Annotated in this window: 55 protein-coding genes and 1 tRNA gene (2 of these 56 cut by a window edge); 22 read left to right on the top strand and 34 right to left on the bottom strand. The window is 52.5% G+C overall.

Going from position 1 to position 57341, the window contains the following annotated elements:
- On the bottom strand, positions 1 to 305 hold the start of the coding sequence (gene corA, locus BLP53_RS12615; RefSeq protein WP_091472675.1) for a magnesium/cobalt transporter CorA. The gene continues 784 nt to the left of window position 1, outside the view; only the first 305 of its 1089 coding nucleotides appear in the window; the start codon lies at positions 303 to 305; its stop codon lies beyond the left edge, outside the window.
- A 127-nt stretch (positions 306 to 432) separates the two neighbouring features.
- On the opposite strand from corA, the gene aroC reads away from it, so the two are divergent.
- Positions 433 to 1524, top strand: a complete 1092-nt coding sequence (gene aroC, locus BLP53_RS12610) for a chorismate synthase (protein ID WP_091472672.1) — start codon at positions 433 to 435, stop codon at positions 1522 to 1524.
- Positions 1525 to 1600: 76 nt separating this feature from the next.
- The gene (locus BLP53_RS12605) at positions 1601 to 2773 is read left to right on the top strand and encodes an MFS transporter (protein ID WP_091472668.1); all 1173 of its coding nucleotides are present in this window, start codon (positions 1601 to 1603) and stop codon (positions 2771 to 2773) included.
- 52 nt (positions 2774 to 2825) lie between these two features.
- On the opposite strand, the gene folE2 is transcribed toward BLP53_RS12605, so the two are convergent.
- The 9 genes from folE2 to BLP53_RS12560 form a co-directional block, all read right to left on the bottom strand.
- Positions 2826 to 3632 (bottom strand): GTP cyclohydrolase FolE2, encoded by an 807-nt coding sequence (folE2, locus tag BLP53_RS12600; RefSeq protein ID WP_091472665.1) that lies wholly within the window; start codon positions 3630 to 3632, stop codon positions 2826 to 2828.
- Positions 3633 to 3681: 49 nt separating this feature from the next.
- Positions 3682 to 5529 (bottom strand): 1-deoxy-D-xylulose-5-phosphate synthase, encoded by a 1848-nt coding sequence (gene dxs / locus BLP53_RS12595; protein ID WP_091472662.1) that lies wholly within the window; start codon positions 5527 to 5529, stop codon positions 3682 to 3684.
- Between the two features lie 2 nt (positions 5530 to 5531).
- Positions 5532 to 6419 (bottom strand): polyprenyl synthetase family protein, encoded by an 888-nt coding sequence (locus tag BLP53_RS12590; RefSeq protein WP_091472659.1) that lies wholly within the window; start codon positions 6417 to 6419, stop codon positions 5532 to 5534.
- 29 nt (positions 6420 to 6448) lie between these two features.
- On the bottom strand, positions 6449 to 6691 hold the full coding sequence (gene xseB / locus BLP53_RS12585; protein WP_091472656.1) for an exodeoxyribonuclease VII small subunit: 243 nt from the start codon (positions 6689 to 6691) through the stop codon (positions 6449 to 6451).
- Positions 6692 to 6772: 81 nt separating this feature from the next.
- Positions 6773 to 7426 carry an alpha/beta hydrolase gene (locus tag BLP53_RS12580; RefSeq protein ID WP_091472652.1) on the bottom strand — a complete coding sequence of 218 codons (654 nt, stop codon included), beginning with the start codon at positions 7424 to 7426 and terminating at the stop codon, positions 6773 to 6775.
- Between the two features lie 103 nt (positions 7427 to 7529).
- The gene (locus BLP53_RS13890) at positions 7530 to 7892 is read right to left on the bottom strand and encodes a prepilin-type N-terminal cleavage/methylation domain-containing protein (protein WP_091472650.1); all 363 of its coding nucleotides are present in this window, start codon (positions 7890 to 7892) and stop codon (positions 7530 to 7532) included.
- 54 nt (positions 7893 to 7946) lie between these two features.
- Complete coding sequence (locus tag BLP53_RS13885) at positions 7947 to 8291, bottom strand: pilin (RefSeq protein WP_091472648.1); 345 nt, start codon at positions 8289 to 8291, stop codon at positions 7947 to 7949.
- Positions 8292 to 8730: 439 nt separating this feature from the next.
- A complete protein-coding gene (locus BLP53_RS12565; RefSeq protein ID WP_091472645.1) occupies positions 8731 to 9276 on the bottom strand; it encodes an SRPBCC family protein in 546 nt (181 codons plus the stop codon).
- A gap of 153 nt (positions 9277 to 9429) precedes the next feature.
- Positions 9430 to 10344 (bottom strand): YVTN family beta-propeller repeat protein, encoded by a 915-nt coding sequence (locus BLP53_RS12560; RefSeq protein WP_245652845.1) that lies wholly within the window; start codon positions 10342 to 10344, stop codon positions 9430 to 9432.
- Positions 10345 to 10737: 393 nt separating this feature from the next.
- On the opposite strand from BLP53_RS12560, the gene BLP53_RS12555 reads away from it, so the two are divergent.
- The gene (locus BLP53_RS12555) at positions 10738 to 11304 is read left to right on the top strand and encodes an RNA pyrophosphohydrolase (protein WP_091472640.1); all 567 of its coding nucleotides are present in this window, start codon (positions 10738 to 10740) and stop codon (positions 11302 to 11304) included.
- Between the two features lie 11 nt (positions 11305 to 11315).
- Here the strand turns inward: BLP53_RS12555 and msrA are convergent, their stop codons facing one another.
- On the bottom strand, positions 11316 to 11825 hold the full coding sequence (gene msrA / locus BLP53_RS12550; protein ID WP_091472638.1) for a peptide-methionine (S)-S-oxide reductase MsrA: 510 nt from the start codon (positions 11823 to 11825) through the stop codon (positions 11316 to 11318).
- Between the two features lie 159 nt (positions 11826 to 11984).
- Here msrA and gap point away from each other — a divergent pair, with 159 nt between their 5' ends.
- Both gap and BLP53_RS12540 read left to right on the top strand, forming a co-directional pair.
- The gene (gap, locus tag BLP53_RS12545; protein WP_091472635.1) at positions 11985 to 12986 is read left to right on the top strand and encodes a type I glyceraldehyde-3-phosphate dehydrogenase; all 1002 of its coding nucleotides are present in this window, start codon (positions 11985 to 11987) and stop codon (positions 12984 to 12986) included.
- Between the two features lie 76 nt (positions 12987 to 13062).
- Positions 13063 to 14256, top strand: coding sequence for a phosphoglycerate kinase (locus tag BLP53_RS12540; protein ID WP_091472631.1), 1194 nt, complete (start codon positions 13063 to 13065; stop codon positions 14254 to 14256).
- Between the two features lie 24 nt (positions 14257 to 14280).
- Here BLP53_RS12540 and BLP53_RS12535 read toward each other — a convergent pair whose 3' ends face one another.
- Positions 14281 to 15330, bottom strand: coding sequence for a GGDEF domain-containing protein (locus tag BLP53_RS12535; protein WP_245652862.1), 1050 nt, complete (start codon positions 15328 to 15330; stop codon positions 14281 to 14283).
- A 214-nt stretch (positions 15331 to 15544) separates the two neighbouring features.
- Between BLP53_RS12535 and BLP53_RS12530 the strand changes: the two genes are divergently transcribed.
- The 3 genes from BLP53_RS12530 (at position 15545) to ppa (ending at position 17367) form a co-directional block, all read left to right on the top strand.
- Entirely contained in the window at positions 15545 to 16444 is a 900-nt protein-coding gene (locus BLP53_RS12530; RefSeq protein WP_091473003.1) for a phosphoribosylaminoimidazolesuccinocarboxamide synthase, read from the top strand.
- 7 nt (positions 16445 to 16451) lie between these two features.
- A complete protein-coding gene (locus BLP53_RS12525; RefSeq protein WP_091472628.1) occupies positions 16452 to 16748 on the top strand; it encodes a YkvA family protein in 297 nt (98 codons plus the stop codon).
- A 70-nt stretch (positions 16749 to 16818) separates the two neighbouring features.
- Positions 16819 to 17367 carry an inorganic diphosphatase gene (gene ppa / locus BLP53_RS12520; RefSeq protein ID WP_091473000.1) on the top strand — a complete coding sequence of 183 codons (549 nt, stop codon included), beginning with the start codon at positions 16819 to 16821 and terminating at the stop codon, positions 17365 to 17367.
- Positions 17368 to 17442: 75 nt separating this feature from the next.
- On the opposite strand, the gene BLP53_RS12515 is transcribed toward ppa, so the two are convergent.
- Together BLP53_RS12515 and BLP53_RS12510 are read right to left on the bottom strand one after the other, a co-directional pair.
- Positions 17443 to 19473, bottom strand: a complete 2031-nt coding sequence (locus BLP53_RS12515; protein WP_091472624.1) for a sodium-translocating pyrophosphatase — start codon at positions 19471 to 19473, stop codon at positions 17443 to 17445.
- Between the two features lie 162 nt (positions 19474 to 19635).
- Positions 19636 to 20082 carry a DciA family protein gene (locus tag BLP53_RS12510; protein WP_091472620.1) on the bottom strand — a complete coding sequence of 149 codons (447 nt, stop codon included), beginning with the start codon at positions 20080 to 20082 and terminating at the stop codon, positions 19636 to 19638.
- 87 nt (positions 20083 to 20169) lie between these two features.
- On the opposite strand from BLP53_RS12510, the gene BLP53_RS12505 reads away from it, so the two are divergent.
- From BLP53_RS12505 to BLP53_RS12495, 3 genes are all read left to right on the top strand, one after another.
- On the top strand, positions 20170 to 21072 hold the full coding sequence (locus BLP53_RS12505; RefSeq protein ID WP_091472617.1) for a M23 family metallopeptidase: 903 nt from the start codon (positions 20170 to 20172) through the stop codon (positions 21070 to 21072).
- A 105-nt stretch (positions 21073 to 21177) separates the two neighbouring features.
- On the top strand, positions 21178 to 23907 hold the full coding sequence (gene secA / locus BLP53_RS12500) for a preprotein translocase subunit SecA (RefSeq protein ID WP_091472613.1): 2730 nt from the start codon (positions 21178 to 21180) through the stop codon (positions 23905 to 23907).
- A 19-nt stretch (positions 23908 to 23926) separates the two neighbouring features.
- The gene (locus tag BLP53_RS12495; RefSeq protein ID WP_091472610.1) at positions 23927 to 24115 is read left to right on the top strand and encodes a DUF1289 domain-containing protein; all 189 of its coding nucleotides are present in this window, start codon (positions 23927 to 23929) and stop codon (positions 24113 to 24115) included.
- Positions 24116 to 24195: 80 nt separating this feature from the next.
- Here BLP53_RS12495 and BLP53_RS12490 read toward each other — a convergent pair whose 3' ends face one another.
- The 7 genes from BLP53_RS12490 to rsxB form a co-directional block, all read right to left on the bottom strand.
- Complete coding sequence (locus BLP53_RS12490; RefSeq protein WP_245652844.1) at positions 24196 to 24663, bottom strand: MarR family winged helix-turn-helix transcriptional regulator; 468 nt, start codon at positions 24661 to 24663, stop codon at positions 24196 to 24198.
- A 199-nt stretch (positions 24664 to 24862) separates the two neighbouring features.
- The gene (locus BLP53_RS12485) at positions 24863 to 25630 is read right to left on the bottom strand and encodes an HvfC family RiPP maturation protein (RefSeq protein ID WP_091472600.1); all 768 of its coding nucleotides are present in this window, start codon (positions 25628 to 25630) and stop codon (positions 24863 to 24865) included.
- Positions 25630 to 26502: an HvfB family MNIO-type RiPP peptide maturase gene (locus BLP53_RS12480; RefSeq protein ID WP_091472598.1), complete on the bottom strand. Its 873-nt coding sequence runs from the start codon at positions 26500 to 26502 to the stop codon at positions 25630 to 25632. Before BLP53_RS12480 ends, BLP53_RS12485 begins: the two co-directional genes overlap by 1 nt.
- A 14-nt stretch (positions 26503 to 26516) precedes the next feature.
- Positions 26517 to 26822, bottom strand: coding sequence for an HvfA family oxazolone/thioamide-modified RiPP metallophore (locus BLP53_RS12475; protein WP_091472594.1), 306 nt, complete (start codon positions 26820 to 26822; stop codon positions 26517 to 26519).
- Positions 26823 to 26944: 122 nt separating this feature from the next.
- Complete coding sequence (locus tag BLP53_RS12470) at positions 26945 to 27394, bottom strand: DUF1841 family protein (RefSeq protein WP_091472592.1); 450 nt, start codon at positions 27392 to 27394, stop codon at positions 26945 to 26947.
- A gap of 2 nt (positions 27395 to 27396) precedes the next feature.
- Positions 27397 to 28056, bottom strand: a complete 660-nt coding sequence (gene nth, locus BLP53_RS12465; RefSeq protein WP_091472589.1) for an endonuclease III — start codon at positions 28054 to 28056, stop codon at positions 27397 to 27399.
- 70 nt (positions 28057 to 28126) lie between these two features.
- Complete coding sequence (gene rsxB, locus BLP53_RS12460; protein ID WP_091472997.1) at positions 28127 to 28855, bottom strand: electron transport complex subunit RsxB; 729 nt, start codon at positions 28853 to 28855, stop codon at positions 28127 to 28129.
- 269 nt (positions 28856 to 29124) lie between these two features.
- On the opposite strand from rsxB, the gene dapA reads away from it, so the two are divergent.
- From dapA to BLP53_RS12445, 3 genes are read left to right on the top strand one after another with little or no spacing between them, the layout of a single operon-like run.
- Positions 29125 to 30006 (top strand): 4-hydroxy-tetrahydrodipicolinate synthase, encoded by an 882-nt coding sequence (dapA, locus tag BLP53_RS12455; protein ID WP_091472583.1) that lies wholly within the window; start codon positions 29125 to 29127, stop codon positions 30004 to 30006.
- 35 nt (positions 30007 to 30041) lie between these two features.
- A complete protein-coding gene (gene bamC, locus BLP53_RS12450; RefSeq protein WP_091472994.1) occupies positions 30042 to 31298 on the top strand; it encodes an outer membrane protein assembly factor BamC in 1257 nt (418 codons plus the stop codon).
- A gap of 10 nt (positions 31299 to 31308) precedes the next feature.
- Positions 31309 to 32076, top strand: a complete 768-nt coding sequence (locus BLP53_RS12445; RefSeq protein WP_091472579.1) for an MBL fold metallo-hydrolase — start codon at positions 31309 to 31311, stop codon at positions 32074 to 32076.
- A gap of 2 nt (positions 32077 to 32078) precedes the next feature.
- Here the strand turns inward: BLP53_RS12445 and BLP53_RS12440 are convergent, their stop codons facing one another.
- The 12 genes from BLP53_RS12440 to BLP53_RS12385 all read right to left on the bottom strand — a co-directional run bounded on the left by BLP53_RS12440 (position 32079) and on the right by BLP53_RS12385 (position 47783).
- Positions 32079 to 32411 (bottom strand): P-II family nitrogen regulator, encoded by a 333-nt coding sequence (locus BLP53_RS12440; RefSeq protein ID WP_091472574.1) that lies wholly within the window; start codon positions 32409 to 32411, stop codon positions 32079 to 32081.
- A 38-nt stretch (positions 32412 to 32449) separates the two neighbouring features.
- The gene (locus BLP53_RS12435) at positions 32450 to 35551 is read right to left on the bottom strand and encodes an efflux RND transporter permease subunit (RefSeq protein ID WP_091472571.1); all 3102 of its coding nucleotides are present in this window, start codon (positions 35549 to 35551) and stop codon (positions 32450 to 32452) included.
- Between the two features lie 3 nt (positions 35552 to 35554).
- A complete protein-coding gene (locus BLP53_RS12430; protein WP_091472991.1) occupies positions 35555 to 36706 on the bottom strand; it encodes an efflux RND transporter periplasmic adaptor subunit in 1152 nt (383 codons plus the stop codon).
- Between the two features lie 10 nt (positions 36707 to 36716).
- Complete coding sequence (locus BLP53_RS12425) at positions 36717 to 37967, bottom strand: TolC family protein (RefSeq protein WP_091472568.1); 1251 nt, start codon at positions 37965 to 37967, stop codon at positions 36717 to 36719.
- Positions 37968 to 38063: 96 nt separating this feature from the next.
- On the bottom strand, positions 38064 to 38405 hold the full coding sequence (locus tag BLP53_RS12420) for a hypothetical protein (RefSeq protein ID WP_091472988.1): 342 nt from the start codon (positions 38403 to 38405) through the stop codon (positions 38064 to 38066).
- Positions 38406 to 38604: 199 nt separating this feature from the next.
- Entirely contained in the window at positions 38605 to 40860 is a 2256-nt protein-coding gene (gene clpA, locus BLP53_RS12415; RefSeq protein ID WP_091472566.1) for an ATP-dependent Clp protease ATP-binding subunit ClpA, read from the bottom strand.
- 250 nt (positions 40861 to 41110) lie between these two features.
- On the bottom strand, positions 41111 to 41422 hold the full coding sequence (gene clpS / locus BLP53_RS12410) for an ATP-dependent Clp protease adapter ClpS (protein ID WP_091472562.1): 312 nt from the start codon (positions 41420 to 41422) through the stop codon (positions 41111 to 41113).
- An 81-nt stretch (positions 41423 to 41503) separates the two neighbouring features.
- On the bottom strand, positions 41504 to 42772 hold the full coding sequence (locus BLP53_RS12405; RefSeq protein ID WP_091472559.1) for an HlyC/CorC family transporter: 1269 nt from the start codon (positions 42770 to 42772) through the stop codon (positions 41504 to 41506).
- 76 nt (positions 42773 to 42848) lie between these two features.
- Positions 42849 to 43790: a protein translocase subunit SecF gene (secF, locus tag BLP53_RS12400; RefSeq protein ID WP_091472556.1), complete on the bottom strand. Its 942-nt coding sequence runs from the start codon at positions 43788 to 43790 to the stop codon at positions 42849 to 42851.
- Positions 43791 to 43821: 31 nt separating this feature from the next.
- Positions 43822 to 45651: a protein translocase subunit SecD gene (gene secD / locus BLP53_RS12395; RefSeq protein ID WP_091472553.1), complete on the bottom strand. Its 1830-nt coding sequence runs from the start codon at positions 45649 to 45651 to the stop codon at positions 43822 to 43824.
- A gap of 44 nt (positions 45652 to 45695) precedes the next feature.
- Positions 45696 to 46010 carry a preprotein translocase subunit YajC gene (gene yajC, locus BLP53_RS12390; protein WP_091472550.1) on the bottom strand — a complete coding sequence of 105 codons (315 nt, stop codon included), beginning with the start codon at positions 46008 to 46010 and terminating at the stop codon, positions 45696 to 45698.
- A 582-nt stretch (positions 46011 to 46592) separates the two neighbouring features.
- Complete coding sequence (locus BLP53_RS12385; RefSeq protein ID WP_091472547.1) at positions 46593 to 47783, bottom strand: tRNA guanosine(34) transglycosylase Tgt; 1191 nt, start codon at positions 47781 to 47783, stop codon at positions 46593 to 46595.
- A 155-nt stretch (positions 47784 to 47938) separates the two neighbouring features.
- Between BLP53_RS12385 and pssA the strand changes: the two genes are divergently transcribed.
- The 4 genes from pssA to BLP53_RS12365 all read left to right on the top strand — a co-directional run bounded on the left by pssA (position 47939) and on the right by BLP53_RS12365 (position 52063).
- Positions 47939 to 48727, top strand: a complete 789-nt coding sequence (gene pssA, locus BLP53_RS12380; protein WP_091472544.1) for a CDP-diacylglycerol--serine O-phosphatidyltransferase — start codon at positions 47939 to 47941, stop codon at positions 48725 to 48727.
- Positions 48728 to 48856: 129 nt separating this feature from the next.
- On the top strand, positions 48857 to 50389 hold the full coding sequence (locus BLP53_RS12375) for a 2-isopropylmalate synthase (protein WP_091472540.1): 1533 nt from the start codon (positions 48857 to 48859) through the stop codon (positions 50387 to 50389).
- A 91-nt stretch (positions 50390 to 50480) separates the two neighbouring features.
- On the top strand, positions 50481 to 51374 hold the full coding sequence (yedA, locus tag BLP53_RS12370) for a drug/metabolite exporter YedA (protein ID WP_091472984.1): 894 nt from the start codon (positions 50481 to 50483) through the stop codon (positions 51372 to 51374).
- Positions 51375 to 51394: 20 nt separating this feature from the next.
- Positions 51395 to 52063 carry a histidinol-phosphatase gene (locus tag BLP53_RS12365; RefSeq protein ID WP_091472537.1) on the top strand — a complete coding sequence of 223 codons (669 nt, stop codon included), beginning with the start codon at positions 51395 to 51397 and terminating at the stop codon, positions 52061 to 52063.
- 66 nt (positions 52064 to 52129) lie between these two features.
- Here BLP53_RS12365 and BLP53_RS12360 read toward each other — a convergent pair whose 3' ends face one another.
- A complete protein-coding gene (locus tag BLP53_RS12360) occupies positions 52130 to 52963 on the bottom strand; it encodes a cytochrome C assembly family protein (protein ID WP_091472532.1) in 834 nt (277 codons plus the stop codon).
- 81 nt (positions 52964 to 53044) lie between these two features.
- On the opposite strand from BLP53_RS12360, the gene ffh reads away from it, so the two are divergent.
- From ffh to BLP53_RS12340, 4 genes are all read left to right on the top strand, one after another.
- Positions 53045 to 54406: a signal recognition particle protein gene (ffh, locus tag BLP53_RS12355; RefSeq protein WP_091472529.1), complete on the top strand. Its 1362-nt coding sequence runs from the start codon at positions 53045 to 53047 to the stop codon at positions 54404 to 54406.
- A gap of 140 nt (positions 54407 to 54546) precedes the next feature.
- A tRNA-Lys gene (locus BLP53_RS12350) sits at positions 54547 to 54622 on the top strand.
- Positions 54623 to 54810: 188 nt separating this feature from the next.
- Entirely contained in the window at positions 54811 to 55971 is a 1161-nt protein-coding gene (locus BLP53_RS12345) for a GGDEF domain-containing protein (protein WP_091472525.1), read from the top strand.
- Positions 55972 to 56316: 345 nt separating this feature from the next.
- A protein-coding gene (locus BLP53_RS12340; protein WP_245652842.1) for a bifunctional diguanylate cyclase/phosphodiesterase crosses the window boundary here: on the top strand, positions 56317 to 57341 show its beginning. 1243 nt of this gene lie beyond the right edge of the window; 1025 of the gene's 2268 nt are visible here — the first part of the coding sequence; it begins with the start codon at positions 56317 to 56319; its stop codon lies beyond the right edge, outside the window.

Genomic DNA, 57341 nt, shown 5'->3' with positions numbered 1-57341 from the left:
TGTTCGGTATTTAAAATATCGTCCAGCACCAGCGGGTGCAGCTTGAAACGCTTGGCCACTGCCTGCAATAACGGGATATCCAGCACGCCGTGTACGTTAATCCAGGCGGTATGTCCCGGGGGTGCCTGCCAATGGGCAATATCCTGCATGGTCAGCTGTTTTGACTCCAGGTGATCTGCGTTGTAACAGATTTTATGGATGCAGGCAGGCGTGGCTTCGGCCGGGAGTTCGGTCTCGACTGCCAATACCGGATTGGCGCTTACCAGCAAGCGATGTTTGCGATGGGGGTGTTTGCGTTTGGCCATAATCGTCCGTGTAAATACAGCAGCATTTGCTTAAGGGTAATCAAGCTGCGGGCGGAAAGCAACCCGCGGGCAGGCGGTAAGCCAGTCTATGATAAAATAAGGCCAACTGTTCAAAGAAAGCAATCGCATGTCTGGCAATACTCTGGGTACCCTGTTTACCTTGACTTCATTTGGCGAATCCCATGGTCCGGCCATTGGCGGCATTGTCGATGGCTGCCCACCCGGATTGGCGTTGTCTGCCGAGGATTTGCAGCTTGACCTGGACCGCCGTAAACCAGGCACTTCCCGCCATGTGACCCAGCGTAATGAAGCTGACCAGGTGGAAATCCTGTCCGGCGTATTTGAAGGTAAGACCACAGGTGCGCCGATTGGGTTGCTGATCCGCAACACTGACCAGCGTTCACAGGATTACAGCAAAATCATGAATACCTTCCGGCCCGGGCATGCCGATTACACCTATACACAGAAATACGGCATTCGTGATTATCGTGGTGGTGGCCGCTCCAGTGCGCGTGAAACTGCCGTACGTGTAGCCGCTGGGGCCATTGCCAAGAAATGGCTTAAGGAAAAATATGGCATCCAGATTCGTGGCTACCTGAGCCAGATTGGCGAGATCAGGATTCCATTCGTCAGCTGGGATGCACTGTCACAGGAAGGCAATGCCTTCTTCTCACCAAACAGCGAAATATTGCCGCAACTGGAAGCCTTTATGGACCAGGTACGCAGCGAACGGGATTCTGTGGGAGCACGAATTACTGTCGTTGCTGAGAAAGTGCCTGTCGGCCTGGGTGAGCCGATTTTTGATCGGCTGGATGCCGATATTGCGCATGCCATGATGGGCATCAATGCCGTAAAAGGCGTAGAAATCGGTGCCGGTTTTGATTCGATTGCCCAGCGTGGCAGCGAACATTGCGACGAATTGACGCCAGAAGGCTTTGCCACCAATCATGCCGGTGGCATTCTGGGTGGTATCTCCAGCGGACAGGAAATCGTGGTCAATGTGGCATTCAAGCCAACCTCCAGCATCCCGCAGGAGCGCCGCTCGATTAACCAGGCCGGCGAGCCGGTCATGATGCAAACCACGGGCCGTCATGATCCGTGTGTCGGCATACGGGCAACGCCGATTGTCGAAGCCATGCTGGCGCTGGTGCTGATGGATCATGCCTTGCGCCACCGTGCACAGAATGCGGATGTGCACAGCAGTGTGCCGCGCATTTAATTATCATCATGGCTCGTAAAATACGGGCCATTTTTTTGAGTGTAGCCACTTGTTAATCACCTCCGGTTGAATTCTTATGAGTCATGTGTTGCATTTCAACCTGTCCCGTTTTTATTTCATCTATTACTTTTTTGTCGGTGCTTTTGTCCCTTACTGGGGCCTGTACCTGAGTGCTGAATCCTTTTCGCCGGCGGATATCGGCATCCTGATGTCCCTGTTCCAGCTGAGCCGGATTATTGCACCTAACCTGTGGGGCTGGCTGGCAGACCATACCCGGCAGCGCGTACGCTGGATACGCATGACCGCCTTGCTCGGCTTGCTGGGGTTCGTCGCCATTTTCTGGGCGCATGACTTTGCCAGCATGTTTATTGTCATGGCCGCGCTGAGCCTGTTTACCAGCTCCACCTTGCCACTGTCTGAGTCACTGGTGCTGGCACATCTGGCAACCACCAACGGTCATTACAGCAAAATCCGCCTGTGGGGCTCATGGGGCTTTATCGTGGCATCGGTGCTGCTGGGCTACCTGACTGACTGGTTTGGTATCCGCAGCCTGCTCTGGTTTATCCTGGCAGTACAGTGTGCCTTGCTTTGGCTCACCTGGAAACTACCGGAAGCGCAGGTGCCGCCACATGCGCATGACCATTTCTCGGTGTGGCAGATATTGAAGCAACCCGCAGTCCTGTCGCTATTATTCGGTTGTGCCATGATGGTGACCGCGCATGGCCTGATGTATAACTTTTATTCGATCTACCTGACGGAACATGGCTATAGCAAAGACATGATAGGCTGGTTGTGGGGGCTGGGTGTGCTGTGTGAAATCGGTATTTTTATCAAAATGCCGTGGATCATGCGCCGTTTCAAACTCAAAACCATCCTGCTCGCCAGCTTACTGATCGGCGTGCTGCGGTTTTCCTTGATGGGCCTGGTGCCAGAACATTTGGGGTTATTATTGCTGGCACAAACCATGCATGCGTTTACGTTTGGCAGCTTCCATGCGGCAGCAGTCGAAGTGGTCAGCCAGTATTTCAAAGGGCGCCACCAGGCCAAAGGGCAGGCCATTTATAACAGTGTCGCCTACGGTATTGGCGGAGCGCTCGGTGGATTGTTAGGCGGGTTTGCCCTGCAATATCTGGGTGGGCAACTGACATTTACCCTGGCGGCATTATTTCCGTTGGCGGGTGCCCTCATTGTGGCGCTTGGCCTGCAGCTGTCTCAGCCTTATGCACGCAATGGCATGTTCAGCCATTAGTGACTATGAATGTAAAAAAGCCCGCATTGCGGGCTTTTTTTGTACGGGAGAGTTAGCTGATTCGTTTATCTCGTTCAATTAAGGCATACGCGCTATGATTGTGGATGCTCTCAAAGTTTTCAGATTCAACGACATATTTCACAATGCGTTTCTCATTATTTAGCTGAGCAGCCACATCACGTACCATGTCTTCCACAAACTTCGGATTGTCATAGGCACGTTCGGTGACAAACTTCTCGTCTGGGCGCTTGAGCAAACCATACAACTGGCAGGAGGCCTGGTCTTCAATCAGCGTAATCAAGTCTTCCAGCCACATGAATTCATTCAGCAAAGCCGTCACCGTGACATGTGAGCGCTGGTTGTGCGCGCCGTAATCTGAAATCTTTTTACTGCATGGGCACAGGCTGGTGACCGGCACCATCACTTGTACAGTAATCTCGAACTGGCCGTTCTTAATCTCACCGATAAAGGTGACTTCGTAATCCAGCAGGCTTTTCACGCCGGAGACGGGTGCGGCCTTGTTGATAAAGTAAGGAAAGTGCATTTCGATATAGCCGGATTCTGCTTCCAGGCGCTCTACCATCTGGCGCAGAATGGTTTCGAATGAGTCTATCGAAATAGCGTTTTCATTCATGTTGAGAATTTCAACAAAGCGTGACATATGCGTGCCCTTGAAGTTGTGCGGCAAATGCACAAACATGTCGAACACCGCTACGGTATGCTGCTCGCCGCCGGTTTTGTCTTTCACAATGACTGGGTGACGGATAGACTTGATGCCGACTTTATTGATATCCAGTTGGCGCACGTCAGGGGTATTTTGTACGTCTTCAATCACTGCAGGAATAACGGGTTGATTCATCAGAGTTCCATGGCGGGATTGCCCGCCCGTTGATTAATAGTTGAGTTTACTACTCGGAAATTAATTTCTCAATAGCTGTGCAAATACCGGTTTTGTCCAAGCCGCATGCGGCCAGCATGGCTTCATGGCTGCCGTGTTCAATAAAATGGTCCGGCAAACCGAGGCACAACACAGACTTCACCACATGATGTGCTTGCAGGCATTCCATCACGGCGGCACCTGCCCCGCCCATAAGTGCGTTTTCTTCTATAGTCACTATATGGTCATGGCTGCGGGCAATTTCAAGTATCGTGGTTTCATCCAGTGGCTTGATAAAGCGCATATTCACCACCGTGGCATCCAGCGACGCGGCGGCATCCAGGGCCGGTTGCAACATACTACCAAATGCCAGTATCGCGACTTTTTTCCCCTGGCGGACCAGTTGTGCCTTGCCAATCTCAATGCGTTCCAGCGTCTTGGAAATTGGTGCGCCTATGCCACTGCCGCGCGGGTAGCGCACTGCTGCCGTGCCTGTATGCAGGTAGCCAGTGGTCAGCATCTGGCGGCATTCATTTTCATCGCTGGGCGCCATGATGACGATGTTGGGAATGCAGCGCAAAAAGCTCAGGTCAAAACTGCCGGCATGGGTAGGGCCGTCTGCGCCAACCAGTCCGGCCCGGTCAATCGCCAGCAGCACATCCAGATCCTGCAGGGCGATGTCATGGATCAGTTGGTCATACGCGCGTTGCAAGAAGGTGGAGTAAATCGCTACTACCGGTTTCAGGCCGTCACAGGCCATGCCGGCCGCAAATGTCAGTGCGTGCTGCTCGGCAATACCTACATCAAAATAACGCTGTGGATATGCTTCGGCAAAACGGTTCAGGCCGGAGCCATCGCACATGGCAGGGGTGATGCCTACCAGCCTGCTATCTGTGGCGGCCATATCCACCAGCCAGTCGCCGAAAATCTGCGTATAGGTCGGGCGCTGTTCATTTTGCGCCAGGCTGTGTCCGTTTTGCGGGTCAAATTTGCTGACCCCGTGATATTTGTTCGGGTTGTCTTCCGCCGGGCTGTAACCTTTACCTTTTTGCGTCACCACATGCAGGAATTGCGGTCCCTGCAACTGGCGAATATTGCTCAAGGTATCGACCAGCGTATCCATATCATGGCCGTCAATCGGGCCGATGTAGTTAAAGCCGAACTCTTCAAACAAGGTGCCTGGTGTCATCATGCCTTTGGCATGCTCCTCGGCACGACGTGCAAACTCCTTGACCGGGGGAATAATATCCAGCACTTTTTTACCACTGCGACGCACGCTATCGTACAGCTTGCCGGACATCAGGCGGGCCAGGTAATTGTTGAGCGCACCGACATTGTTGGAAATGCTCATATCGTTGTCATTGAGGATGACCAGCAGGTTGGTGTCCATATCACCGGCATTATTCAGCGCTTCAAATGCCATGCCCGCCGTCATGGCGCCATCACCGATAATGGCCACGCTGCGACGGTCCAAGCCTTGCGCTTTGGCTGCAACGGCCATGCCTAATGCAGCGGAAATCGACGTGCTGGAGTGACCGGTGCCAAAGGTGTCGTATTCACTTTCGTCGCGCTTTGGAAAGCCGGCAATGCCGCCCGCTTTACGCAAGGTGGCCATGCCTTCGCGGCGCCCGGTCAGGATTTTGTGCGGATAAGTCTGGTGGCCGACATCCCACACCAGTCTGTCATCCGGTGTGTTGTAGACATAATGCAGCGCAATGGTCAGCTCGATCACGCCCAGGTTGGAGGCCAGATGGCCGCCGGTTTGCGACACGCTGTGAATCAGGAAGGCGCGTAACTCCGTTGCCAGTGCCTTGAGCTGAGAGCGGTCCAGCTTGCGCAGGTCTGTGGGCGATTGAATGCGAGACAGCAGTGAAGTCATGATTAGAATTGGCGCTCACAAATAAATCGGGCAATACCGCGCAGTGCGTCGGCTTCGGTGCCGAAACCGGCCAGCAACTGCAAAGACTGCTGGTACAGCGACTGCACCAAGGTGTTGGCCTCCTCAATACCGAGCAGGCTGACATAGGTTGATTTTTCCTGCAAGGCATCTTTGCCTGCGGTTTTGCCCAGTGTTTGCGTGTCTGCCGTGGCATCCAGGATGTCATCCACCACCTGGAATGCCAGCCCCATATTACGGCTGTATTGATCCAGCAAGTTGACCAATGATGTCTCTGTTTTATCCGCCGAATAAGCACCCAGCAATGTCGCAGCGCGAATCAATGCGCCGGTTTTGTACTGGTGCATGGTTTCCAGCGCAGAGCGGGTCAGTGTTTTGCCGGTGCTTTGCAAGTCTATGCTCTGGCCGCCGCACATGCCGCGTGAACCGGTGGCGTGTGCCAGCAACTGCACCTGTTTTAATGCCTGTGGTACCTGTGTTTCAGCCAGGCAAGTAAATGCCAGTGATTGCAGCGCATCGCCCACCAGCAATGCGGTCGCATCGTCATATTGCTTGTGGCAACTGGGTTTGCCGCGGCGCAAATCATCGTCATCCATGCACGGCATATCATCGTGCACCAGGGAGAAGGCATGGATCAGTTCCACGGCTGCTGCACCTGCATCGGCGCTGTCGGCAGTCGTGCCTGCCAGCTCTGCTGCGGCATAGCACAGCAATGCACGTACGCGTTTGCCGCCGCCCAGTACCGCATAACGCATGGCAGCGTGCAACCGCTCCGGCAAAGTCTCTTCGCCGGGCAACGCGCGCGCCAATACCTGCTCAGCGCGTACCTGGTGTGTGCTGGCCCAGTGTTCAAATGCGAATGAATGCGTCATGAGTAAGGTAAAAGCGGCCCGGCGGAGGATTAATCTGGTTCAAACGGGCTCAGTTGCTGCTGGTTTAGGATCATGACCGTTTGTTCGGCCTGTTGCAGTGAGGCCTGGCAGGCCTGTAATAACTGCGTGCCTTCGGCATAGGCTGTGAGCGCCGCCTCTAAAGGCAAATTACCGGATTCCATGTTGCGGACGATGGTTTCCAGTGCCGCGATGCGCTGGGCAAAGGTCTGGGAGTCACTGCTGGCCGGGGAGGCTTTTTTGGAATCACTCATGAGAATTAACCTGTTAAAACGCCTGACATTTTAACAAAACTCCCTTTGCTTGCGGGATTATTCTCAATGCGGTCACCCAGTTCAGGCGGGTAACACTGTCAGCAGAAAGTTGCGGATATCGCTGATTTCCTCATCGCATACGCTGTGTGGCATGTCGTATTCATGCCAGGTCAGTGGATAGCCAGCCGTCTCCAGCACGTCGCGGGATGACTGGGCAGTTGATAAGGCAATCACCTGGTCGAACCGGCCATGTGCCATCCAGATCGGCAGATGTTTATTGGCTACCTGCTGATCACTTTGCAGCTGGTTTTTCAGCGGCAGATAAGTCGATAGCGCCAGCACGCCAGCCAGTGGTTTCTCAAACCGGGTAGCGGTATGCAAGGCCATTGCGCCACCTTGCGAAAACCCGGCCAGTAAAATGCGCTGTGACGGAATACCGCGCACAATCTCGTTTTCTATCATGGCATTGAGGATGGACTGCATGCTGCGTATGCCGGTTTCGTCCTGCGGGCTGTCGGGTTGCAACCCAACAATGTCATACCATGCGCGCATTTCGTAACCATTGTTTAAGGTCACGGGCCGGTAGGGCGCATGCGGCAGGATAAATTTGATATGTTGCAGATCCAGCAGATGCACGATAGGGGCAAAATCATGACCATCGGCGCCTAGCCCATGCAGCCAGAAAATGGTGGCAGTTTCGTGACCTTGCTGATTGATTGTGAGGTGTTCTAGCATGCTGTCGGGCTTTATAAAAGCGAAACAGGCAGTATAACAGCCATGCGAGTGTTCATTGGGAGCCAGTCAGACTGGGCGTTGATATTGAACACAATGCTGGACGTTATGGGGTCGGCGTAGTTTTGCTGCAGATGACTTCTGCAAGCAAATCACAGCCAATGGTCGCATTACCGGGTGTTTTGGCCGTGGCGGTGAAGCTGGCGACAGTGGTCACAGCGTTGCCGCCATTGATTTCTTTGCAGGCTGATGCAATCGGGCTGGAAATGGCGTTGACAGGTTTGTTAAGTTGAATATCTGTGTAAGCTCTTCTCGCATAAGCTGTGGCTTCAGCCAGGCAGGCATTGTCAGCAGATTCTTGTATGTAATTCTGATATGTTGGAATGGCGACGGAAGCCAGAATGCCAATAATGGCGATGACAATCATCAACTCAATTAAATTGAATCCAGAATGTCGGTTTGATTTCATGCTTAATTTTAGATGCTAAAAAGCCCTGCAAATGCAGGGCTCGTAAGGGAATTATTAAGGTGTTGTTGCTTTAGTACAAGTGCTACCTTGACTGAGGTCGCAGGACCATGTTGCGTCACCTGGTTTTTTGGATTTTGCTGTGATTATATCTGTTGCAGCTGCCGGCGTAGTGATGCTCTCACATGCAGTAGCTACTGGCGCTGTAATGGTAGTATTTCTTGCAAAATCAATGGTTACTTTATCTGTATAAGATTTTGCTTCAGTTTGGCAAGCGCTTTCAGCAGCTTCTTTGGTGTAATCCTGATATGCCGGAATCGCAACAGAAGCCAAGATACCGATAATGGCAACCACGATCATCAATTCAATCAGGGTAAAACCTTGTTGTACGTGTTTTTTCATTATATTTCCTTTAGTCAAAGTTTAAAGTGAATACTAATTTTTGATTCACTGCTTTTCCAACAGTGTTGCATGACCGTAAGCAATAGCTGTGCCATTTTCATTTATTGGTTATAACTGGTTGAAAATAAAGAATTAAGGTATTTTTATAGCTTAGTTACAGGCTTTGAAACCGGAAATTTGTGTCAGGGAATGTTGAGGGGTAGATGACGCAAAGTGACAGCCTTTGTCCACCGTCACCGAGGCGGGGTGATGTTTTTGGTCAGATTGCCATCTGAAAGCAAAAAGGGATTGCGTGGTACACAATCCCTTTGTTTGTGACAGTGTGAGGCTTTTGGCCTGTACTGTGTTTGCAAAACTAACTTGTTACAACGTAAGACTTACCAGAACTTCCACCAGGGTTTACTGTTGCCTTGCGCAGTTTTTCCAGAACCCTGGCTAATTACTTTCCCGATTCGGCAGCCTTTTTCAAGCTGTCCAGGCCTTGGCCGAAGAAGTCATCCAGCGCTTTGGTTGCTGCATCATCATTCTGCTCAGGTTTTGGAATGTTGGAAGAGTCGGCGCGGGTGTAGCTGCCTTTGACGGTGACTTCAGTCTCATTGCCTTTGGCCGTCACGGTAATCATAGGGTAGAAGTTGGAGAATTGCAGTGTGCTTTTTTCCAGCACATATTCATATTTCAGGCGCATGCCTGCGTCATCGACTGAGCGCAGTTTTTCGTACATGGTGCCGCCGTTTTTCAGTTTCACGGTACGGTAGGTGGCCTCATCACCGTTTTCGTCTTTTTTCTGCTCTGTCTTGGTCGATTCAACGCCGGCATGCCAGGCTTGCTCGTTACCAAAATCTTTGACCAATGCCCAGACTTTTGCTGCTGGTGCTTTGATGGTCACGCTTTTTTCGAAGCGCAGCGCAGCCGCACCGTGTGCAGCAGCAGTCAGCGGAACCAGTGGTAATAAAGAAACGGCAATCACGCCCAGAATTTTTTTCATTTCATATCTCCTGAAATTTACAGATTAAAGCTAAAAAGTAAGATGTCTTTTGAGTTTTAAAATAACCCGTGACTTTACCTAAAAAAACGGCACTTTGCGACTAATTCATAAGCAATCCTGTGAAAAAACTGAAAAACGGGAGGAAGCGCACATTTATTTTGCTTCCAGAATAAATTGCCCAAACGAGCGGCACAGCTTGGGGCTGTCCAGCGTGTGGGTGACCGTATTGGTGTGCGGATCTATGATGGAGACCGTATCTGAGCCCCAGTTGGCGACGATGATCTGGTGACTGGCTTTGTCGTATTCAATGCCTTCAGGGGAATCGCCGACTGTAATGGTTTTGACGGTGTTGCCGCTGGCAATGTCAATCACCGAAACGCTTTCTGCATGATTGTTGCTGACATAGGCCCAGCGGCCGTCAGGACTGATGGCAACGCCATAAGGGTGCTTGCCGGTTTTGATGGTGCTGGCCTGGTAAGAATCCACATCAAGCAGAGTCAGGGTATTACTGACCACATTGACGACAAACAGCGTACGGCCATCCGGGCTTAAGGTCAGCGCAAAAGGGTGCAGGCCGACTTTGACCTGGGCGATGGTCTGCAGCGTACGCGTATCCACCACGGTGATATCGTTGCTGTCGCGGTTGGCAATAAACAGTTTTTTGTTATCGGCGCTGACTACCATACCGGAAGGTGTCTGGCCGGCCTTGAACGCTTGCTGTTTTTGCGGCTGGGCAGTGTCAACGGCGATGACTTGCGCACCGCCCCAGTCTGCGACATACAGTGTTTTTTCGTCACGGCTGAGCGCAATGCCGACGGCCTGGATGTTGACCGGAATCTCCCGGATAACTTGCTGGGTGCGGCTGTTAATAACTGATACTGTCTGGCTGTTGGCATTACTGATATAGACGCGCTGCTGTTTGCGCGCAATGGCCACACCTACCGGTGCTTTGCCCACGTTAATGGTGTGCGTGATTTTTTGCTGGGCTATATCCAGCACGGAAACGGTATCACTGCCCTGGTTGGTGATATAGGCGAGGTCGCCGGCAGTGGCAGTGAAACTGCACAAGATGAGAATAAAGGAGGTAAAGCTGGATATTTTCAAAATCGTCAGGGTACTGGATCTGGTTATAAAGCGGCAAATACTGGATACATGGTCATATAAAACGCGATGATATGAATTAGGTTGACAGCAAATGTTTCCGATGCGGCATTGTAAGTATGTATGTACCAGCATTCAGTTTAAATAAAAAGCTGATTGTACCGTGGCAGGCTTATTAAAAGCTTACAGTGTATGAGGCCCTTTGCCACGACCGGAGTTTTTTGGGGGCGGCATGTATGTCTTCATGCGCGCTTGGGGAGAAGGGATGTGGGGGTGCTTTTGCCCTCAGGCTTGATGGTTGTCCTTTCATTAAAGGGCAAAGTATGAAAAAATTGCAGCAAATATTTTAGGCAGTTTTGTATGTTAGATCGTGATGGATACCGTCCTAATGTGGGGATTATTTTATGTAATACCCACAACCAGGTGTTCTGGGGCAAGCGTATCAGAGAGCATGCGTGGCAGTTTCCGCAAGGCGGCATCAAGTATGGTGAAACGCCTGAGCAGGCCATGTACCGTGAACTGATGGAAGAAGTGGGACTCAAGCCGGAACACGTCAAGATACTGGGCCGTACGCGGGACTGGTTGCGTTATGATGTGCCTACCAGTTGGATCAAGCGCGAATGGCGCGGCAGTTATAAAGGCCAGAAGCAAATCTGGTTTTTGTTACGCTTGACCGGACGTGATTCTGATGTGTCATTGCGTGCCAGTGAGCATCCGGAGTTTGATGCCTGGCGCTGGAGTGAATACTGGGTGCCGCTGGAAGATGTGATTGAATTCAAGCGTGAAGTCTATCAACTGGCGTTGAATGAGCTGGCGACTTTCCTGCGTCATTCGGGCCGGCGTTACGGCGGCAAGCCCCGTAAACCGAATGCTGACCCGGCATCGCCAGTGGACACATCATTGGATACCCCGGCGGATACCGAATAAGTCTGTTTGCGTTAAACCATTTCCAGCCGGTCGCGCGGCAATATCCATTTAGGCCGGATACGGTGACAAGTATAGCCGTTCGGGTAACGCAGCAAATAATCCTGGTGCTCCGCTTCCGCCACCCAGAAGTTACTGGCAGGTGTCACTTCGGTCACCACTTTCCCTGGCCAGATATCGGAAGCATTCATTTCGCTGATCAGGTGCGTGGCAATTTCTTTCTGGATGGGGTCCAGGTAGAAAATGGCTGAACGGTAAGATGGCCCCAGGTCGTTACCTTGGCGGTCTGGTGTGGTCGGGTCGTGAATCTGGAAGAAAAATACCAGCAATTGCCGCAGGCTGATGCGGGTGGGGTCAAACACGACTTCAATGGCTTCGGCATGGTTGCCGTGATCTCGATACGTGGCATTCGCCACATCGCCCCCCGTGTAGCCGACACGGGTACTGATCACGCCTGGCAAGCGGCGGAATAAATCCTGCATGCCCCAGAAACAGCCACCCGCAAGAATAATTTTTTCTGACATATCCAACTTTCTTAATAAATGCCTGCCCAACCTGAAAGCAAGCTCATGTGACTTTGTTGAGTTATCGCGTATCAAGTCAAGTACTTGCAATCTGTCCAGTATATGTGGTTTAGGTTAAAATGCTGGGTTTTAGTTCTATCGTATTGTCTGGGGGAAAATATGGCAGTCAGGTTAGGGATTAACGGGTTTGGGCGGATTGGCCGCATGGTATTGCGTGCCGCTGTCCAGGAAGCCGAGTTCAGTGATATTGAAGTCGTCGCCATCAATAGCTCATATGACATCGAATATATGATGTATATGCTGAAATATGACTCCGTGCATGGCCGTTTCCGCGGCACCGTGGAAGCCGATAACGGTGAGCTGGTGGTGAATGGCAAACGTATCCGCCTGACCGCCGAGCGTGACCCCAATAATATCGACTGGACCAAAGGCGGCGCTGACGTGATTGTTGAGTCCACTGGCGCATTCCTGACCCAGGAAACCTGCCAGCCCCACCTGGGCCGTGGCGCTAAAAAAGTGGTGCAATCTGCGCCAGGTAAAGATGACACGCCGATGTTTGTCTATGGCGTGAACCACCAGGAGTATGCCGGCCAGGCCATTATTTCTGCTGCTTCCTGTACCACCAACGGCCTGGCGCCTTTAGTCAAGGTATTGCATGACAGCTTTGGCGTGAAACGCGGCCTAATGACAACTATCCATGCAGCGACTGCTTCGCAACTGACCGTGGATGGCACTTCTAAAAAAGACTGGCGCGGTGGCCGTAGCGTGTTCGAAAACATTATTCCTTCCAGTACCGGTGCAGCCAAGGCAGTTGGTAAAGTGATTCCGGCCCTGAACAAAAAGCTGACCGGCATGTCCATGCGTGTACCTTCTGCCGATGTTTCCGTGGTGGACCTGACCGTTGAACTCAGTAGTGAAACGACTTACGAGGCGATTTGTGATGCCATGAAACAGGCATCGACGGGTGCATTGAAAGGCGTGCTGGATTACACCTCTGAAAAAGTGGTTTCCACCGATTTCCGCAGCAGCCCGGCCGCCAGTGTGTTTGATGCCGATGCCGGTATTATGCTGGACCCAACCTTTGTCAAAGTCATCGGCTGGTACGACAACGAATATGGCTATACCTGCAACCTGTTGCGCCTGGTGCAGCATATTGCGTAATGATCAACGGGGCAGAATGCCCCGTTTTTGTATTCAATCCTGATTTTTGAGCGGTGTGGGCCGCCGGAGTACGTGTATGAAATTCATCAAAATGACTGATCTCGACTTGCGTGGCAAACGTGTCTTTATCCGCGCCGACTTGAATGTCCCGGTCAAAGACGGGGTTGTGACCAGTGATGCCCGTATTGTGGCCAGCATGCCAACGATTGAATTCGCATTGAAAGCCGGCGCGAAAGTCATGGTAACTTCGCACCTGGGACGCCCTGAAGAGGGCGTGTATTCTGAAGAAAACTCCCTCAAGCCGGTGGCGGATGTGATGAGCAAACTGCTTGGCCAACCGGTGCGCCTGGTGAAAAACTGGCTGGCACCGAATGCCCCGGCAGATAGCCTGGGCACGGAAGATGGCCAGCTGATCCTGCTGGAAAACTGCCGCTTCAATATCGGTGAAAAGAAAAATAACGACGAACTTGCCCGGAAATATGCGGCCTTGTGTGATGTGTTTGTGATGGATGCATTTGGCACCGCGCACAGGGCTGAGGCCTCTACGCATGGCATTGCCAAGTTTGCGCCAGTAGCGTGTGCCGGGATTTTGCTCACCCGGGAACTGGATGCGTTGAGCAAAGCTCTGCTGGCACCGGCCCACCCCCTGGTTGCTATTGTGGGTGGCTCCAAAGTCTCAACCAAACTGACGGTGCTGGAAAGCCTGTCTGACAAGGTGGATCAACTGGTGGTGGGCGGGGGCATTGCCAATACCTTCCTGAAAGCCTCTGGCCATGAAGTGGGTAAATCCCTGTGTGAGGATGACCTGGTCGATACGGCCAAATGCCTGATGCAGAAGATGTCGGATCGTGGTGCCTGTGTACCGATCGCCAAAGATGTGGTGACGGGAAAGCAGTTTGATGCCAATGAACCGGCGGTCAAAAAGTCTGCCGATGAGGTGGCTGCCGATGATATGATTTTTGATATTGGGGCGCAGTCTGCCGCCGAACTGGTGAACATCATCATGAAGGCGGGTACCGTGGTCTGGAACGGTCCGGTCGGCGTATTCGAATTTGACCAGTTTGGTGAAGGCACGAAAGCGATTGCCAAGGCGATTGCTGAAACCAAAGCGTTTACCCTGGCCGGCGGCGGCGATACTATTGCCGCGATCCAGAAATATGATATTTACGACAAGGTTTCGTATATCTCGACGGCGGGTGGCGCGTTCCTGGAATTCCTGGAAGGTAAAACCTTGCCGGCAGTCGCCATGCTGGAAGCGCGCGCCAGCTAGACCAACCGGCGCTCGCCTGCTGCGTTACGCTGTCAGCGGGACCGTCAGCCGGTGATGCTTGTCGTACACTTCCACCCGGTTCCTGCCCTGTTTTTTGGCGACATACAATGCTTTGTCTGCCTGTTCAATCAATAAGTGCTCATCTTCGCTGAAGTTTAGTGATTGATTGCGCGCATGCTGTTCTTTGGTGGTATGCGATTGCTGTGTGCTCAGTGACGCAATGCCGATGCTGACCGTCATCAGGCGATGGCCGGCAAACCGTATATCCAGCTCCATCACTTTCTGGCGGATGCGCTCGGCAATCTTAATCGCCTCCTGTTGAGTGGTTTGGCCCAGGATCAGCACAAACTCTTCCCCGCCGTAGCGTGCAGCCAGGTCGCCTGGGCGGTTGGTGTAGTGCTTGAGTATCCCCGCCAGTTTTTTCAGGCACTCATCTCCGGCCGCATGCCCCATGTTGTCATTCAGTTGCTTGAAGTGATCCGCATCTATCATCATTACACTCAGGCTGGATTGGTGACGGATGGCGCGTGACCATTCATCACGCATGATTTGCTCCAGTTGCCGGCGATTGGCGAGGCCGGTCAGCGGGTCGGTGAGCGTAAGCGCAGAGATCCTGTCTTCCACCTGTTTATGATGCGTAATATTGGTCAGTGAGAGCAGGAATAACTGACTGTCGGCCAGATTGGTGCTCATCGGCTGCACATGTAAGGTGAGCCAGGTGGGTTGCTTGGTCGGGGTGTGGCACAGGTAATCAATACTGAACTGGCCTGCTTTGCCATTCAGTACTTTCTGGATGCCATGGAGTAGCTGGGGCTGATTGGTATCTTCATTGGCGCGGCAAATGTCTAGATAGGCAATGCCAAACCAGTCGGTATCCAGTTCCAGGCCATAGAATAAACCAAATGTACGCCAGGCCTGGTTCACATACACAATATTGCTGGCCTGGTCGATCACGGCGACTTGCAATGGCAAGGTGTCCAAAATACCACTCAGTAATTGTTCTGCGATGTCCACAAAATATCCGGTAGATAGTTCCAGATTCACAACAGGGACAGCTTGCCAGCTTAAGCCCATGCTAGTCAAGTGCTGCCCGCCTGTCTAAATCCCCTGCCTATGAGGTGGTGTTAAAAAGTGGTTTTTTTGTGGGTATTTATGCAGCAATTCGGTGATTTTGGTGGTTTTTAAACAGGCCAGCCATCCGCTGGTGGCGGTGCCCGGCGGAACAAATTGTTCGCCTGTAAGCAGGCAGGCCATTTATAATAATGTTTTTACTTTTTCGGTAGATATTATGCGTGCGCCTTTGCTGGAAACTTCGATTAAAAGCCTGAAAAAACTGCATCAGGGCAAGGTGCGTGATATTTACGATATTGATGCGCACACCATGTTGCTGGTGAGCACTGACCGCCTGAGTGCATTTGATGTGATCCTGCCGACCGGTATTCAGCATAAAGGCGCCATGCTGACGCAAATGGCCAATTTCTGGTTCGAGCAGTTGAAAGACGTGGTGCCCAACCATTTGACCGGCATTGCGCCGGAATCCGTGGTCGCACCCGATGAGGTAGAACAGGTGAAAGGTCGCGCGGTGGTGGTGAAGAAACTCAGGGCCTTGCCGCTGGAGGCGATTGTGCGTGGTTACCTGGTGGGCAGCGGCTGGAAAGAATACCAGGCCAAAGGCACCGTATGTGATATTCCCTTGCCTGCCGGCTTGCAGCTTGCGCAACAATTGCCTGCGCCATTATTCACGCCATCCAGCAAAGCGGCGGTGGGCGAGCATGACGAAAATATCAGTATTGCCCAGGTAGAAGCCCTGATTGGTAAAGACCTGACGGCACAAGTGGAAAAAGCAGCCATTGCGCTTTACACCAAAGCCGCAGCATATGCACTCAGCAAAGGCATTATTATTGCCGATACCAAGTTTGAATTTGGCGTGGATGAACAAGGCGTGTTACACGTGATGGATGAGGTGCTGACACCAGACTCCTCGCGTTTCTGGCCGGCGGATCAATACCGGGTAGGCACGAATCCACCCAGTTATGACAAGCAATATGTGCGTGACTGGCTGGAAAGCTGCGGCTGGAATAAAACCCCCCCGGGGCCTGCATTGCCGGTAGATGTGGCGCAGCGCACTTCTGACAAGTACATGGAAGCGTTTGCCAGGCTGACCGGGCGTACCTTGCAGGTCGAATAAGCGTTTCATGCGCTTCCGCGAGCAACTTGCCACGCTTGCCAGCCGCCTCAGGCAAGAGCTGGCATTTTACCGCGCCCTGCATGCGCATCCGCAAACGCCCCCATTGGCCAAAGCTTTGCTATGGCTGGCACTGGGATACCTAGTGATGCCTTTTGACCTGATTCCCGACTTTATCCCGGTGATCGGGCAACTGGACGAACTGGTGATTGTGCCGTTATTGCTGCACCTGGCAATGAAAGTGACCCCGCTGGCTGTACAGCAGGCTTGCCGGTCGCAGGTGTCGCCTGCGGCAAGCCAAAAATAATGCGTTTTGTAAACAAAGGTTTATGTTATTCGCCTATAATGGCGAATTTTTGTGGGATGGGTTTGAAAAGATGTCTTTGAATTTGGTGCCTAGCGGCAAAGATTTGCCTCACGACTTTAACGTCATTATCGAAATTCCGGCCAATGGTGATCCGGTCAAGTATGAAGTGGACAAGGAAAGCGGTGCACTGTTTGTAGACCGCTTTATGGGCACCTCCATGCAGTATCCCTGTAACTACGGGTATATTCCACACACGCTGGGTGATGATGGAGACCCGGTGGATGTGCTGGTGATTACGCCAGTGCCATTGCTGCCGGGCGTGGTGGTGCGTTGCCGTGCACTGGGCATGCTGAACATGACAGATGAGGCCGGTGGTGACGCCAAAGTGCTGGCCGTGCCGATTGAAAAGGTCTGCGGCCTGTATGCCTACCAGAAATCATTGAGCGATGTGTCTCCCTGGCGCCTGGATATGATTGCGCACTTCTTCGAGCACTACAAAGACCTGGACAAAGGTAAATGGGTGAAAATCGATGGTTGGGTGGGTATTGAAGATGCGCACAAGGAAATTACTGATGGCGTTGTACGTTACAATGAAGCAGAAGTGAAACCAGCGTTCTGATCCTGGACAGATATGAATAAAAAAGTCGGCTTCAAGCCGACTTTTTTATTGCTGGTGTTTTTATTATGTGCCGGGTTAATGCAGCAATGGCACAATCAGCAAGGCCACAATATTAATGATCTTGATCAGCGGATTCACCGCTGGCCCTGCAGTATCCTTGTATGGATCACCCACCGTATCACCCGTCACGGCAGCTTTATGCGCCTCCGAGCCTTTGCCACCATGATGGCCATCTTCAATGTATTTTTTGGCGTTATCCCACGCGCCGCCGCCGGTACACATGGAGATGGCGACAAACAGACCGGTGACAATGGTGCCCATCAGCAATCCGCCCAGCGCGACCGGGCCTAAGAACAAGCCAACCAGGATAGGTGCGGCGACGGGTAGCAGGGAAGGCAGCATCATTTCCTTGATGGCCGCTGTGGTCAGCATATCGACAGCCTTGCCGTATTCAGGCTTCGCTGAGCCCTCCATAATCCCTTTGATCTCGCGAAACTGGCGGCGCACTTCCTCTACCACGCTGCTGGCAGCGCGACCCACCGCTTCCATGGCCATGGCGGCAAACAGGAAGGGAATCAGGCCACCAATAAATAAGCCAATAATGACGCGGGGGTCGCTTAAATCAAAACTGGCAGAAATACCTGCACCTTCCAGTTTGTGGGTGTAATCGGCAAACAGCACCAGAGAGGCTAGTCCGGCAGAGCCAATGGCATAGCCTTTGGTCACGGCTTTGGTCGTGTTGCCGACTGCATCCAGTGGATCAGTCACATCCCGTACGCTGCTTGGCAGCTCCGCCATTTCGGCAATACCTCCCGCATTATCGGTAATCGGGCCGTAAGCATCCAGTGCGACCACAATACCGGCCATGCTCAACATGGCCATGGCTGCAATAGCGACCCCGTATAAACCAGCGAGATGGAAAGACACGAAAATGGCAATGCAGACTGAAATCACAGGCAATGCAGTTGACTTCATGGAGACGCCTATGCCGGCAATAATGTTGGTGGCATGCCCGGTGGTGGAGGCTTGTGCCACATGCTTGACCGGTGCGTAATCCGTACCAGTATAGTATTCCGTGATCCATACCAGTGCGGCGGTTAATACCAGCCCTACGGCACAGGCACCAAACAACGCCTGTCTGGAAACGGCCACTTCACCGTGCGTATACCCTTGCGGGAATACATATTGCGTGACGAAGTAGAACGCGATCAGCGATAGCACACCGGCGACGGCCAGCCCCTTGTAAAGCGCAGGCATCACGTTTTTCATGCCAGGCGAGGCTTTGACAAAAAAGCAGCCGATAATGGAAGCCACAATCGACACCGCACCAAGCAGCAGCGGGTAAATCACGCCACTGGTGCCTGCTTCTGCGGCCATCAGGCCACCCAATACCATGGTGGCAATCAGCGTGACGGCATAGGTTTCAAACAAGTCTGCCGCCATGCCGGCACAGTCGCCGACATTGTCCCCCACGTTATCTGCGATCACGGCGGGATTACGCGGGTCATCTTCAGGAATACCGGCTTCCACTTTGCCGACCAGGTCAGCACCGACGTCAGCGCCTTTGGTGAAAATACCGCCACCCAAACGCGCGAAAATGGAAATCAGCGATGAGCCAAATGCCAGGCCGATGAGCGGGTTCAGGTCAGTCGCCTGTTCCGCACCAAGATAGACATAGAAACCTGTCACACCCAGTAACCCCAGGCCCACCACCAGCATGCCGGTAATGGCACCGCCTTTGAATGCCACATCCAGCGCTGCGCCTATGCCGTTGGTGGCGGCTTGTGCGGTACGCACATTGGCCTTGACCGACACATTCATGCCGATAAAGCCACAGGCGCCGGAAAGCACTGCGCCGATTACAAAGCCGGTGGCGGTGGGGACGCCGAGGAAAAAACCGATCAGCACTGCCAGGATGATGCCGACTAGCGCGATGGTTTTATACTGCCTGGCCAGATAGGCAGCCGCGCCTTGTTGAATAGCCCCGGCAATTTCTTGCATCCGGGTGTTGCCTGCAGGTAAACCAGAAATCCACTGACTCATTACTATGCCATATAGTACTGCCAATACTGCGGCACCGATGGCTAACATTAATGCAACTGACATGACTTCTCCTGTTCCTGATGAAACGACGTTGAAGGTGATGACTGCTTGCAGACCTGTATCATTAATTGTAAATGAAGTGTTACAGGTTGCTGCATTATTGCACTATTAAAGTGCAGCTACAAGCGGGGTCCGGACAGATTGAGCGTGGGGGAATGTGGCACCTTAGCGGCGGCGCTGATGGGCAATAAAATGCCGTAAAGCGGCTTCAAGGGCGGGGTTGTTGATTTGGCCGGCACAGGACTCCAATGTGTTCAAAGCCTGATTTGAAGGGGATTTGATACGTTTATGCCTGCTTTGGTGGCGAGATTTTACTTGCACTTTCACCTTGATTGCGCTAAGGTTTAACCCCTTGATTTGCTGGGATTTTTGACAAAAATCCTGAATTTTTCGTAGCAGTCCGGCTTCCAGTAGCCGGATTTTGCTGGCAACGGCGCCCGAATAAGCACCGATGGTGAGTATGCCATGCTCGGCTGCCAGCACCTGGGAAAGCGTAGAAAATTCCGGGGCAACCGCAGACCATAATTGCTGCAACTGCTGGCGATCACTGGCCTCTTGCAACAGGGGTTGAAGGTCGTGATGGCGGGTGAAAATCTGTTTGATTTTTAACATGCATGGTTGTCCGCAGAATGCTTGAATATTGTACTACACCGCAGGCTTCAGCACGTATGAAGGTCGGTGCAAACGAGAGTTCCTGGCATGATTAATATCATTATTGTTTCAGAAAAAATGACCAAACCAAAGACGCTGGGCCTCTTTGAAAGTTTGGGGGTGGTCCTGGCACTGATCCTGGTGCCTATGGTGTTGATTTTATTGTTTATCACGCCACAGCAGGAGATTAAGAGCCAGGGGGTGAAGGCGATTTTACCGCCACACCTGCGCGGGGCCATGTTATCTACCCAGAGCCATCTTGACGCCTACGCCAAACAAATTGGCGAATTGCAGGCGCGCATTTTGCGCCTGGATGCACAGAACCAGCGCCTGTCCAAACTGGCCGGCCTGAAAGCCACGGCTGAACCTGTCGATGAGCGCGCGTCTGTCAATGAGGTCATGGGGCAGGGCGGTCCGCTAGTGAAAGAAGCACCGTTAACGGAAGAGGACCTGAAAGCCACGATTGAGCAGATGTCGGCGGATCTTGATTTTCGTGATGAATATCAAGGCAAGATTGAAGCCAAATTGCTGCTGAAAAGCGTGTTGAAAGATATGCTGCCCAACAGTAGCCCGATCAATGTCCTTTATAATTCTTCCAGTTATGGCTGGCGGATTGACCCGCTCAATGGGCATAGGGCGTTTCACGAGGGGCTGGATTTTCCGGCTGGCGTGGGAACGCCAGTGTATGCGGCTGCAGATGGCATAGTCACGACTTCCGTGCAAACGCCGGACTATGGGAATTTGCTGAAAATCGATCATGGATCTGGCCTGGAGACACGTTACGCGCATAATTCACAGTTACTGGTGAAAGCGGGAGAGCGTGTGGTAAAAGGGCAGAAAATCGCGCTGGTAGGCAGTACCGGTCGTTCTACAGGGCCTCATCTGCATTATGAAATCCGCCTGAATGGCAATCCGCTGGATCCGCGTGAGTATCTCAGAAACCATTCCTGACAAATTCCGGTACTGGCGTGCAATAATCGAGACAACTTCCCTTTATATCTTATACAATCCCAGTTTATTTCTTTTAACCCCGCCTGGCGGGAATCGGTGTGACTCATGTTAGCCTCGTTGTTTAAAAAAGTATTTGGTAGCCGTAATGAGCGGCTGGTCAAACAATATCAGCAAATCGTCAAACAAATTAATGCGCTGGAACCTGAGATAGAGACGCTTACGGACGAGCAGCTGAAAGCAAAAACCGAAGAGTTCAAGCAACGCTACGCCAAGGGTGAAACACTGGAAAAACTGTTACCGGAAGCGTTTGCCGTTGTACGTGAAGGTAGTAAACGTGCGCTGGGTATGCGCCATTTTGACGTGCAACTGATCGGTGGCATGGTGCTCAATGCCGGCAAAATTGCCGAAATGCGTACGGGTGAAGGTAAAACCCTGGTGGCGACCCTGCCTACCTACCTGAATGCCTTGACTGGCAAAGGCGTGCATGTGGTGACCGTCAACGATTACCTGGCCAAACGTGACGCCGAATGGATGGGAAAACTCTACAACTTCCTTGGTTTGAGCGTGGGTATCAACCTGTCGCAAATGCCACACGATGCCAAACAGCAGGCGTATGCGTCAGACATCACTTACGGTACCAATAACGAATTCGGTTTTGACTACCTGCGTGACAACATGGTGTTCAGCAAGGAAGAGCGCGTGCAGCGCCCGTTGCACTATGCCCTGGTCGACGAAGTGGACTCCATCCTGATTGATGAAGCACGTACGCCACTGATTATTTCCGGCCAGGCCGAGCATAGTGTGGATTTGTATGGCGCCATCAATGAAGTGGCGAAACAACTGATGCGCCAGCAGCTTGAAGACGGTGAAGGCGACTTCTGGGTCGATGAAAAAGCGCAAAGCGTGACCATGAGCGAAGCCGGTCACGAGCATGCTGAGCAATTGCTGGAACAGAGTGGAATGTTACCAGCCGGTTCCAGCCTGTATGAGCCGGCCAACATTACGCTGGTACACCATTTGTACGCTTCCCTGCGCGCACAGAACCTGTATCACCGTGACCAGCATTATGTGGTGCGTAATGACGAAATCGTGATTGTGGACGAGTTTTCCGGCCGTATGATGCCAGGCCGTCGCTGGTCAGATGGCTTGCATCAGGCCGTGGAAGCCAAGGAAGGCGTTGCCATCCAGAAGGAAAACCAGACACTGGCCTCGATTACCTTCCAGAACTATTTCCGCATGTATGCCAAGCTGAGTGGCATGACCGGGACGGCGGATACCGAAGCTTACGAATTCAACCAGATTTACGGCCTGGAAACCGTGGTTATTCCTACACACAGGCCGATCAAGCGTATTGATGCCATGGACAAAGTCTATCGCACCGCGATGGAGAAATATAAAGCCGTGATTGAGGATATCAAGGCTTGCCAGGCAAAAGGCCAGCCAGTGCTGGTGGGTACGACTTCGATTGAAAACTCAGAACTGATTTCACAACTGCTGACCCAGGCCAAGCTGGAACACCAGGTATTGAATGCCAAACAGCATGAGCGTGAAGCGACCATTGTGGCAGAGGCAGGCCGTGTCGGCATGATTACCATTGCCACCAATATGGCCGGTCGCGGTACTGATATTGTGCTAGGCGGCAATTCCGAAGGTGAAATCCATGCCATCCAGAACGATGCCAATTTGAGCGATGCAGACAAGACGACCAAAATTGAGCAATTAAAAGCTGAATGGCAGCAGCGCCATGATGCGGTACTGGCAGCGGGTGGTTTGCATATTATCGGTACCGAGCGGCACGAGTCCCGCCGGGTGGATAACCAGTTGCGTGGCCGTTCTGGCCGCCAGGGTGACCCGGGTTCCAGCCGATTCTACTTGTCGCTGGAAGATCCACTGTTGCGTATTTTCTCTGGCGAGCGTGTGGCCGCCATTATGACGCGCCTCAATATGCCGGAAGGCGAGGCAATTGAGCATGCCATGGTGACGCGTGCGATTGAAAACGCACAGCGTAAAGTTGAAGGCCGTAACTTCGATATCCGCAAGCAGTTGCTGGAATACGACGATGTGTCCAATGACCAGCGTAAAGTGATTTACGAGCAACGCAACGAGTTGCTGGAGTCAATTGATGTTGGTCAGACCATAAGCGCCATGCGTGAAGATGTGGTGAACAGCCTGTTCAATACTCACGTCCCGCCTGGCAGTGTTGAAGAGCAGTGGGAAGTGCCTGCACTTGAACAAGCGCTGCGGGACGAGACGGGCCTGAGCCTGCCGGTAGGTGAATGGCTGGAAAGCAATCCGGATTTGCACGAAGAAACCTTGCGTGAGCGCATTGTTGAAGCCGCGAACGAGAACTATGCTGCCAAGGAGGCATTGGCAGGTAATGATAATATGCGCAATTTTGAACGTGCGGTGATGTTGCAAAGCCTGGATAACCACTGGCGTGAACATCTGTCAGCACTGGATCACCTGCGCCAGGGCATACATTTGCGTTCCTATGCCCAGAAAAACCCGAAACAGGAATACAAGCGTGAAGCGTTTGAACTGTTTGAGTCACTACTGAATACCGTGAAAAGCGAAGTGACCAAAATCACCATGCAGGTACAGGTGCGTTCACGCGAAGAGCTGGAAGCAGAGGAACGTCGAGCCGAAGAAGCCATGCGCGCCGCAGAAGCCGGCAATGTGCAGTACCAGCATAATGATTACAACCCTGCTGCGGATAATGCTGGCGGTGCACAATCATCATTAAATTTGCCGGAAGGCGTGCGGGTCGGTCGTAACGAGCCGTGTCCGTGCGGTTCCGGCAAGCGCTACAAAAACTGTCATGGTGCGTTGAGTTAGTGGTACAAAAGGAGTTTTCATGACGGATCAGACGATTATTCTCTCTCCCTGTGTCGGTGTTTGCACCATGGATGAAGACAGCGGTTTTTGCCAGGGTTGTTTCCGTACGCTGGAAGAAATCCAGCAATGGTGGGAAATGGATAATGCCACCAAATCTGCGGTGATTGAAAAAGCCTCGGCGCGTGAGCGCGCCGTTTTTGGCGACTGAAGAAATTCATCACCTCCAAATAAAAGCCGGCTAACGCCGGCTTTTATTTGGATGATAGTCACCCACATTGTTTCGCAGGTTTACAAATCTGCCATGTGCTGATCCCCTAACTGGCTGGTCTGGTCATCCAGCCTGGCGATGACCAGTTCCAGGGCGGTGCTCAGGTTCTGTAATGCGTGGGCATCCATGCTTGCCAGTATCTGGGGAAAGATGCCGTCCACGGGTTGTGGTGCTTTGGCCAGCACCGCCTGCCCAGCGGCCGTGACAAGCAAACCGACTTTACGCTGGTCTTCACTTAAACGCTGTTTTTCGATCAATCGCTTTTTAACGAGCTTCTCAACCAGCAGGCTGCAGGTCGATTGATGAATAGACAGGTTCTCAGCCAGCCGGGAAACCCCTAATTCCGGATGGGTGGCGATTTCGTGTAATAGCCACAACTGCGAGCCGGAAATGCCGCAGGTTGACTCGATTTCCCGGAAGTGGTGCCTGACGGCACCAAAAATAATACGGAACTGTTTAAGGGCCTTTTTGGCCAGCACGGTTTGCATGATAGATCTGATGTCATTATTGTGTATTCATTCTATCAGTTTCTTCAGCGAGGGGTTTTGTCGGTACATTGCCGGCATGAAAAAAGCTGGCCGGGTATGAGGGCTGGTGCAAAAAAGGAGAATTTACAGCGGGGTTGCATCGGCGATGGACGTCATCAGTCGCTTGTACAGACGGCAGGCTAGCAGTAAAAACAGGAGCTTATGCCGTGCCTGCGGGATGAGCAATAATCGCCTGTTGCAAATAAAGGGTGTACAAGGTTTGCAGGCCAAAGGTTGTGACAGATTGAGCCGGCAGGTGGGGCAGCAAGGTGGCAGCCAGGCAGGCCAAGTGACCGGTGAGCCCTGACTGGGTGGATTGCAGGTGCAGCAGCAGTTGGTAAGTCATGGCATTGAGCTGGACAAACCGTATATGGAAATCCGCTGTTCTGAACACCAGCAGATAGGTAGGTACAGGTGGCAGGTGCGCCTGTTTTCTGGACAGTTGATGCACAGGGTAATCATAACTGAGCAAGCTGTGTGCGGGTTGTAACTGCACAGTGGCCGCTGCCAGCGCCTCCGCATCCTTGATAGCCGTAGCAGAAGCAGGCAACCCTTCGGCGGGCAAATGGCTCACATACAACTCTATCCATTCATAGTGGGCCAGTTGTGCAGTAAAGGGAGGTAAATGACAGGCAGCCAGGTCCAGTGCCTGCAAGAAATCCACGAATGCCCTGGAAATATCCCTGAAGAAGGGGCTGTCGAAATGATGGCTGGCAAAACATTGCCTGACCAGCTTCCTGAAGCGGCGTTTGCCCAATATCGACTGTAATACCGGGAAGCAGGCGCTGACACTGGCATAAAACTGGTTGAAGACGATTTCCCGGTAAACAGCCAGGCGCCTGGCATTCACGCCACGCGGTTGCGCCTGTTGCTGCGGTTGGCGCAGGTGGGCGGTAAATGCTGCCTGATAGGCCTGGAGTGACTGCATCAGGCGATGGCCTCATGGGGACGCGGATGCTGTGCGGCTTGCTGGGCATGGTGGACGCGATCCACTTCCTGCATGAGCTCTGGTAATGGTGGAATATGGGTGTCACGCTCAAGCAGAGTGGGAAATACCCCCAGGGTTTGATAGGCAAACTCCAGTAGTTGCCATACCGGATCAATCACGGCCGCGCCATGCGTATCTACCAGCAAATCAGGTTCAACTTGCAGATGGCCGGCGATATGGCCGTACACGATACGTTTGGCAGGCATCTGGCTGAGAAAGGCATAGGGGTCAAAGCCGAAATTCACGCTATTCACATACACATTATTGATATCCAGGTGCAGGTGGCAGTCAGCTTCTTCCAGCACGGCATTGATAAAGGTGCTTTCAGCCATTGTCGAGATAGGGGCGGCGGCATAAAAAGAGGTGTTTTCCACCGCGACCCGGCGCTCCAGGATCTCCTGCGTTTGCCGTATGCGTTGCGCTACATGGTGCACGGCTTCTTCAGTGAACGGCATTGGCAACAAATCGTACAGATAACCATTGGCAGCGTCACTGCAATAACTTAAATGCTCGCTATACAGCGGAATGTCAAAGTCCACGAGAAACTGCTTTACCTGACGCAAGAAATCAAGATTGAGCGGATCAGGCCCGCCCAGGGACAGGCAAAGGCCATGGCAGACGATCGGGTAACGCCCGGCAAACCAGGCAAGATCGGCGGCGTATTTGCCGCCTGCACCTATCCAGTTTTCCGGGGCAATTTCCATAAACTGCAAATGCTGTAGCCACGGCTGGCCATATTGCTGCTTGAGTTGGGGAATCAGCTCACGTTTAAGCCCCAGTCCTGCCCCGCGGATATCCTGAAGGTGTGCCATGCATAAAAAGTTAGTTATTTGCTGGCATGGCAGCCGCCATCTTTCATTTTGTCAGCCGAGCAGTCGCCTTCTTTCATCTTGTTGGCAGCATCAGCGTTTTCCTTGGCCTTGTCATGATGATGGCCTTCCCTGGCTTTTTTCTTGTCTGCCCCGCAGTTGCCATTGCCACATTTGCCGTCTTTGGCCTTTTCGGCATCAGCCACCTGGTAGCCTTGGCCCAGGGTTTTCAGTTCAAACGGGTTGTCGGCGGTGTGTGCAGCCGCAGCGGCAACGGATAAAGCAACAGCGCTGGAAATCACAGCAATTTTATGGGTACTCATAGTAGCTCCTTTTTATCAGGCAGTTGAAAGTAGACGCGAGCTTTGCTCACCGCATCCTTATTGGTCCGGTCATGATGCCATGTGTTCCCGGTCATCGGTATGACGGCTTATTGAAGCATAGTTTACGTTGAAGGGGCAATGCCTGCGCGCTGCTCTATGAGCTGCAGGTAATGGGTCGCATCGAGCCCAGTCTGGTTGCGTTGCGCCAGCCAGATGGTTTCTGCCAGGCATTCCAGCAAGGCATGCTGGGCTTCATGTTCTTCCCGGTAACGCGTGCAGAGTTTGCCATAGGCCTGCGTAATGCCGGGCGGCTGGTTAATGCTGATTTGCTCCTGGATGGAAAGGTGCAGGCTCATGTGCAGGAACGGGTTGGTTTCGCCCATTTCGGGATAATAAGCCTGTTGCAGGTAGTGTTCCGGCTGATCCAGGAGGGTGTGATATTCCGGATGGGCATGCATGATGCCCACCGCCATTTTTTCCAGATCGGTCAGGGCCTGTTGTTGCCTGAATTTTTGCCAGGCATCAAAAAAGAACTGGCGTACTTCATCGCGGCTGGGATTGAATAAGGCCATGGTTAATTTCCTGCCGGTGGCTTCACTGGCTGCAATTGCTTGTCATGAAACTCGCATAAATCGACAATGCAGCACTCGCCACACTTGGGGTTGCGTGCGGTACAGGTATAGCGCCCGTGCAGGATAAGCAGGTGATGGGCGTCGTGCAGATATTGCTTGGGGGTGGTACTCAGGAAACGCTGCTCGACTTCAAGCACGGTTTTGCCGGTGGCCAGTTTGGTGCGGTTGCCAACACGGAACAAATGGGTATCGACTGCAATGGTCGGATGTCCAAACGCCGTGTTCAGGATGACATTGGCAGTCTTGCGGCCGACACCGGCCAGCGCTTCCAGCGCTTCGCGCGTATCAGGGACTTCGCCACCATGCAGTGCGAGCAACTGTGCGCAGCATTTCAGCACATTTTGTGCCTTGGCATGATACAGGCCTATGGTTTTGATGTAGCTTTCCAGGCCTTCCAGGCCCAAATCCAGGATGGCTTGCGGGGTGTTGGCCACCTTGAATAGTTTGCGGGTGGCAATGTTGACGCCCTTGTCTGTTGCCTGCGCAGACAGGATCACGGCAATCAGTAATTCAAATGTGGTGGTGTACTCCAGCTCTGTGGTTGGATTGGGAATGGCTTTGGCCAGTCTTTCGAAGATGGCGAGTCTTTTCTGGGCATTCATAAAGGCACGGTCAGGAATATGGATGGAAGCAGTATCTGCAAGCGATTTTCAATATTGGTTTACCTGTCTGTCAGCGGGCACTTTTTTGCGTTTTAGCCCGCGCCATGGCTGCAGCAATGGCAGCCTTTTTAATCGCGTCAGTGCCAGCAGCATGCATGGCAACATTGGGCGCGTTTTGCCCAGCTACCGGTTGGGGCTGGTGCTGTTCGGCATAGCTCGGGGCAGTTTGCTGTTTTTCAAGCTGCAGGCGCACTTGCCTGTGCTGGTAGCGTTTGCGCGCGATATCGGCGCTGGTTTTGCTTCTGTAGCCATCTTCTGCTTGCACCTGATCTGAGGACGTCGTTGTTACTGGTCGCATGACGATACAGTCGACCGGGCAGGGCGGCAGGCACAATTCACAACCGGTACATTCCTGGCTGATAACGGTGTGCATTTGCCGGGATGCACCCAGGATGGCATCGACCGGACAGGCTTTGATGCACAAGGTACAACCGATGCAGTGTGGCTCGTCAATCATGGCAATGGCAGCAGGTTTTGTCATGCCATGTGCCGGATTAAGGGGCAAATAGGGCAGGTTCAGCAACCCGGCCAGCGCCCGGATGCCAGGCTCGCCACCGGGCGGACATTGATTAATGGGCGCCTGGCCTTGTGCAATGGCTTCTGCATAAGGCCTGCAGCCGTGGTAGCCGCATTGCTGGCATTGCGTTTGCGGCAGGATGCCGTCAATGCGCTCAATCAGTATATTGAGCGGACCGTTGGCATTTCCGGTGGCGACAGCATCATGACTCGGTGTGTACATCAAGGCTAACCAGATCGCGTTTTCCAGCATTCAACATAGAGCACCATATTATAGCGGAAACTGCCGTTGGCCATGCGTTCCGGCATGTATACACAGGCGTTGCCCAATATCGGCTTTAAGCACTTCCTGTGGCGCATGGCCTGGTGGAACCAGGCATGACCCATACAGGCTTTCCTGCCAGGGTGGGCTTGATGGTTATCGGTGCGCATCTTTGGCGTTAACACGTATAATCAGTTAAAATAATTGCTTTATTATTGAATGGCAGAAGTATGTTAACGGGCAGTATGGTAGCAATCGTTACCCCGATGTTTGAAGATGGTCGTCTGGATATTGACGCCCTGAAGAAACTGATCGATTTTCATATCGAAGCGGGCACAGATGGGATCGTCATTGTCGGCACCACGGGTGAGTCACCCACGGTGAATGTGGACGAGCATTGCCTGCTGATTAAAACCACTGTAGAGCATACTGCCAGGCGCGTGCCTGTGATTGCCGGTACCGGGGCCAATTCCACTGCAGAAGCCATTGAGTTGACGGCAAAGGCCAAGGCACTGGGTGCCGATGCCTGCCTGCTGGTTGCGCCTTATTACAATAAGCCATCCCAGGAAGGCCTGTATCAGCACTTCAAGGCGGTGGCGGAAGCAGTCGATATCCCGCAGATTCTCTATAACGTGCCCGGACGTACCGGCTGTGACCTGGGCAATGACACCGTGTTGCGCCTGGCGAGTGTGCCTAATATTGTCGGCATCAAAGACGCGACTGGTGGCATTGAGCGCGGCACGGATTTGCTGTTGCGCGTACCAGCCGACTTTGCTGTTTACAGCGGCGATGATGCCAGTGCACTGGCATTGCTGCTGCTGGGCGGTAAAGGGGTGATTTCCGTAACGGCCAATGTGGCGCCGCGCCTGATGCATGAAATGTGCATATCTGCGCTCAATGGCGATGTGGCCAGTGCGCGTGCGGCGAATGCCAAATTGTTTGCCCTGCACCAGAAATTGTTTGTGGAAGCCAACCCCATTCCGGTGAAATGGGTATTACAACAAATGGGATTGATTGCGACCGGTATTCGTTTACCGCTGGTCAATTTATCATCCCAATACCATGAAGTATTGCGCAACGCCATGAAACAGGCAGAAATTGCCTCCTCATGAGGCAAGACAAAGATAGGGTGATCTCAGTGAAATACATCAGTAATGTTTTATGTCAACGCGCCGTGCTGGCGAGCCTGGTATGGGTGCTGGCCGGTTGCGATTCCCTGCCGTTTATTGATAACAGCTCGGATTACAAGGGTGCTGGCCGCTCCAAGCCACTGGAAGTGCCGCCAGACCTGACGGCAGTACGTACCAGCAGCACCTATAATGTGCCTGGCAGCACCAGTTATTCTGCTTACAGCCAAAACCAGGAAGCGCAAGAGCAGAATGGCCCGCAACCGGTGTTGGCTGATATGAAAAACGTGCGTATGGTCAAGGCTGGACAGCAGCGCTGGCTGGTGGTGAATGCCCCGCCGGAAAAAATCTGGCCGATAGTACGTGATTTCTGGCTGGACCAGGGCTTTGCCGTCCGGGTGGAGAATCCTGAAATCGGGGTGATTGAAACCGAATGGCTGGAACCTGATGCGATTAAACCCAAGGAAGACAACCGTGGTTACGGCGAGAAGTTTGATGCCTGGCTGGATAAATTATCTGGCCTGGCAGACAGGCGTAAATTCCGTACCCGCCTGGAACGTGGCGAAAAAGACGGCACGACTGAAATCTACATGACACACCGAACCGTGGCCGGTGCGCCGGATGACGGCAAGAATTACGTCAATACCCAACTTGGGAAAATTGATACCGGTTACCGTATCAATGCGGCAGAAAATAAAAACAATGCCGGCCAGGAGTTTGATGCGGACCTGGATGCCGAGTTGTTGCGCCGCATGATGGTCAAACTGGGCCTGGATGAGCAGAAGGCAGATGAGGTCATGACCCAGGCCGCAGCGGATAAGCGTGCGGATGTGGTCAAAGAGGCAGACCAGAGTGTGACCTTGAAGCTGAACGAGCCGTTCGACCGTGCCTGGCGTCGTGTAGGCCTGGCGCTGGATCGTATCGGTTTTGTGACAGAAGACAAGAACCGTTCCGAAGGTATTTTCTATGTGCGGTATGCCGATACCGATGCAGAAGACCCGATCAAGCAGAAAAAAAGTTTGCTGGAGCGCCTGAAATTCTGGGGCAGTGACGATGATGACAAAGCACCGGCAGCCACTGATGCCAAACCGGGCGATAAAACAAAGTTCTGGAAAGGGACGTCTGACGGTGATAAATCCAGCAAGCAATACCATATCCAGGTGCTGGAAAACGCTGATGATACGACCGATGTGTACGTGTTGACTGCTGATAACAAGCGCAATACCTCAACCACGGCTAACCGGATTATTTCACTGATGTATGATCAGTTGAAATAACGGCGTCCGCATGCGATTTGCATCGTTAGGCAGTGGCAGTGCAGGCAATGCGACTGTGGTAGAAGCCGGGGAAACCCGGCTTTTGCTTGACTGCGGTTTCAGTGTCAGGGAAACCGTGCAGCGCCTGGCACGACTGGATTTACAACCGGAACAGCTCTCCGGTATTCTGGTCACGCATGAGCATGATGACCATGCGCGCGGCGTATTCAAACTGGCAGCACGCTACCACATTCCGGTCTGGCTGACGCATGGCACCTATAGCATGTGCCAGCGTTACCTGCCATCACAGCCTGTTTCTATCCATATCATTGATGCACATACTGTGTTTGCCCTGCAGGATATTGAGGTCAGCCCTTACCCGGTGCCGCATGATGCACGTGAACCGGCGCAGTTCGTATTGGGGGATGGCGTGCGCAAGCTGGGTGTGCTGACCGATGTCGGCAGTGTGACGCCGCATATCATTGCCATGCTGCAAGGCTGCGATGGCTTATTGCTGGAGTGCAACCATGACCTGGAGATGCTGCGGACAGGGCCTTATGCGCATTCTCTCAAAAAGCGTGTCGGTGGCTGGCTGGGGCATCTGGATAACCAGACCAGCGCGCAGTTATTAGGGCAACTGGATAACAGCAAACTCAAACATTTGGTTGCTGCGCATTTAAGCGAGAAAAACAATACGCCTGCCCTGGCACGGCAGGCGTTGAGTAATGTATTGCAATGTGCTGCAGAGTGGGTGCAGATTGCCAGCCAGCAGCAAGGGCTGGACTGGCGGGCAATTTAATCTTAACCCAGCACTTCAATTTGCTCGGACAACCGTATCATGCGTTCGACCGGCGTGACCCAGACAATGCCGTCACCGATATTGCCGGTATGCCCCACCTCCACGATGATTTGCAAGATTCCCTCTACCAGTTCGTCCGGCACCACCATATAGAGATAAACCTTTGGGCTGTAGTCCGTCAACTCTTCTTTCACCCCCGCGCTCGGTGTTTGCAGATGTTTACCGCAGCCTTCTACCTTGTTCACCGACATGCCGGGAAAGTCTTTGATATGGCGCAGTGCCGCGCGGATTTTTGCCAGCTTTGCCGGCTGGACAACGGCTTTAATTTCTTTCATGAATTATCCTTTTCGACATAGAGGCCTAAGCGCTGGCATCAGGCCTCTATCTTGTTTTCTTCAAATTTACGGTATAAGGTCGGTACTACAATCAATGTCAGCAAGGTGGAGGTAATCAATCCGCCAATTACTACAATGGCCAATGGCCGTTGCACTTCTGAACCGGGGCCGGTGGCAAACAGGAATGGCACCAGGCCTAACATCGCGACCGTGGCGGTCATCATCACTGGCCGGAAGCGCTGGGCGCAACCCTGGCGGATCGCCTCCAGCTGGCTCTTGCCTTCTTCACGCAAAGTACGGATATAAGAAACCAGCACCACTGCATTCAGCACGGCGATGCCCCACAAGGCGATAAAGCCGACAGAAGCAGGCACGGACAGGTATTCTCCCGTGACAAACAGTGCAATCACGCCGCCGATCGAGGCAAACGGCAACACCAGGATAATCATGGTGGCGAACCGCAACGACTGGAACAGCAAAAACAGCAGGAAGAAAATCGCGGCAATGGTGGCCGGGATAATGATCATCAGGTGACCCATAGCGCGCTCCATATTCTGGAACTGGCCACCATATTCCAGGTAGTAACCATCCGGTAATTGCAGTTTTTGTCCCAGTACCTGTTGCAACTCTGCCACAAACCCGCCGAGGTCACGGTCTTTGACGTTAACACCGATCACGATGCGGCGTTTGGCCAGTTCGCGGCTGATCTGCGCTGGACCGTCCCTGACTTCAATATCGGCCAGATCCTCCAGAGCGACGCGGGAGCCATTGGGCGAGGTCAGCATAATATTGCGGATGGCTTCTTCATTGTTACGGAAGGAGGCAGGGTAGCGCACAGCAGCCGAGAACCGGCGCTGACCTTCAAAGATATCAGTCGCAATCTTGCCGCCAATGGCGGTTTCAATCACATCATGCACATCTGAAGCATTGATGCCGTGGCGGGCAATGGCCTGACGGTCAATGGTGATGTTCAGGTATTGCTGCCCCGACACTTTCTCCACCTTGATTTCCGTCGCTCCCGGCACGGTGCCGGCGATCCTGGCGATTTCGTCCGCTTTCTGCTTCAATGCGTCCAGATCTTCGCCAAAAATCTTGACTGCGACATCGGCCCGCACGCCGGTCAGCAATTCATCGACACGGTCTGAAATTGGCTGTGCCATGATGATTTGCACGCCCGGAATATACTGCTCCAATACGGCGCGCATTTTTTCGGCAATATCATCCTGTGTCCAGCCTTCCGGCCATTCTTCACGCGGCTTCAGGCTGATAATGGGCGTGGACTCGTTTTGTGCCTGCGGATCTGCCGGACTTTCACCGCGCCCCAGGCCGGAAACGGCTGACTTGATGCCAGGCACTTTTTCCATGATCAGTTTCATCGCCTTGTTCTCCATTTTGATGGATTCTTCCAGCGAAATGTTCGGCACACGGTTAATGCCCGGCACAATGGAACCCTCCTTCATCTCGGGGATAAAGGAAGACCCCAGGAACGGAAACAGGGCCAGGGTGCCAATAAACAGTAATGTTGCAGCAGCAATGGTTTTTTTCTCATTACCCAGTACCCAGTTGAGCGCGCTCAGGTAAGGGCGCTTAATGGCTTGTATCAGCCTGGTATCCTCCCCGCTGCCGCCTTTGAGCATATACGAGCACAAGGCAGGTGTCAGGGTGAGAGACAAGATGAGCGATACAAACAGCGCAATGGCGATGGTATAAGCGAGAGGCGCAAACATTTTGCCCTCCATCCCTTGCAGCGTCATGAGTGGCAGGAATACCAGGATGATAATACCCACCCCGAACAGCACTGGTGTCGCTACTTCTGCAGCTGCTTCGAGTACGATTCGTATCTTGCTTTCACCATGGCGATGACCCAAATGGTGAAACGTATTTTCGACCACGACCACTGACCCGTCGACCATTAAGCCAATGGCAATTGCCAGGCCGCCCAGCGACATCAGGTTGGCGGAAATCCCGTAATGATTCATCACCATAAACGTGATTAAGGGGGTCAGGATCAGGGTACCCACCACAATCAGGCTGGAACGCACGTCACCCAGGAACAGGAACAGGATCACAATCACCAGGATAATGCCTTCAATCAGCACTTTGGTGACAGTGTGCAAGGCAGCATCTACCAGTTCGCTGCGGTCATAATAAGGCACAATTTGCAGGCCGTGCGGCAGCATGCCCTGGCTGTTGATTTCTTCTACCCGGGCTTTGATCCGGCTGACGACTTCTTTGGCGTTACCACCGCGCATCATCATGACGACGCCACCTACCGATTCGGTATCGCCGTTTTTGAGCACGGCACCGACGCGTACCTCATGGCCGATGGTGACTTCAGCCACATCGCGGATATATACAGGAATGCCGTTATTTTCCTTCAATACCATGTTGCGGATATCGTCCAGGTTCTGTACCAGGCCTACACCGCGAATCAGGTATTGTTCCGCATAATGTGGCAGGACGCCACCGCCACTGTTGGCATTGTTATGTGCCAATGCTTCATATACATCTTTGAGCTTGATCGAAAAGTGCGTCATGCGATCCGGGTTGACCAGCACCTGGTACTGTTTGACGTAACCGCCCTGCGAGTTGATTTCTGCTACGCCGGGAATACCACGCAATAATGGGCGCACTACCCAATCCTGGATGGAACGGCGTTCAGTCAGGTCTTCCTGCGATAACTCCTTTTTGCCATCAGAGGGTTTGTCCAGTGTATATTGGTACACTTCACCCAGGCCCGTGGAAACCGGGCCCAGTACCGGGTTGACGCCTTGAGGCATGCGATCCATGACCTCCATCAGTCGCTCCATGACCAGTTGCCGCGCAAAATAGACATCGGTGTCATCAGTGAACACCAGGGTAATCAGCGACAAGGCGTTCTTGTTCAGCGAGCGCATTTCCGTCAGCCCCGGCAAGCCGGTCATGGCAATTTCCAGCGGTACCGTGATCAGTCGCTCCACTTCCTCAGGGGATTTACCCGTGGCCTGGGTGGCAATCAGCACCTGTACGTTAGTAACATCGGGAAAAGCATCAAGTGATAACTTCTTGACTGCAAATACACCGGCCACCATCAATGCAATGGCCAGCACCAGTACGATCAGGCGCTGCTTGAGCGCGCTGCGAATTAAAGACTCAATCATGCTTTACTCCATTTCTTTGCGCTTACGCTCATTGTTGACGTGGAAAGCGCCATCCAGCACGATCTGGTCGCCAGGTTGCAAACCTTGCAACACTTCTCTTTGCCCGTGGTATGACCGGCCCAGTGTCACGGGTAGTAATTTGTATTGTTTGGACTTCAATGTTTGCGAGAACACGTAGTCGGCGTTGTTTTCACGGACCACGGCGGTGGATGGAATCGCAATCACTTTTTCCGGTTTGGCTTCCAGCAGGATAGTAATCAGCATGTCGGGCTTTAACTGCATGTCGGGATTGCTGATATTGGCGCGTGCCATTACGGTACGTGTGGCCGGGTTCACAATATCCCCTACAAATGACAAAGTGCCTGTCAGTTCGGCATCATCCAGCGCAGGCACTTCAATATTCAGTGATTGGCCTTCGCGGATATGCGCAATCTGTTGTTCCGGCACCTCGGCTACTGCCCATACATGAGAAAGATCGGCAATCACAAACAGCTCCTCGGCGGGTGCCACGACCTGTCCCAGCCTGGCATTGCGTGCAATGACGGTACCATTGATTTTAGAGGTCACCTGGCTGGTGGACATACCGCTATTGTGCAAGCTTAATTGCGCAATGCTGCCTGAGGTCATCCCCAGTACCAGTAACTGGTCGCGTGCGGCATTCACTTCGGCACTGGCGGCATTCAGCTCGCCTTCCCGGCGCTGCAGTTCGGCCAGGCTGATGACATCGGCTTCCAGCAATTGTTTGGCGCGGTCGACCGCTTTTGTCTGCAACTGCATTTGCTGGCTGGCTTTAATATAATTCAACTGGTATTGCGCGAGTTCCGTACTCTTGATGGTTGCCAGGCGCTGGCCAGTCCTGACTTCGTCCCCCAGGTGCACATCCAGCGTGCTGATACGGCCGGTAATGGAAGCACCGGCGCGTGACTCATGCTGCTCATCGACCTGGATACGACCTGGAATCCGCAAGGTGTCGACGAATTGTATTTCGGACACGGCACCGATTTTGACATTGGCCTCCAGTTCCGGTGTCAGCGTGACCAGGTTAGGGTCTATGGCTACTTTGGTTTCCGGGGGAGGGACCGGTTTTTCGGAACATGCGGTGGATAGCAGGGCCAGTGCGGCCGTCAATATAGTTGAGAATAAAATGCGAGACATGACCATCCCCTTATGGTTGAACCAAATCCGAACCGATGAAACGTTCGATTTGCAATACACTGAAAAAATAATCGAATTTGGCAATCAGATAGTCACGCTTGACATCACGATTGACGCGTTGCGCATCCAGATATTCCAGGATGCCGCGTTCTCCGAACTTATAGGCTGCTTCTGCACGGCTGAGCGTGGCTTCGGACTGTTGTAATAATCCGTTTTCAAATACCTTGAGCTGGTTGCTGGCAATCACATTACGCTGATAGGCGCTGTCAATCTCCTTGCGCAGTACCTGTTGTTGCAGCTTGATATTGGCATCCGCCTCTTCAATGCCCGCGGCTGCCTGGGCGATTTGGCCTTCCCGGCGGTTCCAGACGGGCAAAGGTACGACGACCCCTACCCTGAACGTATTCAGGTCCGGATCCTGAGTGAAGTCAGACTTCAGGGTCAGGCCAGGGAAGCGCAGGGCCTGCTCAAGTTTCAACTTGGCTTCTGCGCCATCCTTGGCTGTGATCAATTGCTGTAAATAGGGATTGTTTTCTGCCGACTGACGTAACTCGGTAATACTGGGCAACGTTGCAATGGTCGGTAGCTCCGATTTGATTTCAAAACTGTCCGGCATATTGCCTATCATGCCGCGCAAGATGGCCTTGGCCTCATCAATACGGGTTTGTGCGCTGGCGTAATCACGTTCAGCGGCCAGTAACTCGGTGTCTGCCTTGATCAGTTCATACCTGGGTGCTTCACCGATTTCAACTTTACGTTTGACCTTGCTTTGAATTTCCTGCAGCAATGCCAGGTTGGCGCCCAGCATTTCCAGCAATTGCTGGCGCAATAGCACCCCCAGGTAAGCTTGCTTGATCTGGTTGCGCAAATCAAAACTGGTGGTTTGTATGCCTTTTTCAGCATAGGTGAACTGCTGCTCGGCCAATTCACGGCGTGACGTGCGTGTGCCGGGAAAATCCAGTGGCTGCGAAATAGTTATGCCGTAGTTTCTTTCGGTGGCACCAGGTGTTGGTACACCACGGTATCTGGCGGGGCCGCCCATGACTTCCAGGTCAGGATTGTAATAAGCGCGAGCAGCAGTGATGCCGGCAGCGGCAGCGGCTGTCTGAGCTTTGCTGACAGCCATCATCGGGTTTTCGGCGATGGCTTTGTCCAACAGGGTTTTCAGGTCAAACGTAGGGTCTGCAAATGCCAGGGAGGAGGTGCAGCAAAATAAGCATAATAATCTGGATGCTTTTCGCCAGCGGGTATTACTTAACATAACGATCCTTTTCAGACGACTGTGAAGGATCATGACACAGCCATCTTAATTCATAATTAAAATGACGCACCTACGGCATGCCGCAGGTGTGGGAAATCATGAATTAAGGGTTCTGGGAGGTCGATCCAGCGAGAAAGCGAAGAAAGGGTGATAAGCGGGGAGCCGGTGTTCGGGCGTAAGGCAAGTAGCACGCTGTAGCGGATAGTCGAAAGCAGGTAAAATGATTTTGTCGATATCGACTTCTGCAATCTCCAGCATATCAATACTGTCACTCATATTGCTGAAGTCTGCTGACAGGGTGTCGTCAACCACGTTGGACAGCGTCACCGGGGAAGCGTCTGTTTGCAGCCATGTGAGTGTGGCTGCGGGTTCCGCAGCCGTGGTTTGCAAGGCAAACACCAAGCATAATAAGGGTAAAAGATAGAAAATTTTTTGCATGTACAGGGTCATGACTGTCTGGTAATTGATCCTGTCATTACCGTATCAGTGATGAGTGTGTGCGTAACATGTTAATTCAGAGCCTGCCCGCAAATATTCTCTGAAGATAGTCCGGGATAGGCCGAGAATGCACTCTTGCAAGTGCAAGACCACAGCGGCATTATAGTATAGATGTCGCTGTGGATGCAAAATAGCCGCTTTAGGCAGAAACGGCTTCTTCCTTGAAAATGAGTTTGATCTGGTCGTGCTCATCAATATCGATATGTACCTGACCGCCATCATTCAGGCGACCAAACAGTAGCTCATCGGCAAGTGCCTTGCGGATGGTATCCTGGATCAGGCGCGCCATGGGGCGGGCACCCATGAGCGGATCAAAGCCTTTTTTACCCAGATAGGCCTTGAGCTCATCACTGAAGGTGACATCCACTTTTTTCTCGTGTAACTGATCTTCCAGTTGCATGAGGAATTTATCAACCACGCGCAGGATCACTTCCTGATCCAGGGCGCTGAATGACACGATGGCATCCAGGCGGTTGCGGAACTCCGGGCTGAACAGGCGCTTCAGATCCGCTGCTTCGTCTGTCACATCCTTGCTATTGGTGAAACCGATGCTGGCTTTGGACATGCTCTCAGCGCCCGCGTTTGTGGTCATGATAATGGTCACATTGCGGAAATCCGCTTTGCGGCCATTGTTGTCCGTCAGCGTGCCGTGGTCCATGACCTGCAACAGGATATTGAAAATGTCCGGGTGGGCTTTTTCAATTTCGTCCAGCAGCAACACGCAATAGGGCTGTTTGGTCACGGCTTCGGTCAGCAGGCCGCCCTGGTCGAAACCGACATAGCCTGGAGGCGCGCCAATCAGGCGTGAAACTGCATGGCGTTCCATGTATTCGGACATATCAAAGCGCAGTAATTCAATGCCCAGCACGTAGGCCAGTTGTTTGGCGACTTCGGTTTTGCCCACCCCGGTCGGGCCGGCGAACAGGAAGCTGCCAATAGGCTTGTTGCCATTGCCCAGGCCACTACGCGCCATTTTGACCGCAGAAGACAAAACTTCAATCGCTTTGTCCTGGCCAAATACGACCGCTTTCAGATCGCGTTCCAGCGTTTTCAAGGCATTGCGGTCATCTGTCGAGATGTTTTTGGGCGGAATACGTGCAATCTTGGCAATGATCTCTTCAATTTCCTTGTTGCCAATCACTTTCTTCTGCTTGCTCTTGGGCAGAATACGTTGCGCTGCACCGGCTTCATCAATGACGTCGATGGCCTTGTCGGGCAAGTGGCGGTCATTGATGTATTTGGCAGACAATTCAGCGGCAACTGTCAGGGCACTGGCGCTGTATTTCACGCTGTGATGTGCTTCAAATCTGGCTTTCAACCCTTTCAGGATCTCAATGGTTTCCGCCACGCTAGGTTCGGTCACATCAATTTTCTGGAAACGGCGTGACAGCGCGTGATCTTTCTCGAAGATACCGCGGTATTCCTGGTAAGTGGTGGCGCCTATGCATTTGAGCGAACCGTTGGAGAGTGCGGGTTTCAGCAGGTTACTTGCGTCCAGAGTACCGCCGCTGGCTGAGCCTGCGCCAATCAGTGTGTGGATTTCATCGATAAACAGGATGGCATCCGGTTTTTCAGCCAGTTGCTTCATTACGGCTTTCAGGCGCTGTTCAAAGTCCCCACGATATTTGGTGCCGGCCAGCAATGCGCCCATATCCAGCGAATACACGGTCGCATTTTCCAGTACTTCCGGAATCTCCTTGTTGACGATGCGTGAGGCCAGGCCTTCGGCAATCGCGGTTTTACCTACACCGGCTTCCCCTACCAGCAACGGGTTATTTTTGCGACGGCGGCACAATGTCTGGATCACGCGCTCCAGCTCCAGGCTGCGGCCGATCAGCGGATCTATTTTCCCCGCAATGACTTGTGTATTCAGGTTGAGGGTAAAGCTTTCCAGCGCGCCGGTAGAAGCGCTTTCGCCTTCGGTTTCCTGTTCGGCGCCGGTGGCTTTAGGCTCGCTCTCCTGGATTTTGGCCACGCCGTGGGAAATGAAATTCACCACATCCAGGCGGGTGACGCCTTGCTGATGCAGGAAAAATACTGCATGCGAATCTTTTTCGCCATAAATCGCGACCAGCACATTGGCACCGGTCACTTCCTTTTTACCGGAAGACTGTACGTGCAGCATGGCGCGCTGGATCACGCGCTGGAAGCCCAGCGTTGGCTGGGTATCGACTTCTTCAGTACCGGCCACTGTCGGGGTGTGTTCTTCGATGTATTGAGTCAGCTCAGTCCGTAGTGTGTCAAATTTTGCGCCACACGCACGCAACACTTCGGCCGCAGTAGGGTTATCCAGCATGGCCAGTAACAGATGCTCAACAGTAATCAATTCGTGACGCTTTTGTCTGGCGTCCATAAAAGCCATGTGCAGGCTAACTTCAAGTTCTTGAGCAATCATGATGACTTTCCTTAATACACTACACTACGAAAAACGCTATCTTCACAGAGGTGATCAATCTTTAATCGGCATCTTCTGTCTATGTATTGATATCGTGTCTTTTGCCAAAAAATCAATCCCTGCATGTGATTATTTTCCGGGCGGGGCAAGCGTAAAGACTAATTTGCTTATCCTATCACTCTCCGGCATCACGTGAACCTTGGGAATGTCATAATATTCCCCCTATATTCCCGGTATGGCCGAGGGAACCTTAAGCCGCTTCAATCACGCACTGTAGCGGATGCTGCGCCTCACGGGCGGATTCCAGCACCTGATGCATTTTTGTTTCGGCAATATCCTGCGGATACACGCCACAAACGCCCATGCCTTCTGTATGTACTTTGAGCATGATCTGGGTCGCTTGTTCGCGCGATTTGGAAAAAAACTGCTCAATGACGAATACTACAAACTCCATAGGGGTGTAATCGTCGTTCAGCAACAACACCTTGTATAACTCTGGAGGTTTGGGTCTGGCAATTTGCGGATCCAGAAGCAAATCACCTTCACGCTTTGGTCGTACCATAGTTTTACTTACCTGATCTAGAGTTCATTTTGCGCTTTGTATAGAAAAATTCAAGGGCCCAGGGGGGCCTGTGCGCGGCTTTTAGAGATAAATTTTGACACGTTTGACAATACGGTCCTGGGCATCAATGATTTCCAGGCGGTGATCGTCAATTTTGAAGCTGGTGTTTGGCTCGGGGATGTCTTCGAAATGCTCGAGAATCAAGCCGTTCAAGGTACGTGGACCATCAATGGGCAGGGAGAGTTTCAGTTTGCGGTTGATATCGCGCAGCTGGCTGCTGCCATCCACCATCCAGCTACCATCTTCATTCTGGTGGAAATCCTTGGTGCGTTCGGGCGACTGGGTGGTGAATTCGCCCACCACTTCTTCCAGAATATCGTCCAGTGTCAATAACCCCTTGAACTCCCCGTATTCATCAACCACCAGTGCGATACGTTCATGATGTTTCTGGAATTGCTGCAACTGGGTATACAGCGGTGTGCCGGACGGGATGTAATAGGGCGGCGTGATAGCTGCCTGTAATCCTTCCCTGGTGGGGGTTTTTCCAGCGTGGAAGTTACGCAATAACGGTAATACTTTGCGGACATGGATAATGCCCAGCATATCCTCATGATCGCCTTGGCGGACGGGCAGCCGTGAATGATGGCTATTGGCCAGTTGCGCCATGATCTGCTCCACCGGGTGGTCGAGATCAATAAATTCTACCTGGGTATGGGCTGTCATGACGTGGTCGACAATAATATCTTCCAGGTCGAGCAGGTTAAGCAAAATCATGCGGCTTTGCGAGGGGATATATTGCCCGGCATCACTGACTATGCTGCGTAATTCTTCGGTGGTGACGGCGTGCGCATGTTCAAAGTTGACACGTACACCCAGCAGTTTCAAAAAGCCTTTGACGAACAGGTTGACAAACCAGACCACAGGATTGAACAGCCACAGCAGCGGGTACAGCAGGTAGCTCGAGGCAAAACCAAGTTTTTCCGCATGGGCGGCGGCAATCACTTTGGGGGAAATCTCACTGAATACCAGGATGGCAAAGGTGATTGCCAGTGAGCCCCACATCAGCACATAGTCGCCTTCGCCGAACAGGCGATGTGAAATGATGACTTCGAGTGTGGAGGAGCCGACGATACAAAAAGTGTTGCCCAGTAAAATGGCACCCAATGTTTTATCGGTTTGCGCAATCAAGCGGCTGGCCAGTTTGGCACCACGATGACCTTCTTTCGCCATATGCCGCATGCGGTAGCGGTTGAGCGACATCAAACTGGTTTCGGCGATGGAAAAAAATGCCGTGAATGATAGCAAGAGCAGCAGCAGGCCAATTTGCCAGCTTAAAGGAATGTTGTCCAAAGGAGTGATGTTAAAAACAAGAAGCCACTAGTGTACCCACCAGTGGCTAAAAATCAAGCATTGAGTAAAAGGGCCGTTACGGTGCGAGTGTCGCTTCGTCTTTAGGTTTCTTCTCTGCGTCGCCGATCAGGTTGGCGCGACTTACGCCCAGCCACATGGCAATCGGGCAGGCGACCAAAACGGAAGAATAGATACCAAACAAAATACCAATGGTCAGCGCCAGTGAGAAGTTATGCAGGGTTTCGCCACCAAAAAACAGCATGGAGCAGACCATGGTTTGTGTCATCAGGTGGGTGATGATGGTACGCGACATGGTACGGGTAATGGCGTTATCAATGACATGCACCGCGCTGGCTTTACGCATCTTCTTGAAGTTTTCGCGTACACGGTCAAATACCACCACGGACTCGTTCACCGAGTAACCCAGCACTGCCAGAATCGCGGCGAGTACGGTCAGGTTGAATTCCCACTGGAAGAAGGCAAAGAAGCCCAGGATAATGATGACGTCGTGCATGTTGGCGATAATGGCGGCAACCGCAAAACGCCATTCAAACCGCATCGCCAAGTAAGCCATGATGCCTGAACACACCAGCAGCAAAGCCAGCGCGCCGTTTTCGTAAAGTTCTTCACCCACCTGCGAGCCGACGGATTCCACACGGCGTACTTCCGCACCGCTATCCGAGGCTTTCAATGCGCCCGAAATTTTTTCTGACAGTTGCGCGATTGACATGTCTTTCTTGACTGGCAGGCGAATGAGCACATCCTGGCTGGAACCGAAGTTCTGTACCGTAATATCTTTCAGGCCGGTGCCATCAAGGACTTCACGGATTTTCTGGATATTGGCTGTGGTCGGGTAGTGCACTTCCATGACTGTACCGCCGGTAAAGTCAACGCCGTAATGCAGACCTCTGTGCAGCAGAAAGAACACTGCCAGTATGAACGTCACCAGCGAGATCGAGGTAGTCAGACGCCCGTAGCTCATGAACGGGATATCTTTTTTAATTCTGAATAATTCCATAATCTGTACTCAAATAGAGGGTGAACAGCAATTAACCTATGCGAAGCTTTTCGATCTTGCGGCGATAGCCGTACAAGAGATTCACGATCGCACGGGAGACCAGCACGGCACTGAACATCGAAGTCAGAATCCCCAGCACGTGAACAACCGCAAAGCCTTTAATCGGGCCGGTGCCAAACATGAACAGCGCCAGGCCGGCAATCAGTGTGGTCACGTTGGAGTCCAGGATGGTGTCAAACGCGCGATCATAACCGGCGTGGATACTGGCTTGTGGCGTATTGCCGTTGCGTAACTCTTCACGGATACGTTCATTAATCAGTACGTTGGCATCAATCGCCATACCCAATGCCAGCGCAATCGCCGCCAGGCCGGGCAGAGTCAGCGTGGCTTGCAACATGGACAGGATCGCCACCAGCAGTAACAGGTTCACCCCCAGCGCCATCACGGACACGCCGCCAAACACCATGTAGTAAATAATCATCATGACAGCAATCGCTGCAAACCCCCACAGGGTAGAGTGCACGCCGCGTTTGATGTTTTCTTCACCCATGCTGGGGCCAACGGTACGCTCTTCAATGATTTCCATAGGCGCTGCCAGTGCCCCGGCACGCAACAGCAATGAAATATCGGTCGCTTCCTGTGCGTTGGCCATGCCGGAAATCTGCACGCGGCCGCCACCGATTTCTTCATTGATCACGGGTGCGGTAACGACTTCGGTACTGTTTTTCTCTATCAGCAGAATCGCCATGCGTTTGCCGACATTTTCACGGGTGACATTCTTGAAGATGCCCGCGCCGCGGCCATCCAAAGTAACATTCACCACAGAGGAGCCGTTTTGGCCGTTCACGCCAGGGCCGGCATCAGTAATGCGGTCACCGGTCAACACGACGCTTTTCTTGACCAGGACTGGGCGGCCTTCGCGGTCGAAATACAATTCATCACCAAAAGGTACCTGGCCTGCTTGTGCTTTCTGCAAGGTAGCCATGTCGGATTTTTCTTCATCCACCATGCGGATTTCCAGTGTGGCCGTACGGCCCAGGATTTCCTTGGCTTTGGCAGTGTCCTGAACGCCAGGCAACTGCACCACGATGCGGTCCAGGCCCTGCTGCTGCACGATAGGTTCAGCCACGCCCAGTTCATTAATCCGGTTATGCAGGGTTTGCAGGTTTTGCTTGAGCGCAAATTCCTGGATGCGTTTTTGCGCCATGACGCTCATGCTGGCGGTCAGGTTGAAATCCTTATCGCTACCGCTGATTTTATAGGTGAGGTCGGAAAAATTCTTAGCCAGCAGGTTGCGTGCCTTGGTGGCTTCAGCCTCTGATTCGAACTTCACGACCACCACCTGGCCCTGGCGCTCAATGCCGTAGTAATTGATTTTTTCCTTGCGCAACGACATACGGAAGTCGCCAACAGTGCTTTCAGCAGCCTTGTCCAGTGCAGCCTTCATATCGACTTGCAGCAGAAAGTGCACCCCCCCACGCAAATCCAGGCCCAGATACATGGGTTTGGCACCTATGCTTTGCAGCCAGTTCGGGGTCTGTGGTACCAGATTCAGCGCTACCGTGTAGTCTTTACCCAAGGCTGACACCAGTTTGTCCTTGGCCAGCAGTTGTATATCTGTACTGGCAAGACGTACCTTGACGCCATTCGGATCCAGGAACATGCCATCCACGGGAATGTCCGCCAGTTTCAGGGCATCTTCCACTTTTTGCAGCAGACCCTGGTCTACCTTGAGTGAAGTTTTGGCTGGGCTGATTTGTACCGCAGGCGATTCACCAAAAAAGTTGGGAATCGTGTACAGCAAACCAATGATAAACACGGTGCCAATCAGCACATATTTCCATAACGGATAACGGTTCATAACAAACTCTTGTTCGGAATAAAAGACCGGGTAGTCTTGCTAAATTAAATGGATTTTAAAGTGCCTGGAGGCAACAGGGTTTGTACGGTGTGTTTCTGCACATTCACCACTGTATTGGCCGCAATTTCAATGCTGACAAAATTTTCGCCTACTTTGGTGACTTTACCGACGATACCGCCAGTCGTCGCAACTTCATCGCCTGCTTTCAGGGCTTCCAGCATCGCTTTATGCTGTTTGGCCTGTTTCATCTGCGGGCGAATCAGCATGAAATAGAACAACGCAAAAATCACGATCATGGGCAAAAAGCCCATGATGTCGGTAGTCGGTGCGCCGGCGGCGTAGGCGTTACTAATAAACATATACTTAATTCCTGATCAATATCTACGAAATAACTCGCGATTCTAGCACATGAGGGAACGGAATAAATGAAAGGGAAGCGGCGTGGGTGATAGTGAGGAGGAGGCGTTTCTTCTCAGGTTGTTGGATTGGTGCGATTATTTGGTGATTGTTTTCGTCTTTAGGCGAGTTACTTTTCTTTGCTTGCCAGGGGTGCAGTGGCTATTGATTATCTCGCGGGCTGAAGAGGCATTTATTTCGCCCTTAGGCGACCATTCTTCTTATGCTTGTCCCTAAGAAAGAAGGCAAAGAACAGGACACCCCAGCTTCCGCTTGTTTCCTGCGTTGCTCAGTTTAGGATTTTCGTCCGTTGCTTTGCCGGACTTAGGCATAAGCCGGTCACGAAATTGACTCCGGCCGCTACGCTTAACATTGCTACGCAAGTCAGCCTACGCCGCAACACTGCGTTGGTTGTGATTACTTTCTGGGGGACAAGCACCAGAAAGTCACTCGCCGAGAGGCGAAAAAAACGGTTAATCTACCTGCGAAAAACCATCTAACTCACAGCGTTGTTATATAAGTTATTTCAATTTCCTTGAGTACGATTAACGTTTCTCTGCCCGTTTCCGGGCAAACTCCACCTTAAATGCCTCAAACCGGTTCTCTTCAATCGCTGCACGTATCCCCTGCATCAATACCTGGTAATAATGCAGGTTATGGATAGTATTCAGGCGTGCACTCAGAATTTCGCCTATCCTGTGCAGGTGGTGCAAATAAGCACGACTGAAATTCTGGCAGGTATAGCACACACACTCGTCATCCAATGGGCGGGTATCGGTTTTATAACTGGCGTTCTTGATCTTGACGTCACCATATTGCGTGAACAGCCAGCCATTGCGCGCATTTCTGGTGGGCATCACGCAGTCAAACATGTCGATGCCATAGCTCACGGCATCAACCAGGTCTTCAGGTGTTCCCACTCCCATCAGGTAGCGTGGCTTATCTTTCGGCATCTGCGGCGCAGTGTGCGCCAGGATACGCAACATGTCTTCCTTGGGTTCGCCGACTGACAGGCCGCCAATCGCGTAACCGTCAAACCCAATTGTTTCCAGGCCTAGCCTTGAAATGTCGCGCAGGTCTTCGTACATGCCACCCTGGATAATGCCAAACAAGGCGTTGCCGTTGGTAGGCGCGTTGCCTGAACGCAACTGGCCCACTTCTTCAGGGCCGCCTTGCATGGTGAGGGTGTGGGCAATCGTCTGGGTTTGGTAGACATTAAATGCATCGCGACTACGCTGCGCCCAGCGCAAGCTCAGTTCCATGGATTTTTGCGCCTGGTCATGGCTGGCCGGGTAGGGCGTGCATTCGTCGAAGATCATGACAATGTCGCTATTGAGCACGCGCTGGATACGCATGGATTCTTCCGGGGTTAAAAAGCAGCTGTCGCCGTTGATGGGCGATTTGAACTTGACACCTGCTTCCGTGATTTTGCGCAGATCGCCCAGGCTCCAGACCTGGAAGCCGCCGGAGTCAGTCAGGATGGGGTTTTCCCAGCCCATGAATTTGTGCAGCCCTTCGTGTGCGGCAATCACTTCCAGGCCGGGGCGTAACCACAAGTGAAAGGTATTGCCGAGCACGATATGTGCCTGAATGTCGTTCAGCTCTTGCGGTGACATGGCTTTGACGGTGCCGTAGGTGCCCACGGGCATAAAGGCGGGGGTTTGTACGTCGCCATGAGGCAGGTGAACTGTGCCGCGTCTGGCCAGTCCGTCGGTATTGTGTAAGGAAAACTGCATGAACGTGCGATAACAGGCTGAAATAAACGCGTATTTTATCACAGCCTCATGTCGCCTCTCTTACCGGTCGGCGGGCTTTTGCATGGTCCGCGGACGCTTGCATTTTTTATGATTGCCCGCAACAATGCGCATATTCTGCATTATTGAACATTCCTATGTCCGAACCACAAAACCGCCCGTCGCGCCGCGAGGAATATACCACTTTGCGTCAACGTGGTATTTACCTGTTGCCCAATTTATTTACCTCTGCCTCCTTGTTTGGCGGGTTTTATGCCATTGTGCAGGCCATGAACCAGCATTTTGAGCAGTCAGCGGTGGCGATTTTCATTGCCATGGTGATGGATGGGCTGGATGGCCGCGTGGCGCGCATGACCAATACGCAAAGTGCGTTCGGGGCAGAGTATGATAGCCTGGCGGATATGGTGTCATTCGGCGTGGCGCCGGCATTGATCGTTTATGTATGGGCATTGCAGCCCATGGGTAAACTGGGCTGGATTGCTGCGTTTATTTACTGTGCCTGTGCCGCCTTGCGCCTGGCACGCTTTAATACCAAGATCGATGATCCGTTCCAGGACAAGCGCTATTTCCAGGGCTTGCCCAGTCCGGCTGCGGCTGCCTTGCTGGCCGGTTTTGTCTGGGTGTCTTACGAATACAATATTGATGGGCGCGAGATTTTCTTCGGTGCCTTGCAGGTGAAGTGGATTGCCTGGTGCCTGACCGTGTTCGCGGCCGGCTCCATGGTATCTGACCTCCGGTTTTACAGTGGCAAGGATATCAACCTCAGGCACTCTGTCCCGTTTGTCGCCATTCTGGCCGTCGTGCTGGCGTTCGTGCTGATTTCCTACAGCCCGCCGGAAGTGTTGTTCAGCGTGGTGTTTGTCTATACCTTGTCTGGCTACTATTTATGGGGGCGTGACCGCATGGCCAAGAAAAATAAAGCCTGATAGGGGGCTTGAACCGGAAACGCGCCATTATTGGCGCGTTTTTTATTGGGGTTACCGCACCGGCATGGCGATGATGGTCAAGTACATCGCAAGCGGGTAAAATCTGTGCTGTCAGATTTAGGAACAGACATGGAACAAATTATAATTTTTGATACCACCTTGCGTGATGGGGAACAAAGCCCGGGCGCAGCGATGACAAAAGAAGAAAAAATCCGCATTGCCCGCCAGCTGGAAAAGCTGGGAGTAGACGTGATTGAAGCCGGTTTTGCGGCTGCCAGTCCCGGTGATTTTGAAGCCATTTCCGAAATCGCCAAAGTGATTAAAACTTCCACCGTGTGTTCATTGGCGCGTGCCAGTGAAAATGATGTGCGCCGTGCCGGCGAAGCTATCAAACACGCCGCCAAAGGCCGGATCCATACCTTTATCGCCACCAGCAAAATCCATATGGAAAACAAGCTGCGCATGAGTGAAGACCAGGTGGTCGAGCGTGCAGTGCAAGCGGTGAAATGGGCGTGTGAGTATACCGAAGACGTGGAATTCTCTGCTGAAGATGCCGTGCGCTCGGAAGTTGACTTCCTGGTGCGCGTATTTGAAGCCGTGATTGAGGCCGGTGCCAAAACCATCAATGTGCCGGATACCGTAGGCTATAGCATCCCATCTGTGTGGGGCGAACGTATGGCCGAGCTGATCAAGCGCGTGAAGAATTCTGACAAAGTGGTGTGGTCTACGCACTGTCACAACGACCTGGGCATGGCAGTGGCCAATTCACTGGCGGCCGTGATGAACGGTGCGCGCCAGGTGGAATGTACGATTAACGGCCTGGGCGAGCGTGCCGGTAACGCCAGCCTGGAAGAAATCGTCATGGCAATTAAAACCCGCAGCGATCTTTTCAACCTGGGCACACGCATAGACACGACACAAATCGTGCCGGCATCCAAGCTGGTATCGACCATTACCGGTTATCCGGTGCAGCCGAACAAGGCCATTGTCGGGGCCAATGCGTTTGCGCACGAATCCGGTATTCACCAGGATGGCGTGCTTAAACACCGCGAAACCTATGAAATCATGCGGGCCGAAGATGTGGGTTGGGGTGCCAATAAACTGACGCTGGGCAAACTGTCCGGCCGCAATGCTTTCCGTACCCGTTTGAAAGAACTGGGCATAGAGCTTGAAAGCGAAGATGCGTTGAATGCTGCATTTGCACGCTTTAAAGAGCTGGCAGATAAAAAGTCGGAAATTTTTGACGAAGACCTGCATGCGCTGGTGAATGATGAGGTGGTGCAGGACACGGCTGAACTGTTCAAGCTGGTTTACCTGCAAGTGGCGTCGCAAACCGGTGAAATCCCGCATGCGATCCTGACACTGAACCGCGATGGCATGGAACAGCGGGCAGAAGCCACTGGCGGCGGCCCGGTGGATGCCACGTTCAAGGCGATCGAAAGTGTGGTCAACAGTGCAGCGGAGTTACTGCTGTATTCGGTCAACAATATTACCAGCGGCACCGATGCGCAAGGCGAAGTCACCGTACGCCTGAGTAAAGGCGGCCGTATTGTGAACGGGCAGGGTGCGGATACCGATATTGTGGTGGCGTCTGCCAAGGCCTATCTGAATGCCCTGAACAGGCTATATGTCAAACCGGAAAAACTGAATCCGCAGGTGTAAATGCCAGTGAGAGTGAACGCTTGCTGTGCCATCCGGCAGCAAGCGTTTTATTTTGTATTGATGGCGTGTGATAAATGAAAGGTCGGTCATGATGACGCAGAAAAACCATTGGTTATTAGTGATCATTGCGTTGACCTGTACCTATTTTATCTGGGGCTCCACTTACCTTGCGATCAAGTACGCAATTGAGAGTTTTCCGCCGTTTTTCATGGTAGGGATACGTTTTACCGTGGCGGGCACCTTGCTTTACATCATCCTGCGCAGCATGGGGCATGCGGCACCCAATTTAGTGCAATGGCGCGGCGCGGCACTGGTGGGCTTGCTGTTACCAGTGTTGGGCAATGGTACGGTGTCGCATGTGCAATTGCATGTCTCTTCCAGCGTCGCAGCACTGGCGATTGCCACGGCCCCAATCTGGATGGCGATCTTTTCCAGTTTGTGGGGGCATAAAATCAGCCGTCGCGAGTGGCTCGGCATTGCGATTGGCCTGGTTGGCATTTTGTTGTTGAATACCCGCGGCAGCCTGCAAGGCGACTGGTTGAGTGCCGCTTTGCTGATGTTTGCAGCGGCCTGCTGGTCGCTGGGCTCGGTATGGAGCAAGCATATGACCATGCCGGATGGCCTGATGGGGGCAGCCAGCCAGATGTTGTGTGGCGGGTTGATTGCCCTGCTGTTCAGCGTGGCCTTCGGTGAGCATTGGCCGGTGCAGGTCAGTGCGCGCTCATGGGCCGCCATTGCGTTTCTGGTGGTGCTGGGGTCTATCGTGGCTTTTTCTGCTTATCACTGGTTGTTGCATCATGTACGCCCCATGGTGGCCAGCAGCAATACTTTTGTCAATCCGGTGGTCGCCTTCGTGGTTGGCGCATTGTTTGCCGATGAACGTATCCACACGATGGAATATATCGCCCTGGCGGTGATCCTAGTTGGCGTGTTCCTGGTACTGACAGCCACCAGGGAAGCCGTACCCGAAGAACAAATCGTTTAACTATTAAAGAAGTGAATGGTATGAAGCAAAATCTGGCCTTGTTTGACCTGGATAACACCCTGTTGGCAGGGGATAGTGACTATAACTGGAGTATTTTCCTGATCGGGGAAGGCTTGCTGGATGAGAAAACCCATCATGAACGCAATGAGCAGTTTTACCAGGATTACAAAAATGGCACCCTGGATATTTATGCTTTCCTGAAATTCCAGTTGCAGCCATTGGCGCAGCATCCGAAAGCGTTCCTGGATGAATTGCACAAAAAATACATGGCAAACGTCATTCGGCCCATGATGACGCAAAAAGCGCAGGATCTGGTCAACCAACATAAGGCCAGTGGCGATTTGTGTATGGTGATTACCGCGACTAACAGTTTTGTCACCAAGCCGATCGCCACGGCTTATGGCATTGAAAACCTGATTGGTACAGACCCGGAAATGGTGGGCGGGCAATTCACCGGTGGCGTATCCGGCACACCCAGCTTCCAGCAGGGCAAGGTAACACGCCTGAATGAATGGCTGGCTGCGCGTGGCCAGGCATTGGCAGATTTTCAAACCAGTTATTTTTACAGCGATTCACACAATGACTTGCCATTGATGAAACTGGTGACCAATCCGGTGGCGGTGGATGCTGATGCGACGTTGACCGAGTATGCCAAGGAGCGCGGTTGGCCGCTGATCAGCCTGCGGTAAACTTACTGAATAAAGCTGCAATAAAAAACGCACCGTACATGGTGCGTTTTCTGTATGTGCCAGGCGTTAGCGATTCAGGATCACATGCAGCACAAAACGGCTGCCGATATAGGCCAGCAATAACAGCACAAAACCCACCAGTGTCCAGCGGGTCGCAGTTTTGCCGCGCCAGCCATATTTAAACCGGCCAAATAGCAGCCAGGCATAAATCAGCCATGAGGCGATGGAAAAAACGGTCTTGTGGTTGAGTTGCAGCGGTTTGCCAAAAATTTCTTCACTGAACAGCATGCCGCTGACCAGGGTAATGGTCAGCAGGACGAAGCCGATACGTAATACCTTGAACAGCAGTTCATCCATGACCATCAGCGGCGGGAATCCCGGCAATGTCAGCCAGCTGTTCTTTTTGTGCAGAGCACGTTCTGCCACCCGCATCAGACAGGCATGCAGCGCAGCAAAGGTAAACAGGCTGTAAGCGACCATGGCAATGGCAATATGCAGGCTGAACAAGGTCAGCCCTTCAGCCACCACGTAATAATCCTTGATGGCAAATGCCGGCATCAATACAAAGAGTGCGGCGGGCGGTAACACAAACGCCTGCAGGCTGTGCAAGGCATGTTTGAGGTCCGCGATCCAGTAAATCAATACCGTCAACCACAAAATGGCAGACAGCGCGTAATACACGCCCAGGTTAATCCCGCCCAGGGCGAATACATCGCGATATAGCAGCCAGCCATGCAGGATAATGCCTAATGCGATCATGGCACTGTGCAGCTGGAACGGTAATTGCGTTTGATTGGCTGGCCGGTTTTGCCTGGCGATCCGCCAGTAATCCATCGCCACGGCCATGTAGATAAAAGCGACTACCAGATAGGGAACAAGATGTTGAATCATGCTCTGCATTATGGCAAAACTCGGCGTATTCGCCTAGCATGATGTAAAATCCCCCTCTTATTCAAAGACCTGTAGTAAAGAGAGTTCCCCATGCTGGAAAACCTGACCGGCCGCCTGCAAGGCGTGATTAAAAACCTGCGCGGTCAAGCGCGCCTGACTGAAGACAATATTGCCGATGCCATGCGCGAAGTGCGGATGGCATTGCTGGAAGCCGATGTGGCATTGCCGGTGGTCAAGGAGTTTATCGCCCGCGTGAAAGAACGCGCCAATGGTCGTGAAGTGTTGCAAAGCCTGACACCAGGCCAGGCCGTGATCGAAGTGGTCAATGAAGAGTTGAGCGCGTTGATGGGCAAGGCCAATGTCGGCCTGAACCTGGCAGCAGTGCCGCCAGTGGTTATTTTGATGGCCGGCTTGCAAGGGGCGGGTAAAACAACAACCTCAGGCAAACTGGCCAGGTTACTCAAAGAACAAAAGAAAAAAGTCCTCTTGGCCAGCGCTGACGTCTACAGGCCAGCAGCGATCACCCAGCTGCAAACGTTGGCAAAGCAGCTTGAAATCGACTGTTTTGACAGCAACCCGCAGCAGAAGCCGCTCGAAATCGCCACCCAGGTGATGGAACAGGCGAAAAAGAATTACTACGATGTGGTGATTTTCGATACGGCGGGCCGTTTGGCGATTGACGAAGCCATGATGGCTGAAATCAAGGATCTGCACGCATATCTTAACCCGACCGAAACCTTGTTTGTGGTCGACGCCATGCAGGGCCAGGATGCGGTCAATACTGCCAAGGCATTTGGCGAGGCATTGCCGTTGACGGGTGTCATCGTGACCAAGCTGGATGGTGATGCACGTGGAGGGGCTGCGTTATCTGTGCGTCATGTGACCGGCAAGCCTATCAAGTTTATCGGTGTCAGTGAAAAGATCGATGGCCTGGAGCCTTTCCACCCTGACCGGATGGCCGGTCGTATCCTTGGCATGGGTGATGTGCTCAGCCTGATTGAAGAAGCGCATAAAAAAGTCGATCTGGACGAAGCGAAAAAAGTCGCGGACAAACTCAAATCCGGTGCCAAGTTCGACCTGGATGACTTTAAATCGCAAATGCTGCAAATGCGCAAAATGGGCGGCATGGCTTCACTCATGGATAAGATGCCCAGCCAGATTGCCGGCATGGCGCAAAAGGTCAACACTGATGATGTCGATAAATCCCTGCGTCGCATTGAAGGCATTATCAATAGCATGACGCCGGCAGAGCGCCGCAAACCGGAGTTGATTAAAGCGACGCGTAAAAAGCGGATTGCTGCCGGAAGTGGCGTGCAGGTGCAGGAAGTGAACCGCCTGCTCAACCAGTTTGAAGAAACCCAGAAAATGATGAAGATGTTCAGCAAAGGCGGCATGGCCAAAATGATGCGCGGCCTGGGCGGCATGATGGGTGGCAAATTCCCTGGAATGTAATGTCATGGTACGGGGATACATGGAAAAATGCATTTTTTTGTACAAAAAAGCAAAAACAGCATTGACCAAATTTAATTCATCCCCCATAATCGCGTTCTTTCAAATTTGACGCAAAACAAAGCGGCAAACAAGAAACAGATGGGGTGTTAGCTCAGCTGGTAGAGCAGCGGACTTTTAATCCGTTTGTCGTGGGTTCGATCCCCGCACACCCTACCAAAATATTCAAAAGCCTATGAGAAATCATAGGCTTTTGCCATTTCGGCAGCCGGTCCATTGCCATCCCTCTTTTTCCAGATTGTAATGAATTGCAAACGCTTAGCCGGCGGCTGGTTATTTTTGAACGCTTGTATTAGCATGGTTCTGAGTAAAAACAAGATAAACAAGCGCTTGGGGAGTGATGAGGTTTGACGACTCTGGAACGTCGGGTTGACGAGGCATTATTTCATCGGCTGATTGCGAGTTCGCCTATTCCATTAATAGGTAGTGCGATAGGTGGCCTCCTGATTGCAATCTCCCAGCTTGATTCTGCCAAAAGCCATTTGTTTCTCGCATGGATGGCAGTAGTCTATGCGATGATTGTACTGCGCTGGTGGTTGGTCAACCGCTGCAAAAACAAACTCTCAACACAGGGGTTTGATTCCCGCCTGGCGTTCCGCTATTGCCTGACGCTTGCACTCTCCGGCTTGGCCTGGGGGGCACTGGGTTTCCTCATCATGGATGCACCACCAATGACCATGGTGGTGGGTATCACGGCGATTCAGGCCATGATTATGGGAGGCGTGGTGACGATGGCGCCTTGTATCCCGGCTTTTCTGGCATTTAGTGTACCGGCGTTGATGCCAACAGTCTTCGTATTTGCTTCCGGCGACGGTATTGTCAATATGGTGATCGCTGTCTTTTGCGTGGTGTTCTATCTATTGATGATAGGTGTGGCCTATCGTTTCAACCAGTCTTTACGCCAGGCGCAGCGCATCAGTTTTGAGAATGAGGATCTGATTGGTTCCTTAAAGGAAGCCTACCAGAAAATCTCCACCCAGAACCAGGAGTTAAACCATGTCGCGCATCATGATGCCTTGACCGGTTTGCCTAACCGCAAGTTACTGGCGTTGCGCATGCAGCAAGCCATAGACCTGGCGCGGGTTAAAAAAACCAGCACGGCGTTGCTTTACCTTGACCTGGATGGCTTTAAAGCAATTAATGACCAGTTGGGACATGAAGCGGGTGACCTGGCACTGGTGGAAGTGGCGCAGCGGCTTGGCAAGGTGATTCGCGGTAGTGATACGCTGGCGCGCGTCGGCGGGGACGAGTTTGTGGTTGTGCTCTCCGACTTGCAGGATAATCCCCGGACGTCGGTGGAAATGGTCGCGCAGAAATGCCAGATGGTGTTCGAGAAAGTATTTTCCATTCAGGGCATTGAGTGCAAGCTGGGCACTTCCATAGGCCTTGCCATTTGCAAGGAGCAGGATACGATTGAACAGTTGCTTTCCATTGCAGATAAGGCGATGTATCAGGCCAAACTGCTAGGCTGCGAGCAAATGTCCTGGGCGCTCGACCATTCCACTTAGCCCGTTTCTGGCTATGTATGCTGGCGGTTTCTAATTGATCGAATGCGCCTCTTGTAGCCGTGCTTGCCATGCCGGGGTAATCACGGCCGTTGCCGGAGCCACCCCTGCCGTGATTACCTGACCGCAGCAGAAAAACAACGGTATCAGCCAATTTGCCGGGTATTTACAGGGGTGTTTGGGCATTTGATTTCCAGCCTATCCCTTACAGTATTGAGTGATTTATCAGGTTGATACATCCATGTTTACAGCTCATTTACTATGTTCGGGAGAAGTCACGCGCAATGCCTTGTGCGCCTGTGCATATGGTCATTCTGGCCGGCGTGCGTGGTCTGTTGGAGTGGCGGCATGGATGTACCGCACACTGTGAAACCCTCTCAATCATTGACGCAACTTTACCTGGCGCTTAGCCAGTGTCACCAGGCGATTGTACAAAGTCGCGACAAGCAGGCTTTGCTAGCGCAGATTTGCCGCATTATTGTGGATTTCGGTCATGCCAAGCTAGCCTGGGTAGGCGAGGTAATGCCGGACAGCAGGCAGGTAAAAATCATTGCTGCGTTCGGCGGCGGGCAGGAATACCTGGACAAAGTCCAGATTTCTGCCGATCCGGAAAACCCTTATGGCAAAGGGCCGTGCGGCCTGGCGATTAACACCGGCCAGCCCTGCTGGATCAGCGATTTCCAGACCAATGTGATCACGGCTTTATGGCATGCGTCTGCCCTGGAGTTTTCCTGGAAAGCTGCGGCTTTCCTGCCCTTGCATAGCGATGGACAGGTAGTGGCTTGCCTTTCGCTCTATGCGTCGGATGAGCATGCGTTTGCACCGGATATCCAGCGCTTGCTGGTGGATATGGTGTCGAATATTGATTTTGCGCTGGACCGGTTTGCCATGCAGCAGGAGCGGGCGCAATACCAGAAAAACTTGCTGGCAAGTGAGCAGCGTGCGCAACTGGTCATGGAAAATGCGCTGGATGCGATCATCAATATGGATACTGCCGGGCTGATTGTGGAATGGAATCGGGCGGCCGAGCATATTTTTGGCTATCAACGCCAGGACGTGATTGGCAGGAACCTGGGCGAGGTCATTGTGCCGCCGGCTTACCGCGATGCACATAACCAGGGCCTGCAACGGTTGCAGCGCACCGGGGAGCCCAGGCTGCTGGGCAAGTCGGTGGAAATCAGCGCCATGCGGCGAGACGGCAGCGAATTTCCGGTGGAACTGACCATTATTGAAATTGAACGGCAGGAAGAGCGCTATTACAGTGCATTCCTGCGGGATATCACGACGCGTAAAGAATCCGAGGCCAAGATAAGGTTTCTGGCAAATTATGATGCCTTGACCGGTTTGCCCAATCGCAACCTGCTGCATGAACG

This window comes from Methylophilus rhizosphaerae (genome assembly GCF_900100975.1).
GTDB lineage: Bacteria > Pseudomonadota > Gammaproteobacteria > Burkholderiales > Methylophilaceae > Methylophilus > Methylophilus rhizosphaerae.
Note: the sequence above shows the minus strand (reverse complement) of the source record. Positions and strands in the feature narration are given on the sequence as shown.

Coding starts and splice junctions, on each gene's coding strand:
- aroC (WP_091472672.1), top strand. CDS start 433: ATGTCTGGCAATACTCTGGGTACCCTGTTTACCTTGACTTCATTTGGC.
- BLP53_RS12605 (WP_091472668.1), top strand. CDS start 1,601: ATGAGTCATGTGTTGCATTTCAACCTGTCCCGTTTTTATTTCATCTAT.
- folE2 (WP_091472665.1), bottom strand. CDS start 3,632: ATGAATCAACCCGTTATTCCTGCAGTGATTGAAGACGTACAAAATACC.
- dxs (WP_091472662.1), bottom strand. CDS start 5,529: ATGACTTCACTGCTGTCTCGCATTCAATCGCCCACAGACCTGCGCAAG.
- BLP53_RS12590 (WP_091472659.1), bottom strand. CDS start 6,419: ATGACGCATTCATTCGCATTTGAACACTGGGCCAGCACACACCAGGTA.
- xseB (WP_091472656.1), bottom strand. CDS start 6,691: ATGAGTGATTCCAAAAAAGCCTCCCCGGCCAGCAGTGACTCCCAGACC.
- BLP53_RS12580 (WP_091472652.1), bottom strand. CDS start 7,426: ATGCTAGAACACCTCACAATCAATCAGCAAGGTCACGAAACTGCCACC.
- BLP53_RS13890 (WP_091472650.1), bottom strand. CDS start 7,892: ATGAAATCAAACCGACATTCTGGATTCAATTTAATTGAGTTGATGATT.
- BLP53_RS13885 (WP_091472648.1), bottom strand. CDS start 8,291: ATGAAAAAACACGTACAACAAGGTTTTACCCTGATTGAATTGATGATC.
- BLP53_RS12565 (WP_091472645.1), bottom strand. CDS start 9,276: ATGAAAAAAATTCTGGGCGTGATTGCCGTTTCTTTATTACCACTGGTT.
- BLP53_RS12555 (WP_091472640.1), top strand. CDS start 10,738: ATGTTAGATCGTGATGGATACCGTCCTAATGTGGGGATTATTTTATGT.
- msrA (WP_091472638.1), bottom strand. CDS start 11,825: ATGTCAGAAAAAATTATTCTTGCGGGTGGCTGTTTCTGGGGCATGCAG.
- gap (WP_091472635.1), top strand. CDS start 11,985: ATGGCAGTCAGGTTAGGGATTAACGGGTTTGGGCGGATTGGCCGCATG.
- BLP53_RS12540 (WP_091472631.1), top strand. CDS start 13,063: ATGAAATTCATCAAAATGACTGATCTCGACTTGCGTGGCAAACGTGTC.
- BLP53_RS12535 (WP_245652862.1), bottom strand. CDS start 15,330: ATGGGCTTAAGCTGGCAAGCTGTCCCTGTTGTGAATCTGGAACTATCT.
- BLP53_RS12530 (WP_091473003.1), top strand. CDS start 15,545: ATGCGTGCGCCTTTGCTGGAAACTTCGATTAAAAGCCTGAAAAAACTG.
- BLP53_RS12525 (WP_091472628.1), top strand. CDS start 16,452: ATGCGCTTCCGCGAGCAACTTGCCACGCTTGCCAGCCGCCTCAGGCAA.
- ppa (WP_091473000.1), top strand. CDS start 16,819: ATGTCTTTGAATTTGGTGCCTAGCGGCAAAGATTTGCCTCACGACTTT.
- BLP53_RS12515 (WP_091472624.1), bottom strand. CDS start 19,473: ATGTCAGTTGCATTAATGTTAGCCATCGGTGCCGCAGTATTGGCAGTA.
- BLP53_RS12510 (WP_091472620.1), bottom strand. CDS start 20,082: ATGTTAAAAATCAAACAGATTTTCACCCGCCATCACGACCTTCAACCC.
- BLP53_RS12505 (WP_091472617.1), top strand. CDS start 20,170: ATGATTAATATCATTATTGTTTCAGAAAAAATGACCAAACCAAAGACG.
- secA (WP_091472613.1), top strand. CDS start 21,178: ATGTTAGCCTCGTTGTTTAAAAAAGTATTTGGTAGCCGTAATGAGCGG.
- BLP53_RS12495 (WP_091472610.1), top strand. CDS start 23,927: ATGACGGATCAGACGATTATTCTCTCTCCCTGTGTCGGTGTTTGCACC.
- BLP53_RS12490 (WP_245652844.1), bottom strand. CDS start 24,663: ATGCAAACCGTGCTGGCCAAAAAGGCCCTTAAACAGTTCCGTATTATT.
- BLP53_RS12485 (WP_091472600.1), bottom strand. CDS start 25,630: ATGCAGTCACTCCAGGCCTATCAGGCAGCATTTACCGCCCACCTGCGC.
- BLP53_RS12480 (WP_091472598.1), bottom strand. CDS start 26,502: ATGGCACACCTTCAGGATATCCGCGGGGCAGGACTGGGGCTTAAACGT.
- BLP53_RS12475 (WP_091472594.1), bottom strand. CDS start 26,822: ATGAGTACCCATAAAATTGCTGTGATTTCCAGCGCTGTTGCTTTATCC.
- BLP53_RS12470 (WP_091472592.1), bottom strand. CDS start 27,394: ATGGCCTTATTCAATCCCAGCCGCGATGAAGTACGCCAGTTCTTTTTT.
- nth (WP_091472589.1), bottom strand. CDS start 28,056: ATGAATGCCCAGAAAAGACTCGCCATCTTCGAAAGACTGGCCAAAGCC.
- rsxB (WP_091472997.1), bottom strand. CDS start 28,855: ATGTACACACCGAGTCATGATGCTGTCGCCACCGGAAATGCCAACGGT.
- dapA (WP_091472583.1), top strand. CDS start 29,125: ATGTTAACGGGCAGTATGGTAGCAATCGTTACCCCGATGTTTGAAGAT.
- BLP53_RS12445 (WP_091472579.1), top strand. CDS start 31,309: ATGCGATTTGCATCGTTAGGCAGTGGCAGTGCAGGCAATGCGACTGTG.
- BLP53_RS12440 (WP_091472574.1), bottom strand. CDS start 32,411: ATGAAAGAAATTAAAGCCGTTGTCCAGCCGGCAAAGCTGGCAAAAATC.
- BLP53_RS12435 (WP_091472571.1), bottom strand. CDS start 35,551: ATGATTGAGTCTTTAATTCGCAGCGCGCTCAAGCAGCGCCTGATCGTA.
- BLP53_RS12430 (WP_091472991.1), bottom strand. CDS start 36,706: ATGTCTCGCATTTTATTCTCAACTATATTGACGGCCGCACTGGCCCTG.
- BLP53_RS12425 (WP_091472568.1), bottom strand. CDS start 37,967: ATGTTAAGTAATACCCGCTGGCGAAAAGCATCCAGATTATTATGCTTA.
- BLP53_RS12420 (WP_091472988.1), bottom strand. CDS start 38,405: ATGCAAAAAATTTTCTATCTTTTACCCTTATTATGCTTGGTGTTTGCC.
- clpA (WP_091472566.1), bottom strand. CDS start 40,860: ATGATTGCTCAAGAACTTGAAGTTAGCCTGCACATGGCTTTTATGGAC.
- clpS (WP_091472562.1), bottom strand. CDS start 41,422: ATGGTACGACCAAAGCGTGAAGGTGATTTGCTTCTGGATCCGCAAATT.
- secF (WP_091472556.1), bottom strand. CDS start 43,790: ATGGAATTATTCAGAATTAAAAAAGATATCCCGTTCATGAGCTACGGG.
- secD (WP_091472553.1), bottom strand. CDS start 45,651: ATGAACCGTTATCCGTTATGGAAATATGTGCTGATTGGCACCGTGTTT.
- yajC (WP_091472550.1), bottom strand. CDS start 46,010: ATGTTTATTAGTAACGCCTACGCCGCCGGCGCACCGACTACCGACATC.
- BLP53_RS12385 (WP_091472547.1), bottom strand. CDS start 47,783: ATGCAGTTTTCCTTACACAATACCGACGGACTGGCCAGACGCGGCACA.
- pssA (WP_091472544.1), top strand. CDS start 47,939: ATGTCCGAACCACAAAACCGCCCGTCGCGCCGCGAGGAATATACCACT.
- BLP53_RS12375 (WP_091472540.1), top strand. CDS start 48,857: ATGGAACAAATTATAATTTTTGATACCACCTTGCGTGATGGGGAACAA.
- yedA (WP_091472984.1), top strand. CDS start 50,481: ATGACGCAGAAAAACCATTGGTTATTAGTGATCATTGCGTTGACCTGT.
- BLP53_RS12365 (WP_091472537.1), top strand. CDS start 51,395: ATGAAGCAAAATCTGGCCTTGTTTGACCTGGATAACACCCTGTTGGCA.
- BLP53_RS12360 (WP_091472532.1), bottom strand. CDS start 52,963: ATGCAGAGCATGATTCAACATCTTGTTCCCTATCTGGTAGTCGCTTTT.
- ffh (WP_091472529.1), top strand. CDS start 53,045: ATGCTGGAAAACCTGACCGGCCGCCTGCAAGGCGTGATTAAAAACCTG.